Genomic DNA, 54,253 nt, shown 5'->3' on the forward strand with positions numbered 1-54,253 from the left:
ATCACCCGGGTCGTGACCTATTACAATCTGTCCGACTGGATCAAACAGGTCTCATGAGGGTCGAGGTCCTCACAGGCGCCGCGCTGGACGACGCGCTGGATGACGTGGCGCGCCTGCGCATCACGGTCTTTCGCGCGTTTCCCTACCTGTATGACGGCGATTTCGCATACGAACAGCGCTACCTGCAAACCTATCGCGACAGCGATCAGGCGGTGCTGGTTGGTGCCTTTGATGGCGAGCGGCTGGTTGGCGCGGCCACCGGCACGCCCATGCAGGATCATGCGTCGGACTTCGCCGAGGCCTTTGCCGGGCAGGGCTACGACCTGTCACAGGTCTTCTACTGCGCCGAATCCGTCCTGCTGCCCGACTATCGTGGCAGGGGGATCGGCCACCGCTTCTTCGACCTGCGCGAGGCCCATGCCCGCGCGCTCGGTGCGCACTACACCGCCTTTTGCGGCGTCATCCGCCCCGAGGACCACCCGCTGCGGCCCGCCGGTTACGCGCCGCTCGATCCGTTCTGGCGCAAACGCGGCTACCGCCCGCTGCCCGGCGCCATCGCCCATTTCGACTGGCAGGATGTCGACCAACCGAGCTCGACGAAAAAGCCGCTGCAATTCTGGATCAGACGGCTGGATTGACCCGGTCTTCTTTGGTCCCCAAATACCTCGGGGGAGCCCGGAACGGGCGGGGGCAGAGCCCCCTCTTCGCCAACCCACAGGAGCCATCACATGAAAGTCGCCACCGCCGCCTACAACACCGATTTCCTGCAGGGCTGGCAGGACTATGCCACCAAGATCGAGGATTGGATCGCCCGCGCCGCCGGCGACGGCGCCGAACTGCTGGTCTTTCCCGAATACGGCGCCATGGAACTGGCGACGCTCAAAGGGCGAGACATCGCCCACGATCTCGAAGCCTGCATTCACGCCGTGTCCGATCTGATCCCGGACGCGGATGCCCTGCATTCCGATCTTGCGGTGAAATACGGCGTCCATGTTTTGGCCGCCTCGGCGCCGGTCGTCGACGACGCCTTTGGCGACCGCCCGGTCAACCGGGCGCGATTGTTCACCCCGACAGGCGCGATGGGTGTGCAGGACAAGCAGATCATGACTCGCTTCGAGCGTGAGGACTGGGATGTAATCCCCGGCGGCCCGTTGCGCCTGTTCGACACGAGCCTCGGCAGGATCGGTGTGCTGATCTGCTACGATTCGGAGTTCCCGCTGCTGGGGCGCGCGCTCTCCGAGGCCGAGGTGATCCTCGTGCCCTCGGTGACCGAGGCCCCCGCGGGCCACACCCGTGTGCGCATCGGCGCGCAGGCCCGCGCGCTGGAAAACCAATGCGTGACGGTGATGTCGTCGCTGGTGGGCCGCGCCGACTGGAGCCAGGTGATCGACGAAAGCAACGGGCGCGCCGGGGTCTATGGCCCGCCCGATACCGGTTTTCCGGCCAATGGCGTGATCTCGATCGGACAGATGAACGTGCCGGGCTGGACCCATGCCGAAATCGACCCGGCCAAGATCGCCTATGTGCGCCGCGACGGGGTGGTGCTGAACCGCCTGCACTGGACCGAGCAAGAGCCGCGCATGGCCCCGGTGGCGCCCGAGCGCCTGCGCTAGGCCTGCGGCATCATAAGGCTTGAAAAATTGGGCAAACGGGACCATATGGTAGCTCGCCCGGATTTCGAGTCCGGGGAAGTGACTAAGGAGAGACCATGGCCAAGGAAGATACGCTCGAATTTCCCGGTGTCGTGAAGGAACTCCTGCCGAATGCGACGTTTCGGGTCGAGCTTGAGAACGGCCATGAAATCATAGCACATACGGCAGGCAAGATGCGCAAGAACCGCATCCGTGTTCTGGCTGGCGACAAGGTTCAGGTGGAAATGACGCCCTACGATCTGACCAAGGGGCGGATCAACTACCGCTTCAAGTAAGCGAATTGCGGCCCTGAACCAGGGCGAAGGCGCCGGGTCGTTGCCCGGCGCTTTTTTATGTGCTTGGGTTTCGGTAGGATGGGTGATCACCCATCCTACATGGATTTGGCTCAGGGTGGGGTAGGATGGGTGATCACCCATCCTACTTGAAATTGCGCGACACGAGAAGATCGGCTAAGCGGCGGACATGACTGACACACCTCGCCTTATCCTCGGCTCCGGCAGCCCGCGCCGCCGTGAGCTTCTGGCCCAGCTGGGCATCACCGCCGCCGACATCCGGCCGCCAGAGATCGACGAGGATCCGCGCAAGGGCGAGGAACCGCGCCCCTATTGCATCCGTCTCGCCCGGGAAAAGGCGCAGGCCATTCCCGCCGAGCCCGACGAGATCGTCCTCTCCGCCGACACCACCGTCGCGCTGGGCCGCCGCATCCTCGGCAAGCCCGCCGACGAAAAGGAGGCCGCCGACTTTCTGACCCGGCTGTCAGGCCGCCGGCATCGTGTGATCACCGCTGTCGCCGTGCGCCGGGGCGACCGGATATGGGAACGCGACGTCGTCACCGCGGTCAAGATGAAGAGCCTCTCGAACGAGGAACTCAACGCCTATCTCGCCTCCGGCGACTGGCGCGGCAAGGCGGGGGGCTATGGCATTCAGGGCCCTGCCGGGGCCCTCATCCCTTGGATCAATGGCAGTTTCACCGCCGTGGTGGGCCTGCCTTTGGCCGAGACCGCGCAACTGTTGACCGCGGCTGGCTACCCGCTTTGGAAGGATCGCTCATGAAGGGCAATGTCATCGCGTTGGATCACGTGAACGGCCGCGAGGCCGCGGCTCTCATGGTCGACGGCCAGCTTTACGACGTGCTGATCGACGCCGACCTGCCGCGCCCCGGCGCGATCTATCGCGCCATCGCCGACCGCCCCGTCAAGGGGCAGGGCGGCATGTTCCTGACCACGCCGGACGGCACCGCCTTTCTGCGGCAGGTCAAGGGGCTGCGCGCAGGTGAACCGCTGATCGTGCAGGTCACGGGCTATGCCGAACCGGGCAAGGCCATCCCCGTCACCCAGCGCCTGCTGTTCAAGTCGCGCTACGCCATCGTCACCCCCGGCGCGCCGGGCATCAACATCTCGCGCCAGATCCGCGACGAGGAGGTCCGCGAGGAACTGCTCGCCATCGCCCATGACGCGCTGACCGAAACCCAGCTGCCCGAGGGCGCGGGCCTGATCCTGCGCTCATCCTGCCATCCGGACGAGGCCGACACGATCATGGACGACATCCTGTCCATGGCGACGCTGGCCAGCACCGTTCTGTCCGACAGCGGCACCACGCCCGAGCTTCTGGTCGAGGGCGACGGGCCACACGCGCTCGCGTGGCGCGAATGGACCGACCCGGCACAGGTCGACCCGGAACCCGGCTCCTTCGACAGCCACGGCGTCACCGACGCGCTCGAAGATCTGGCCTATGACCGCGTCGCCCTGCCGGGCGGCTACACGATGATCATCGAGCCGACCTCGGCGCTGGTGGCCATCGACGTCAATACCGGCAACGACACCTCTCCGGCTGCGGGGCTGAAGGCGAACATGGCCGCCATGCGCGACCTGCCGCGCCAGCTGCGCCTGCGCGGCCTCGGCGGACAGATCGTCATCGACCCGGCCCCCTGCGCGAAGAAGGACCGTCGTCAGGTCGAGGGCCTGCTGAAATCCGTCCTGAAGCGGGAACCGACCGAGACCATCGTCGCCGGCTGGACGACGCTCGGCCTGCTGGAACTGCAACGCAAGCGCGACCGCATTGCGCTGAAAGGTCTGCTATGAGCTGCCCGATCTGCAGCAAACCCAGGGACAAGGCCTATCGCCCCTTCTGCTCCAAACGCTGCGCCGATGTCGATCTGGCCAAGTGGCTGGGCGAGGGCTATGCGATCCCCTCGGACGATCCCGAGGATATCGAAAAGGCCGCCGACGCGCTCGAACAACACCTCAACGACCCGAAGAACAGGCCCCATTGAATGTTTGACGCCCCCCTGCTGGCCGAAATCCGCGCCCGCTTTGCCCATGTCGAAGACTGCCCCTTCACCGGGCCGCGCATCTTTTTCGAAAACGCCGGAGGGGCGCTGACCCTGAAGTCGGTCGTGGACACCTCGGCGCGCTTTGCCGCCATCCCCGACAATCAGGGGCGCGACAACCCCGCCAGTCAGGCGCTGGTGCAGATCATCGCCAAGGCGCGCGCCGACATTGCGACCTTCTTCAACGCGCCGGGCGGCAAGGTTGTCTTTGGCGAAAGCGGCACGGAACTGCTGTTCCGCCTGATCCGCGACGCCTGTCTGGGGGCGCGTCCCGGCCCGGTGCTGGGCTCGACCGTCGAACACCCCGCCTCGCGCTCGGCCTGCACCCGTTGGGCCGAGGTGGCGGGGCGCGCCTACACCCTGATCCCGCATGACGACGCCACCGGCACGGTCAGCGCGCAGGCCTATGCCGATCATGTCACGCCCGAGACGGCGGTGGCCACGATCCTGCACACCTCGCCGGTGACCGGCATGGGCATGGACCTGCCCGCCATCACAGCCGCCATCCGCGCCAAGGCCCCCGACGCGATCATCATCGTCGACGGCATCCAGCACGCCTGCCATGGCGGGATCGACCTCGCCGCCGCTGGCGTCGATGGCTACGTGATCTCGCCCTACAAGGTTTTCTCGCGTCACGGCTACGGTGTCGCTTGGGCGTCGGACCGTCTGACCGCGCTGGCCCACGATTCGCTTGTCGGCGGCCCCGATGGCGCGTGGGAGCTGGGCACCCGCGACACAGGGGCCTATGCCACCATGTCCGAGGTGATCGGCTATTTCGACTGGCTGGGCAGCCGCGTCAGCGACGCGACCGACCCGCGCGCCCGGCTCATGGCCGCCGCTGCCGCCATCCACGCCCATGAATCAACCCTGACCGAGGCGATGATCCACGGCACCGGGAACCTGCCCGGTCTGGCCGACCTTCCCGGTGTCACGATCATCGGCGGCACCGACAACCCCGCGCGCGAGGGGCTGGTGTCCTTCTACGCCGCCACCCCCACGCCCGAGATCGTCGCCGCCCTGAATGCAAAGGGCATCCGCACCCATATCCGCAAGGCCGACCACTATTCCGGCAATATCCTGACCCCGCTGGGCCAGCCCGACTGCGTCCGCGTCTCGCTGGCCCATTACAACAGCCTCGACGAGGTCAAGACCTTCCTCACCGCGATCCGCGAAATCCTGTCCTGAGCCAGCGGTTTCTTCTGGCCAAAAATACCGTGGGGGGAGCCCGGAACGGGCGGGGGGCAAAGCCCCCGGACTCCGCTGGACACCGGGCGCGCCTCGGGCCAGTCTCGTGCCATGACCGAACCGGCTTTTCCCAGACTCGATCCCGTGGGCCTCGACGGCCTGCTCATCCGTTTTGCCGACAGCCTGTCGGAACCGGCCAACCGCGCAGCACTGGCCTTTCGCGGCGCGGTGGACCGTGAAACATGGGACGGCGTCGAGGAAACCGCCACCTCGCTGGTCTCGACCTTCCTGCGCTTCGACCCGCTGGCCACGCCTCTGGATGCGCTGGCCGACAAGGCCCGCCACCTGCTGGCGACCCGTGACTGGTACGCCGCCGATCTGCCGCAGGGCCGCCGCCTGCTGCGCATCCCGACCGTCTATGGCACCGAGCTCGCCCCGCAGCTGGACGAGGCCGCGCAGGCCGCTGGCATGTCGCCGGACGACGCGGTCAAGGATCTGTCGGGCGCGCGCACCCGCGTGACGACCATCGGGTTTGCCCCCGGCCAGCCCTACCTTGGCACCTTGCCCGAGGCGTGGAACATCCCGCGCCAGACCGCGCTGACACCGCGGGTGCCGGTGGGCGCGCTGGTGGTGGCGATCCGGCAATTCGTGCTGTTCTCGGTGACCACACCAACCGGCTGGCGGCATGTGGGCCAGACCCATGCGCGGCTTTTCCGGCCTGACAGCGACGATCCCTTCCTGCTGCGTCCGGGTGACGAGGTCGCCTTCCCCGAGGTCTCGCGCGAGACCTTCGAGAACATGCGCGGGCAAGGCAAGGACGGGATCGAGGTGACACCGCTATGAGCCTGCATGTGCTGTCCTGTGGCCCCGGCGTGACGATTCAGGACCCGGGCCGTCCCGGCTTCCTCGCGCAAGGCCTGTCGCGCGGCGGGGCCGCCGACCGGCTCGCGCTGGCCGAGGGCGCGGCGCTGCTGGGGCAGGCGGTTGGCGCGGCGCTGGAGATGGCGGGCATGGGGGGGCGTCTGCGTTTTGACCGGGCGGCGCGGATCGCGCTGAGTGGCGCGCCGATGCGCGCCAGCCTCGACGGTCAGGCGCTGCGATGGAACGCCTCGCACAGCCTCCCCGAAGGCAGCACGCTCGAGATCGGCGGCGCGTCGAAAGGCGTTTACGGCTACCTCAGCGTTGGCGGCGGCTTTGCCCTGCCCATGCGGCTGGGCGCGCAGGGCGCGCATCTGGCAGCGGGGCTGGGCCGTGTGCTGGAGGTGGGTGACAGCCTGCCTTTGGGTGATGACCCGGGCGGGCCGACGGGGCTGTGCCTGCCCGAGGACGACCGCTTTGGCGGCGGCACGCTGCGCGTCCTGCCGAGCCTGCAGACCGGGCTTTACCCCGATGCGGAACGCCAGCGCTTCGAGGCAGAGACCTTCACCCGCGACACGCGCGGCAACCGGATGGGAGTGCGCCTGCGGCCCGAGGGCGCGGGGTTTGGTCTGGAACAGGGCCAGACGATCCTGTCCGAGGTGATCACCCCCGGCGACATCCAGATCCCCGGCGACGGCGCGCCCTATGTCCTGCTGAGCGAATGCCAGACCACCGGGGGCTATCCCCGCATCGGCACCGTGCTGCCCTGCGACCTGCCGCGTGTCGCGCAGGCCGGGCCGGGGGCGGCCCTGCGGTTTCGGTTCGTCACCCGCACCGAGGCGCTTGAGGCCGAGACGAAACATCGCGCGCGGATCGCGGGGCTGGCCAAGGCGGCGCAGCCCTTGATCCGCGATCCGGCGGACCTGCCGGACCTGTTGTCCTACACGTTGATCAGCGGCGTCACCGCCGGAGAGGAGCTGTCATGAGGGTCGATCTGAACGCCGATCTGGGCGAAAGCTTTGGGCCTTGGGTCATGGGCCGCGATGCCGAGGTGCTGGAGGTCGTGACCTCGGCCAATATCGCCTGCGGGTTCCACGCGGGCGACCCCGAAGTCATGGCCGAGGCCATGACCGTCGCCACGCAGCGCGGCGTGGGGATCGGGGCGCATCCGGGTTTCCCGGATTTACAGGGATTCGGACGGCGGCGGATGCAGCTGTCCGACGCGTCCTTGCGGCGGATGGTGCAGTATCAACTGGGGGCGTCGCTGGGCATGGCCCGCGCGGTCGGGGCGCAGGTCCGGCATCTGAAGCTGCACGGCGCGCTGGCCAACATGGCCGCCGAGGACGAGGCCATGGCGCGCGCCTGCTACGAGGCCGCGCTGGAGGTCGCGCCCGATATCATCGTCATGGTGCTGGCCGAGACCGCACAGCAGCGCGCGGTCGAGGGGCTGGGGTGTCTTTGGGCGGGCGAGATCTTTGCCGACCGGGCGTATAACGCCGATGCGACGCTGGTCGATCGCAGCCTGCCCGGCGCGGTGATCCACGACCCGGACGCCGCCGCCGAGCGCGTGCTGCGCATGGTGCAGGCCGGGGCGATCCTGCCCGAGGCGGGCGATCCGATCCCGGCGGCGGTGGACACGATCTGTCTGCATGGCGACGGCCCGTCCGCACTGGCCATCGCACGCGCCGTGCGGTCGAAACTGGAAGGCGCGGGCGTGACGCTGGCGGTCTTCGAAGGGCGGCGCGACCGTCATCAGCCGACCTGATGGCATGCCGCTGCACGACCACGCCCCAAAGGGGCGAACTGATTGATCTGTATGGAATAAAATGGTGGGCGACCCTGGAATCGAACCAGGCGTGAGTCGCCTCGAGGGAGTTACAGTCCCCTGCCACACCTTGCGGCCTGTCGCCCACCGTGCGCCGATCTTGTCGGCGTGGGGGCGGATTTACTAGCGGCTTTCATCCCCGTCAACCAGAAAATTTCTGGAAATTGCCGCGCCGCGATGCGAAGGGGGGACACGCGCCACGGGGCGCGCATGGGAGACGGCGATATGGCGAAGAAACCGAAATGGGTGGTCGAAAAGGAACAGGCCCGCAAGGCCTCGGCGGCAGAGACCGTCTGGCTGTTCGGCCTGCACGCGGTGCGCGATGCCCTGATGAACCCCCGACGCGAGAAATTGCGTCTGGTGCTGACGCCGAACGCCGCCGACAAGTTGACCGATGCCATCGCTGCAGGGGGAATCGAGCCGGAGATTCAGGACCCGCGCCGCTTCACGGTGCCGATCGATCCGCAATCGGTGCATCAGGGCGCCGCGCTGGAGGTCAAGCCGCTCGACTGGGGACGGCTGGAGGATGTGGCGATTGCCGCCACCGGCGCCTTGCGGCTGGTGCTGCTGGACCGGGTGACCGACCCGCATAACGTCGGCGCGATTCTGCGCTCTGCCGAGGTGTTCGGCGCGCAGGCAGTGATCGGCACGCGGCATCACGCCGCGCCGGAAACCGGGGCGCTGGCCAAGACCGCATCCGGCGCGCTGGAACGGCAACCCTACCTGCGGGAAAAGAACCTCGCCGAGACGATCGAGCAGTTGCAGAAGCTGGGCTATCTGGTGCTGGGGCTCGACGGCGAGGCGACCGAGACCATCGAACAGGCGCTGGAGGGCAAGCGTGACATGCCCGTGGCGCTGGTGCTGGGCGCCGAGGGGCCGGGCCTGCGCCCCAAGACCAAGGAAACCGTCGACAAACTGGTGAAGATCGACTTTGCCGGTGAATTCGGCTCGCTCAACGTGTCGAATGCGGCGGCCGTGGCGCTGTACGCGGCGCGCGCCTGACCGGCTTGTGATCGGGGGCGAAAGCCCCCATCTTCCCGACATGCCAAACACCAAGATCGCCACTTGCACCTATTGCGGCACCCGCGCGGCGCTGGTCCTGACCGGGGAGACCCGGCACGAACTGGCCTGTTCCGCCTGCGGTGCACCGCTGCACGAGATGAAGCAGCTGCACCCGGACACGCCGCCCAAGGTCCACAAGGCCAAGCCGGTCAAACCCACGAAGGCGCACAAATCGGCCAAGCCGAAAAAGCTGAAGAAGAAAAAGAGCCTTGGCCGCAAATTGCTGGGCGAGGCCTTTGACCTGATCGAGGATATCTTTGACTGAGCGAAACCTTGTGGCTCTGGCAAATGGCGCTCGAAAGGCGTATTGGGCGGGGGCAAGTCACGAGAGGTCCGCCATGTCTGATTACGAAACGCCCGGTCCGGTCGAAGCCAACCTCAAGGGCGCGATTTCCCCGGTCGAGGACATCATCGAGGATGCGCGCAACGGGCGCATGTTCATCCTCGTCGATCACGAGGATCGCGAGAACGAAGGCGATCTGGTGATCCCGGCGCAATGGGCGACCCCGGATGCGGTGAACTTCATGGCGCTGTACGGGCGCGGCCTGATCTGCCTGTCCATGACCCGCGCGCGGATCGAGGAGCTGGGGTTGGAGCTGATGTCCACCAACAATTCCTCGCGCCACGAGACGGCCTTTACCGTGTCCATCGAGGCGCGCGAGGGCGTCAGCACAGGCATTTCCGCAGGCGACCGGGCGCGGACCATTCAGGTGGCCATCGACGCCTCCAAGGGGGCGCAGGACATTGCGACGCCGGGGCATATCTTTCCGCTGCGCGCGCGCGACGGCGGTGTTCTGGTCCGCGCGGGCCATACCGAGGCGGCGGTGGATTACGCGCGCCTTGCGGGGCTGAACCCGGCGGGGGTGATCTGCGAGATCATGAATGATGACGGGTCGATGGCCCGTCTGCCGGAACTGGTCGCATTTTCCAAGAAACACGGGCTCAAGATCGGCACGATCTCTGATCTGATCGCCTATCGCCGCCGCCACGACAACCTCGTGCAGGTGAAGTCCGAAGAGGTGATCCAGTCCGAATTCGGCGGCGAGTGGACCATGCGGGTCTATGCCGACACGGCCCATGGCGACGAGCATATCGCGCTGGTCAAGGGCGATGTGTCGGGCGATGATCCGGTGCTGGTGCGGATGCATGCGCTCGACCCGATGCTGGACATCGTCGGCACCGGTCCGAAGGGTCGCGCGGCGGAATTCGGCGACGCGATGAAGCTGGTCGCCGAAGAGGGGCGCGGCGTGGTCGTGCTGCTGCGTGATACGGCGATGAAGCTGGTCGCCGAAGAGGGGCGCGGCGTGGTCGTGCTGCTGCGTGATACGGCGATGCAGCTGGATGCCTCGGACGTGTCGCCCAAGACGCTGCGGCAATACGGGCTTGGCGCGCAGATCCTGTCCTCTCTTGGCCTGTCGAAACTGACCCTGCTGACCAATTCGGCGCAGCCGAAGGTGGTGGGGCTGGATGGCTACGGGCTGGAAATCACCGGAACGCGCAAGATCTCGGAGCTGGGCTGATGGCATCGACGGAAACTCACCACACGCTGGACCGCCCGGAATTCGACAAGCCGGTCAAGGTCTTGATCGTCGTGGCCCCCTATTACAAGGACATCGCTGACCAACTGGTCAAAGGCGCCGAGGCCGAGATCGAGGCTTGTGGCGGCTTTCACGAATGCATCCAGGTACCGGGCGCCTTGGAGGTCCCGACCGCCATCGGCATCGCCGAGCGCATGTCGAATTTCGACGCCTACGTGGCCTTGGGCTGCGTGATCCGGGGCGAGACGACGCATTACGACACGGTCTGCAATGACTCGTCGCGGGCGCTGACCTTGCTGGGCTTGCAGGGCCTGTGCATCGGCAACGGCATCCTCACGGTCGAGACTTACGAACAGGCCCGTGTGCGGGCCGAGGCGGAGGGACAAAACAAGGGCGGCGGGGCGGCCGCTGCGGCCTTGCATCTTCTGGCGCTCAGCCGTAAATGGGGCGCTTCGCGGCGCGGCGTGGGGTTCCAGCCGGCGCGCGACGAATACCAGATCGCAAAAGGCACCGACACCGCATGACCGAGCTCTCCGGCAACCAGAAACGCAAGATGAAAAGCGCCTCGCGGCTGTATGCCACGCAGGCGCTGTTCCAGATGGAGCAGTCCGATGCGGGCCTTGACCGGGTGCGGCAGGAGTTCCTCGAACACCGTTTTGGTGCCGTGACGCCCGAGGGCGATGAGATGCTGGACGGGGATATTTCCCTGTTTTCCCAAATCCTTGAGACTGCGGTCAGCTATCAGGGCAAGATCGACCAGATGACCGACCGCGCCATCGTGGCGAAGTGGAAGATCGACCGCATCGACCCGGTTCTGCGCGCGCTGTTCCGCGCGGCGGGGGCGGAAATGGTGGCGCTGGACACCCCGCCGAAGGTGGCGATCGTGGAATATGTGGGCGTCGCCGAGGCGTTCTTTCCCGAGGGGCGCGAGCCGAAATTCGTCAATGCCGTGCTCGACCACATGGCCCGCGAAGCCCGCCCCGAGGCGTTCTGAGGCTTTGACAGCTGTTGCTGGGCGATAAAGCCTTGGTGAGCAGCGGAATAGGCCACGGCTTATCAGTTGAGTTTTTCTCGAATTGTTTCGAATACGTTTCGCGCAATCATAACATTCGGGTGTGTAGTTGGAAGCACGGTTTCAAGGACTGCTAAAGCTTTTTCGGAGTGCCTTGCAGCGTCGACGAATCTTCCCAACCTGTAGTAGAGCACAGCAAGGTTATTGAGTTGGACGGCATAGTCTGGGTGCAACTCTCCCAAAGTTGTTTTGATGATGCCTATAGCGTGCTTGTAAAGAGGTTCTGCCTCCGCGTGACGCTCAACTTGATCCAGCAAGTTCGCTAAGTTGTTAAGATGTATCGCGTAGTCCGGGTGGAATTCTTCGAGAACCTCTTTGTCGATTGCGATGGCTTTACGAAGTAGCTCTTCAGCTTCGGTGTAGTCTCCTTTGGTCTTAAGCAGGCCTGCTAGATTGTTGAGCCTATTTGCGTAAACAGCATTGGTCTCTCCTATCGTATCCTTTCCAATTGCAATTGCTTGCCTATATAAACATTCTGCCTCATCTAGACGCTCCATGCTTTCGAGAAGGCTAGCTAAATTATTGACGTCAATAGCGTATTCCGGATGGCTCTCCCCGAGCTCTGTCTTGTCGAGTGCGCTGGCTTGGCGGTACAGTGTCTCAGATTCTTCGTAGCGCCCCATGTACTTCATTATCAGGCCGAGATCGTTGAGTGCGCTGGAGAGCTGTCTTGTTGTTCCTTCCTGCCTTGCCAATTCTAGGTTTTGTTCGCAGATTGACAGCGCGCGTGAATAGTTGCCTGAGCGCCAAAAAAACTCGTATGCTTTTGGCAACGTCTCCAAACTCGGCTGCAGTTCAACGGACCTACCATAGTGTAGGGCTGCCCGGTGCCAATCAACCTTAGCTTCGGCGATTTCCCCTTGGCCAAACTCGGCGCGGGCGATCTGTTCGAGGGCGAGTTGGTTTTGCGCCTTGACCTCTTCGAACAGGGCGTCGGCCTTGGAATAGTCCAGCCGTTGCAGCGCCTCTTTGGCGGCGGCGATCTTTTCCTGACCCAGATGGTTGGCTTCGCGGTCGAGACGGGCGGCGATGTCGGCGGCGCGGGCGGTGTCCTCGGCATAGGCGGCGTCGGGATTGGACAGCTTGCGGCGCAGTTCGGTGATCTGGTTGGTCAGAAGGGTGATCTGAGATTGCGCGGCCCCCAGTTCGGCGGCGTGGGCGCGTTCGAGCAGGGCTTGTTGCGCGGTCAGTTCGCGTTGTTTGTCGGCAATCAGGCCCTCGACGATGCGGCGGTGCTCGGCGGGGGAGATGCCGTGAATGTCGCGGCCCGCCTGCTGAACGCCTTCGGCGTTTTCGACGGAGTTGTCGGTGCGTTCGAAGGGCATCAGCCTTTTTGTTCCAGATCTTCGCTGTCGACGGCGCGGTTGTCGGTCGTGCGGTCCTTTGCCCCGGATTGCTTGACGCGTTTGACGTTGTGGGCGTGGTTCGTGGTGTGGGGCTTGCGGGTGCGCACCGATCTCCAGCCGAACCAAAGGCCAAGCCCGCCGATGGGGAGACCTATGATACTGGCCCAAAGCGCGAGGTTCTCCATACTGATACTCCCGTGACGTGTGGTCAGGTTAGCGTCAGCTTTGGTGGATGTGCAAGTCGGGGGTTGCGTTTGGGGGGTGGTGACCTATTCTTTGAGTGGAATGTGAAAAGGGGGCTGTCATGCCGCGACTCATCCGGATGTATATCACGCAGGTCATTGCGGGCTTTGGCCTGTCGGCCCTGTTCGTGGGGGCGTTGATGTGGTTCAACGTGGCCAACCTGTGGCATCTGGTCAGCGGGTCCGATGTGGGCCTCGTCGCCGTGGCGATGTTGTGGGTGTTCAACGGGATCGTCTTTGCGGGTGTGCAGTTCGGTATCGCGATCATGCGCATGGGCGAGGATGAACCACCTGCGGGCGGCAAGCGTCAGGTCTTCCAGCCGGTTCCGGTGCGTGTTCAGGCGCGGGACGAGAAGAGCGCGATGCGCTTCATCCGGCGCTAGGCTGTCGGATCTGCGATCCTGTGCGGCGTCCGGCTTGGGCGCCGTTTTTCGTTTGGGGCTGGTGGGACGGACGCGGGGCCCAAGAAAAATCCAAAGACGGCGGATAAATGTATATACATCCGCTGTGCATATGATATCAAAACCATATCGTCGATGAGGTCGAGCGCAAAGTGACGGAAGACGGCAAGAAGAAAAAGACCAACGACGCCCAGTTGGTCTTGCGTATCAAGAAGTCCGAGCGGGACCGCTTTGTTGCGCTTTGCGATGAGCTCGACACATCTGCCGCGCGGGAAATCCGGCGGTTCATCCGCGGGTTTCTTGCGGAGCATGACGACAAGGGCTGATTGCTCGGACGGATATGAAAAGGAGCGCCATCATGGCCAAGAAGAAAGAGATCAAAGCTGCAAAGCAGGACGTCAAGAAGCGCAAGACGCAGCTGAAAAAGGCCAAGAAGGCCCTGAAGGCTCTGCAATAATCTGCGCGTGACCGCGTTTTGGGGCCTCTGGCGATTGCCGGGGGCCTTTTTGCTGGTCTGTCGGGCTGTTCAGTGCGCAGTCGCGCCGGACTGACGATCAGCGCACCGAGGCGCACAGGCCAAGGCGTGTGCGACGGGAACCACCTCGAACGTGTGGGTGACGCATTCCCGAGGACCTGTATATACAGGTGGGCGCCAGGTAATCAGACCACGGTCTGAGCAGAGCCAGCTCCCTCGGATTTGCTTAAGGCCACCGGAATGTACCCGTTCACGGAAAGGGCAGAACCCGTCACGCCCGAGGTAGGCTTGGTTCGGGGGGAAAACAAGGGGTCAGCTGTCCTCGGTCACGAATTTGTAGTCGCGCAGTTCCTCGGGCAGCAGGATGTAGATTTCCTCGGCGGGCGTGGCCATGGCGGGGATCATCACGCGGGTGTCGATGCCCATCTCGATCAGGTAGGCCATCAGTTCGGACTGGCCGCGCTGGATGGAGTCGATGGCGATGAAGGCAGGCAGCAAGGTGTTGGCGTCGAAGCTGTGCTGATGCACGCCGATGGAGGCGTCCTCGGCGATGTCACGGGTCGGGCCGCCCGCCAGCAGGTAGGGGCAGGCGGAGTAGCAGATTTCACCGGCGAGGACGCGGGTGGTGATATTGGCGCTGCGCAGGTGGCGGCCAAGGGCGAGCGCGTCGCGAACGGCGCCGCCGGGGCTTTGCAGGATCAGTTCGGTGATCGCCGGATCGGCGGCGTCGAGTTGCGGGATAAGTCGGTCGGCGTCGCCATCCTCGATCTGGCCTTCGAGACGCCATTGGCCGTCCTCGCGGGTCAGGGTCAGCCGGTCGGGCAGGGGGCCTGCGTCGCGCGCGGGGCGCGTGGTGGGCCGGTCGCGGCTGGGGGTGAACTGGCGGCGCTGGTCGCCGGGCCGGATCGGTTCGGACAGGCGGGGGGCGTCGGGGGCGAAGGAGGGCAGGCCGAGGCTGCCGTTCTTCATGTCCCCAAAGACAAGAAGCGCGCCGATACCCAGTTGAAAGATCAGCACGGCCGAGAGGGTGCGGGCGATGTTTTTCGCGTTCATTTTAGACCCTCCGGGAGGGTGGGACGGCGCTGTTCGGCCTTCGGCCAAAGGCGCCCTGGGCAAAGCGGGATCGCCGAACGCTGCCTCTCCCTTCGGTCGAACGCGCCCGGCGATGCTTGATCGGGCCTGAGCCCGGGACGCCAGCAGCGCCCCGCCCACCATCCCCGGCGGTCGTGCGTTTGGCGGGTCATGCGCTTTTGTCCTTGAGCGGGGTGATCTCGGGCGTGTCTGGCTTGTCCTGCTTGGCCATGGCCATCTCGCTTTCGACCTCGCGCAGGGCGGTGACGGCGGCGCGCAGTTCGGCCAGCGTCAGGGTGTCCTCGATGCCTGCGCCCTCGCGTCCCTGACGGATCGCGCCATGGGTGATGGCGAGGATGAACACAAGCACGGCAGGCAGCAGATCGATGGCGATGGCGCCCGCCCAAGAGGGCACGAAGTTGCGGGCGTACAGGATCACCGCGTCGGCGGAGGAGACCGGGGTATAGGTCACCTCGATCGGGCTTTGCATGGATTGCACGTTCTGCGCGGCGCGTTCGAGCGTGGTGGCGCGCTGGCCGAGGACTTCGAGCACCGAGGTGATCGTTGCGGCCTGATCGGAGCGGCCTTGCGCGGTGCTGCTGTCGAGCTCTGGCAGCACGACCGAAGCCGCCAGATCCTGCGCGGCGCGTTCGACCAAGGGGGCGACCGACAGTTGGCGCAGCTGCGTGATGAGCCCTTGCAGGCGCACGGCGGCCTCAGAAAATTCGACGGAGCGCGCCTCGACATTGCCGGGCTCGACCGTCAGGGCGCGCATGCGCGACAGGATGGTGTTGCCCTCGACAAAGGCGCTTTCGACCAGCGGCGTCTGGCTTGCGATCTGGGTCTCCAGCGCCTGCAACTCGGCGGCCTTCTGGCGCAACACACGGAACACCGCGCCGCGCCCGGCAAGGCCCGAGAGGCTGCCTGCGGCCTCTTGTTCGGACAGATCCTCGAAGCTCTGCCGTGTGCGGGCGACGTCGCGTTCCAGACCTTGCGCCGAAAGCGCGATTTCATGCGCGCGTTCAAGGCTTTGCTGGTAGTCCTGCACGGTCTCGGCGAGGTGCTGTTCGACCGCCGCCGACCCGGCCAGCGCGGCTGCGTTCAACCACGACGACATGGCGACGATGGCCAGACTGCCCGCGCCCATCGCGGTCAGCAGACCGGCGCGGGCGCGGGCGGTGCGTACGGCGGGAAAGAGCCGCATCAGGTAGGACCAGAAGACGAAGATGCCCACGGAGACGGCGGTGGAATAGGCGATGGCGGCAAAGACGCTCATCGCGCCGTTCTCATCGAGCAGGGAGGAGACGCCGAGATAGGTGTAGATGCCCGACGCGACGGCCAGAACGCCAAGCGCCGTGCCGGAGAAGGTTTCCAGCCATGTCAGGTGACCTTCGAGTTCGCGGGCGTGGCGCACCCCGCGCGCCTCGGCGCGGGACAGGTGGGAGTCGGACATCGGCATTCCTCATGAATTTCGGATTAACCTATGTGCTGGCGCGGCGATGTGAAGCGGGGTTGCAAATGTTCACGTATTGTTCAAGATATCGGTATGGAATTGAGCTTGGATCAGAGGATGCCGGGGCAGGTGCTGGCGCGCGGGGTGTGTCGCCACCTTGCGGGGCACGGCTTTGTCACGGTCGAGGAATTCGTGCCGGACCGGGGCTTGCGCATGGATGTGCTGGCGCTGGGACCGAAGGGCGAGTTGTGGTGCGTCGAATGCAAGTCGAGCCGCGCGGATTACATGAGCGACAGCAAGTGGCAGGGGTATCTGCCCTATTGCGACCGGTTCTTTTGGGCGGTGGATACGGATTTCCCGGTGGAGCTTTTACCGGAAGAGACCGGGTTGATCATCGCCGACGGCTACGACGCGGAAATCCTGCGGATGGGACCGGAGGACAAGCTGGCGGGTGCCCGGCGGGCGAAACAGACGCGGCGCTTTGCGCAGCATGCGGCGCGGCGGCTGATGGCCCTGAGGGACCCGGAGGCGCGGTTGGGTTAGGCGTCCCTCGGGGGCAGACTCAGCGCTTGTTCTTGCCCTTGGCGGCGGCTTTCTGGGCGAGGCGGGCGGAGGACAGGATTTCCTCGGCGATTTCCTCGGCCTCGTCGGGCGTGAAATCCATCGGGATTTCCAGATCGCCCGCGGTGATGAACAGGCGCACCATGCCTTGGTCGGTCGGGCCGATCTGCAGGTTGGCCTCGATGTCGCGTTCGTCGTTGATGCCCATGGTTCCGGCTCCCGTGAAAAGCTGTCGTGCGATAGCGCCCGTGCGCTTGATTTGCAAGCGCGGCCACGGTTTCATGGTTCCATGACGATCGAGATCAGGGGGCTTGGCCCCGGGGATGTGGACTGGCTGGTGGCGCAGCACGGCGCGCTTTACGCGCGCGACGAGGGATTCGACGAGACGTTTCCGGTGCTGGTGCGCAGCATTCTCGAGGCGTTCGAGGCCGGGCATGACCCGGCGCGCGAGCGGGCCTTCATCGCTTGGCGGGAGGGGCAGCGGCTGGGCAGCATTTTCTGCGTATCCGCCGGGGCCGACGTGGCCAAGCTGCGGCTGTTCCTGCTGGTGCCCGAGGCGCGCGGGCATGGCTTGGGCCGCCGGCTTCTGTCCGACTGCATGGCATTCGCGCGGCAGGCCGGGTATCGCCGCATGGGGCTGTGGACGCATAAAAGCCACCGCGCGGCCTGTGCGCTCTATGCCAGCGCCGGATGGCGGCTGGTGCGGTCCGAACCGGTGCGCAGTTTTGGCGTCGACCTTGTCGAGCAGGCGTGGGAGATTGACCTGTGAGCGGAAAAAACCGATAATCGGGTCTTGCATTCGATTGGCGCTTTTTGTAATTCGCGCCCAGTGCCGCCTTAGCTCAGTTGGTTAGAGCGCCTGATTGTGGATCAGGAGGTCCCCCGTTCGAGCCGGGGAGGTGGTACCACCCTTCCGACATCGTTGTAGCTTGACGTTTGGCCTCTTAATCGTTCCATCGAGCGCGGTTTTTAGGCGCGGCGTAGGGGTCGGACTTTATCGGACGCAGCTTCAAGTTGCATTGCGCCAAGAATGCTGCGTGACGCTTGCTCCAAACCACGTAAAGCGCGTAACCTCCGGCAAAGCGTAACAGGTTACCCCATCCCGTGCTGACGCAACGTCCTCATTTTCCCGACCAGGACAGCCTTTGGCAGTTCGGTCGCCTCGCCACGCCGATCTGGGTATTCGACGTGGACAATCACTGTGTCTGGTGGGCCAACCGGGCCGGGCTGGCCTTTTGGCGGGCCGAGACGCTGGACGCGCTCAGGGCGCGGGATTTCTCGGGCGACAGCGCCAATGTGCGGACGCGGTTGCGCCAGATCGTAGACACCAATGTGACGGGCAGCACCGTGACGGACACATGGACGCTGTACCCGTGTGGGCAGCCGCGCACCGCGGTGGTCACTTTGCAGCCCGTCGTCATCGAGGACGGTGGCAACGCCTTGCTGGTCGAGATCAACCGCATTCTCGACATGAGCGGCGAGGAAGAGGCGCTGCGCATGCTCGAGGCGATCCGCACGGCGGCGTTGATGGTGTCCACCTTCTCTGCGCAGGGGCAGCTTCTGGCGCAGAACCCCGAAGCGCAGGCGGTCTACGGCCCACCCGGCGGGCCGCGCACCGATCTGGACACGCGGCTGGCCGACCGGGATCTCGTGCCTGCGTTGATCGCTGCGGTGATGGAAAACCGGACCTTCGATCAGGAGTGCGAGGTGCGCGGGCTTTACGCGGCGCGTCGTCACCGCATCGTGGCGCGCCGCGGCCGCGATCCGGTGTCGGGTGATGACGTCATCGTCCTGACCGAGGAGGACGTCACCGAGGCGCACCGACTGCGCCGGGAACTGGAACACATGAATGCCGCGCTCGAGGCCAAGGTGGCCGAGCGCACGGAAAGCCTGCGGCGCATCGAGGAGCGGTATGAACTGGCGACGCGGGCGGCGGCGATCTGGGATTGGCAAGCCGATGACAACACCCTGTTCGTCTCGCCCCGCTTGGCCGAGACCCTAGGCTACGATACCGAGACGTTCCGGGCGATGGTGGCCAGCCAGCACGAAGGCGCCTTTTTGCCCAAGGAAGATTGCGCCGCTTATCGCGCGGCCCTGATTGCGCATCTGAAATCGCCGGGCGAGACATGGGAACACGATGTGCGCCTGCTCGCTGCGGGCGGCGCGCCGCGCTGGTTCAACCTGCGCGGCATCGCGGTGGCGGGGGCCGATGGTCGGACGGTGCGGTCGGTCGGGTTGATGACGGATATCAGCCGCCACAAGGAACTGGAGGCGACGCTGTTCGCGGCCCAGCGGATGGAGGCGGTGGGGCGGCTGACCGGGGGCGTGGCGCATGACTTCAACAACCTGCTGACGGTGATCGGCGGCAATGCCGAGCTGCTGGACCTTGGCGGCGAGGTGGATCACGACCTGACCGGCTCGATCCTGCAGGCGGTCGCGCGCGGGGCGCAGCTGACGCGGCATCTTCTGGCCTATTCGCGCAAGCAGCCGCTGAACCCGCGCAGCGTCGACGTGGGCGAGCTGATGACCACCTTGCGCCACAACCTGTTCCGGGTGCTCGGCGATGCGATCGAGGTCGAGGTCAGCCTTGCGCCGGATCTCTGGACTGTCTACGCCGACCCGTCGCAGATCGACAGCGCGGTTCTGAACATCGCGCTCAACGCGCGCGACGCCATGCCCGGCGGCGGCACGCTGCGGGTGAGCTGCGCGAACCTGACCGTCGGGGCGCAGGCGCCGGATGGCTACGATCTCGAGCCGGGCGACTATGTCGAGTTCCGGATCGTCGATACCGGGTCTGGCATGACCGAGGCGGCGTTGCAGCACGCCTTCGAGCCGTTCTTTACCACCAAGGATGTGGGCAAGGGCAGCGGTCTGGGCCTGTCCATGGTCTTTGGCTTTTCGCGCCAGTCGGGCGGCGATGTGCGGCTGGAGAGCCGCTATGGCGCGGGATGCACCGTGGCGATGTGCCTGCCGCGCGCGGGCGTCGCCGCCGAACGCGGCCTCGGGACCCCGGCGCTGAGCGTTTCGGGCCGGGGCGAGCGCATCCTCCTGCTGGAGGACGACCCGCCGGTGCAGCGCACGTTGCGGCGTATGCTGCAAAGTCTGGGCTACCGCGTCGATTGCGCCTCTGACCTGTCCGAAGCGCGCGCCCTGCTGGACGATCGGCCGGATCTGTGCCTGCTCGACGTGGTGCTGCGGGGCGGCGAAAGCGGCTTTGAACTGGCCGAGACGGCGCGCAGGCAGCATCCGGGCCTGCCGGTGGTGATGATGTCCGGCTACCCGGACAACGAAGAAGACGGTGCCGCGCAGCGCTTCGACGCCTTCCTGCAAAAGCCGGTCGCGGCGCCCGTCCTGTCGCGCACCCTTGGCCGCCTGCTGCTGGGCGTGGGCGGACAGGCGTAGCGCGGGCGGTTGTTTCCCGGCCTGTCGGACGGCTATAGCTTGGGCCGGAGGTCGCGGGAGAGGCGGCCGATACAGGCAGGGCGGCATCCGTGGAGGCAGATATGAGAACCGGCGCGCAAATCCTTGTGGACCAGTTGAAGATTCAGGGCGTCGGGCAGGTGTCCTGCGTGCCGGGGGAAAGCTACCTTGCGGTGCTCGATGCGCTGCATGACAGCGGGATCGGGATCACCGTCTGCCGTCAGGAAGGCGGCGCGGCGATCACGGCCGAGGCCGATGGCAAGTTGACGGGCCGACCGGGCGTGTGTTTCGTCACGCGCGGACCGGGGGCGACGAATGCCAGCGCGGGCGTGCATATCGCCCAGCAGGATTCGACGCCGATGGTGCTGTTCGTCGGGCAGATCGCGCGCTGGATGCGCGGGCGCGACGCCTTTCAGGAGGTGGATTACCGGGCGGTCTTTGGCAGTCTTGCGAAATGGGCCGTCGAGATCGACGACCCGGCCCGCGTGCCCGAGGTGGTCAGCCGCGCGTTCCACGTTGCAATGTCGGGCCGCCCCGGCCCGGTGGTGGTGGCGCTGCCCGAGGACATGCTGACCGAGACCGCCGAGGCGGTCGATGCGGCCCGCGTAGAGGTGGCACGCCCTGCGCCGCTGATGGCCGATGTCACAGCGGCGCTGAGCGCGCTTCAGGGGGCCGAGCGGCCCTTGGTGATCGCCGGAGGCTCGCGCTGGTCCGAGGCGGCGGTGGCCGACCTCGTAACCCTGTCGGAGCGCATGAACCTGCCGGTCGCCGTCTCGTTCCGCCGCCAGACGCTGTTTCCCGGCGATCACCCGAATTACGCGGGCGACCTTGGGGTTGGCGGTGACCCGAACCTCGTGGCCTATGCGAAATCGGCGGATGTGGTGCTGTTGCTTGGCGGGCGGTTCTCCGAGATGCCGTCGCAGGGGTACACGGTGTTCGACATTCCCGTGCCGAAACAACGCCTGATCCATGTGCATCCGGGGCCAGAGGAGTTGGGCCGCGTCTATCAACCCGCGCAGGCCATCTGCTGCGCCGCGCCGGAATTCCTGTCGGCGGCCTTGGCCGAGGCACCGGCGGGGCCGGATCGCGGCGCCCTGTTGGCCGAGCGTGCCGAGGCGCTGGCGCGGCGACGGGCGATCCCCGCGCAGCCCATTGGCCCCTTGGCGATGGGCGCGGTGATGGAGCATCTCAACGCGATGTTGCCGGACGATGCGGTGATCTGCAACGGCGCGGGCAACTACGCCACATGGGTGCACCGGTTCTACCGGTTCACCCGTTGGGGCACGCAATTGGCACCGACCTCGGGCTCGATGGGCTATGGCGTGCCAGCGGCAGTGGCCGCGGCGCGCGCCGGACGTTTGGGCGTCGCCTTTGCGGGGGACGGGTGCTTTCTGATGCACGGGCAGGAATTCGCGACGGCGGTGCAATACGATCTGCCGATCCTCGTGATCGTGGTCGATAACGGCATGTATGGCACGATCCGCATGCACCAAGAGCGGGACTATCCCGGGCGTGTATCCGGCACGCAGCTCAAGAACCCGGATTTCGCCGCCTATGCGCGCGCCTTCGGTGGGCATGGCGAACGCGTCGAGCGGACCGAAGAGTTCGGCCCCGCGTTGGAGCGCGCGATGGCCAGCGGCAAACCGGCCATCCTGCACCTGCTGATCGATCCCGAAAGCCTGACCGTGGACCGCACGCTGAGCCAGATTCGCGATGGGTCTTGACCCGGGCGCGTTATATTAACATGTTAACGGAAATGTCGGCGGGGTGTTGTTGCGCTCTGGGGCAGGGGTCCGCGCGGGAGAAATGGCACGATGGATTGGGACGAATTCGCCCGTTGGGGGCATGACATCACCGAACGCGGTGCGGCCTATCACAAGGGATTGCGGGACCGGCCCGTGCGTCCCGATGTGACGCCGGGCGAGATTGCGGCGCAGTTGCCCCGCACCCCGCCCGAGGCGGGCGAGGGCATGCAGGCCATCCTCGACGATTTCGACAGCTTCGTGCTGCCGGGGCTGACCCATTGGCAGCATCCGCGCTTCTTCGCCTATTTCCCTGCCAATGCCGCGCCGCCCTCGATGCTGGCGGAAATGCTGGTCAGCACGTTGGCCGTGCAGTGCATGTTGTGGCAGACCTCTCCGGCGGCGACCGAGATGGAGGGGGTGATGGTCGACTGGCTCCGGCAGGCCATGGGCCTGCCCGAAGGCTGGTCGGGGGTGATTCAGGATTCGGCGTCCTCGGCGACCTTGTCGGCGGTGCTGACCATGCGCGAACGTGCGACCGGCTGGACCGGCAACCGCGAGGGCCTGTCGGGCAAGGGCGCGCTGCGGATCTATTGTTCCGAGCAGGCGCATTCCTCGATCGACCGCGCGGCTTGGGTGGCGGGGATCGGGCAGGAGAACCTCGTCAAGCTGCCCACCACCGGCGCGCCCTATCACGGCGTCGATGTCGCGGCCCTGCGCGCGGCAATCGCGGCGGACCGCGCGGCCGGGCATGTGCCCGCAGGCATCATCGCGATCACCGGTGGCACCGGGATCGGCGCTTGCGACGATCTGGAACAGGTGGGCGCCGTGGCGCAGGAAACCGGGCTGTACCTGCATCTGGATGCCGCTTGGGCGGGGTCGGCGATGATCTGCGACGAATTCCGCGCAGCCTTCTGGCCGGGTGTGGCGCTGTGCGACTCGGTCGTCTTCAACCCGCACAAGTGGCTGGGCGCGCAGTTCGATTGCTCTGTGCAGTTCCTCAAGGACCCGATCCAGCAGTTGAACACGCTGAAGATCGAACCGGAATACCTCAAGACCTCCGGCGCGGAGGTGGTGAATTACTCGGAATGGACGATCCCTCTGGGGCGGCGGTTCCGCGCTTTGAAACTGTGGTTCCTGCTGCGCTCCTACGGGCTGGAGGGGTTGCGGACCCGCATCCGCAACCATGTGACATGGGCGGGGGAGGTCTGCGAAGCGCTGCGGGACCGGGGCTACGAGATCGTGACAGAGCCGATCCTGTCGCTGTTCACCTTCCGTGGTCCGGGCGACGACGCGGCGCAGCAGCGGCTGGTCGATGCGATCAACGCGGATGGGCGGATCTACGTGACGCAAGGCCTGTTCGCGGGCCGCAAGGTGGTGCGCTTTCAGGTGGGCCAGTTCGACACGACCCGCGCGGATGTGATGATGGCGGTGGACGTCATCGACGAGATCGCGAAGGGGCTGACATGACCGGGGACGAGATCGCAGCGGCGGCGGCAGCCCTGCTGCGTGCCGAGGACAGGCGAGAGCAGATCGGCCTGTTGTCGCTGGCCCATCCGGGCATGACGATGGACGACGCCTATGCGGTGCAGGCGGCGTTGATGCGGGCCAAGCTTGCCGCCGGGCGCAAGGTGATCGGCTGGAAGATCGGGCTGACGTCGAAGGCCATGCAGGATGCGTTGAAGATCGACACGCCCGATAGCGGGGTGCTGTTCGACGACATGAACTTCGAGACGGGGGGCGTGGTGCCCGAGGGGCGCTTCATCCAGCCGAGGGTCGAGGCCGAGATCGCCTTTGTGATGAAGGCGCCGCTGGACGGACGGGTGACGCGCGCGCAGGTGATTGCCGCCACGGATTACGTGGCGCCGTCGCTGGAGATCCTCGATACGCGCATCCTGCGCGCCGATCCGGCGACGGGACGGGCGCGGGTGATCGCCGACACGATCTCGGACAACGCGGCGAATGCCGGGATCGTGCTGGGCGAGGCGCGGCACAACCCGCGGCTGGTCGATCTGCGCTGGGCCGGGGCGATCGTGACGCGCGATGGCGAGGTCGAAGAAACGGGGTTGGGCGCGGGGGTGCTGAACGATCCGGTGATGGGCATCGTCTGGCTTGCCGAACGGATGGGGCAGTACGGCCAGCGGATCGAACCGGGGCAGGTGATCCTGTCGGGGTCGTTCATCCGGCCTGTCGAATGCCCGGCGGGCAGCCATGTCGAGGCGGATTTCGGGGCGTTCGGCCATGTGGAGATCAGCTTTGCCTGACGCGGGCAAATTTCTTCGAAGAAATTTGGATCAAGAATTTTCGAAAATTCTTGGGCGCCCGGTTCCGGCGGTGGCTCTTGCCACGTGACGTGATCCGGCTGGACGGGGCGATGTCAAAAATCTTCGAAGATTTTTGCCCACCCTTGCCCTAGCGGTCGATCCGCATTTCCTGCCGCAGCCTGCCCGTGGCCCGGTCGAAGATCAGGATGCGGTCGTCTGCCGTCACCACGGCGTACCAGTCCGACCCTTGCGTATAGGCTGTGGCCTGTGCGCCGTCGGGAAGGGTGATCACCTCTGGCAGCGGCGCGCGGGTATTGTTATAGCGGGCCCAGATCAGGCCGAGGATCAGCACGATCCCGGCGATCATCACGCCCGTGAGGACCGTCACCAGCAGCCGCAAAAAGCGCAAGCCGGGCGGTTCGGGCTGGTCTTCAGGCTCGGGGGCGGACGACATGACGATCCTTCACGTGACATTGGCGGAAGACCCGCCTGCGCGCCTTGATAAGGCGCTGGCCCGCGATGTGCCAGAGGAAGCCGCGCTGTCGCGCACCCGCCTGTCGAAATTGATCGCCGAGGGGGCCGTGACGGTCAACGGCGCGGTCGTCACCGACGCCAAGGCCAAGGTGGCCGAGGGCGATACCATCGCCATCACCGTGCCGGAGGCCGAGGATTACGATGTTCTCCCGCAGGACATCCCTTTGGACATCGCCTATGAGGATGACGACCTGATCGTCGTCAACAAGCCCGCGGGCATGGTCGTGCATCCCGCGCCGGGGTCGCCCAAGGACACGCTGGTCAACGCGCTTTTGCACCATTTCGGCGGCAACCTGTCCGGCATCGGCGGGGAAAAGCGCCCCGGCATCGTGCATCGCATCGACAAGGACACGTCGGGCCTGCTGGTCGTGGCGAAATCCGACCGGGCGCATCACGGGCTGGCCAAGCAATTCGAGAAACACACCGCGCGGCGCGCCTATCTGGCGCTGGCGCATGGGGTGCCCGACAAGGGCGATCCGCGCCTGATGGGGACGCGTGGGATTTCTGCCGGAGGGCAGGGGGAAATCACCATCACCTCGGGTCTGGCCCGGCACAAGACCGACCGGCAGCGGCAGGCGGTGTTCTTCGACGGGCAGGGGCGGCATGCGATCACCCATGCCAAGGTCATCGAGACATTTGGCACGCCCCCGACGCTGAGCCTTGTGGAATGTCGTCTGGAAACCGGGCGCACCCACCAGATTCGCGTCCATATGGCCCATGCGGGCCATGCGCTGGTCGGCGATCCGGTCTATGGTGGGCGGCGCAAGGTCGCGGCATCGGCCTTGCCCGAAATCGCCGTTGCCGCGGTGCAGGCCTTCGACCGGCAGGCCTTGCACGCCGCCGAACTGGGATTCGAGCATCCGGCCACGGGCGAGGACATGCTGTTTCAGGCCCCCTTGCCGCAGGACATGGCCGAACTTCTGGCGGCGGTGCGCGGCTGAGCCACCCTAAAGCACGAAGTCGTCGGCGGTCAGGCCCGTTGCGCCGCGGAGGAGAATCTCGGAGTCCGCGAGGCCATCGCCATCGGCATCCATCTGAACCACGGTGGAGCCCCCCATCTCGGCCAGACGCAGCTCAGGCGCGGTGCCGGTCAGCGCACCGGTGCCGACAAAGTCGAACGTGCCCGCGATGATGGCCGAGACATCGATCGTATCGATGCCCACCGTGAAATCCTCGATCACGTCGCGTTGCGCGCCCACCGCGCTGTCGGCGACCGTGTTGAAGACGATCACATCGGCGCCCTGGCCGGTATGGATGATGTCGCGGCCCAGCCCGCCATCGATCACGTCGTCATCGCGATCGCCGTAAAGACGGTCATCGCCGTCCTCGCCATACATCGTGTCGTTGCCGAAGCCGCCATAGAACCAGTCATTGTCATCCCCGGCAAAGATGACGTCATTGCCGGTGCCGCCGCGTCCGAAATCGTCCTCGGTGCCGCCCAGCAGCAGGTCGTCCCCGGCATCGCCCAAAAGCGTGTCCTCGCCAAAGCCGCCATCCAGCGTGTCATGGTCCGCCCCGCCCGAGATCATATCGGGATCATGCCCACCAGTCAGCGAATCGTTGCCCGCGCCGCCGCGCAGCGTGTCGAAGCCCGCACCGCCATCGAACCGGTCATTCAGGTCGCCGCCAAACAGTCGGTCGAAGCCCGCACCACCATAGACGGTGCCGACCACCGACCCGGTGCCATATGCCTGATACAGGTCGTCCTCGGTGCCAAGCGTCACGTCCTGAAAGAAGATGCCGCTGTTGAGGATGGTGACCTGTCCGGTGCCGACGCTGAGACCTTGGGCGATGACATTGCCTTCGACGACGCCGGAATTGTTGATCCAGACATCGTCTGCGGGCAGGTACAGTGAAACGCCGTTGTCATTGACGCCGATTGCGCCGGAATTGACGATCCGGACGGTGTCGGCGCTGCTGTGCACCTCGATACCACCGTCGATCGTGCCGCTATTGGTGATCCGCGTATAGGAGGCCGTGACCGAGATGGCCCGCCCCTCATCGGCCTCGATCAAACCATCGTTGACGAACCAGACCCGGCCGAATTCGCTGGCATTCAGCAGGACCGTCGGATCGGACCTGCCCGGCCCGGTCGACGTGGTCGCAAGCGTACCAGAGTTGTTGAGGAAGAAATTGCCGGGATTGCGGTTGCTGGCATAAAGCGCAACGGCCGAGTCGTCGACGCTGGTGATCTGCCCGCTGTTGGCAAGCGTCATCGTGCCGCCAAAGACCCGCACGCCGCCATCGGCCGAGATGATCTCGCCCTCGTTGATCAGCCGGAAGCGCCCGCCGGACAGTGGCAGGGAATCGGTGGCCCCCAAAGAAATCGCATAGCCTTGCGTCTGGATCAGACTGGTCGGCAGCACATGAATCCGGAACGACTGAAAGATGTCGGTCGAACCCGCATCGGTAAAGGCATGGGTGCCGGCGGTGATGTCACCATCGATCCTGATATTGGCATAATCAGGGATGCTCAGGTCGAATGCGGACCCGGTTGTCACGATCGAATGCACGTCGCGCAGCATGTAGCTGATGTTCGTGGTCGGCGCGAGGCCCGCCGTCAGATTTGCGCTGGAATAGACATAAGCCATCAGAAGCCAACCATTTTCTTAATACTTTGTTAAGCTAACAGGGAACGCGAGTGGTGGCAACTTGGACGGGAAAGCTGGTTAATGACTTTCTCGCAAGGTGCGGCACGTGAGCCGCGACCGGGGCGGAGCCGGGCGCGACCCGGCGCCGACGCCACGCCGGCCCTTACAAAAGGAAATCGTCGGCGGTCAGGCCGACCGCGCCTTTGAGGAAGATCTCGCTGTCCACGGTGCCATCGGCATCCGTATCCATCTGCACACGGGTCGAGCCGCCGCTTTCGATCAGGCGGATTTCGTTTGCCGTGCCGGTGAAGGCCCCGGTGCCGACAAAGCTGAACAGCCCACCAACGACGCCGGTGACGTCGATCAGGTCGGACCCTTGCTCGAAATCGTAGATCACGTCACGTTGCGCGCCCACGGCGCTGTCGGCGGCAGAGTTGAAGATGATCACGTCCAGCCCGTCGCCGGTATAGATCACGTCGCGGCCCGCGCCTCCGTCGATCTCGTCGTCGCCCGCGTCGCCATAGAGCCGGTCGTCGCCACCCTCGCCATAGAGCGTGTCATTGCCGAACCCGCCATAGAACCAGTCATTGTTGGCCCCGGCATAGATGATGTCGTTGCCATCGCCGCCGCGACCAAAGTCATCGCCCGCACGGCCAAGAAGCTGGTCGTCGCCCGCATCCCCGATGATCGTATCGGCCCCGTTGCCGCCGTTCATCGTGTCGTTGCCATCGCCGCCGAACATGCGGTCGTCGTTGTTGTTGCCATAAAGGTCGTCATCGCCGCCCGCGCCGCGCAGCGTGTCATTGCCGTCACCTCCGTCAAAGCGGTCGTCCAGCTCTCCGCCGCGCAACAGGTCTGCGCCGCCGCCGCCATAGACGGTGCCGGTGACGATCCCGGCCCCGCTCGACAGATAGACGTCATCCTGATTGCCGAACTCCACATCCCCAAGGACTTGCCCGGTATTGGTGAACCCGGCGGCGGTGTTGGCGTTGAAAACGGCAGAGCCCGTCAGGGTGCCCGCGTTGTTGATCAGGGCCGAAACGCTTTCGATCCACAGCGAACGCCCGGTGTCGTCGGCGCCGATGGTCCCGGTGTTGGTGAGGATCACGGTATCGCTGCCCACCTCTGCGCGGATCCGCCCGTCGATCAGACCAGAATTGGTGATCCGTGCGGTGTCGATATCCGTGAAGGCGACGGCATGTTGATCCGACAGAATGTCTCCGGAATTGTTGAGCACGAATTCCGCTGCCGACCACGCATATATTGTCGCGTAGGGGTTGGCGTCCGTATTGACCGCCGAGATGATCCCGGTGTTTTGCACGGTGATCCGACCGGCCGGGGCCGCCGCTTCGTACACGCGGGTATCGGTCAGCCAGAGGGCCCCGGAATAGGGCGAGCCACCGCCGTGGATTTCGCCCGTGTTCACGATATCGATTGTGTCAGCCATCAGGTAGAAAGGCGTGCTGGCGCTTATGATCTGCCCCGCATTTGTCACCGAAATGCGCTCGTTCGAGCTGTCGAATGCATAGATCGCCACATTGTTGGCCAGAATACTGCCCGTGCGGGTGACGAGGATTTCCAGAACGCCATCGGCGACGGTGCTGGACTGATCGATCGTATTCGACCCAGAGTAAACACCGCCCGAAACCGTGATCCGTCCGTCGTTCGAGGCTGCGATGCCGGTGCCTTGGGCAAAGATGTTGCCGAGCGGGGTCAGGGTCAGTTGCTCCCCGTTGGTCATGGTCTGGGTCGTGGTTTGGTTCGAATTGGTCAGATAGGTCGGCATTGAAAAACTCCCGGCTCTGAAATGTCATTTCTGCGGTCGTCGGCGGTGGCCGAAACCTGCAAGGGCGCCGTCTTCAGTAGTTAACAAAGGGCTAACTCTGTCCAGTGATGCAGGTCACATCCCCCTCGGCTGACACATATTACAGCGCCTCATCTGTGCGTGAGCGCACGTTTCACAACCTGTTCAGCGACGGAGAGAAACCTTAACTGCGTTTTAACGGTTGAGAGCACATCAAGACTTGAAACCGCCCGAGTGGCTTCCCACATGGGATGTTAAGCCCCGTAACATTGGAGGGACAGGGACATGAGTAACGTCAGCAGATACGCGAACCTTCCGGCACCGTCGCCGGAGGCCGGCCTGTCGCGCTACTTGCAGGAAATCCGGAAGTTCCCCCTTCTGGAGCCGGAAGAGGAATACATGCTCGCCAAGCGCTGGGTCGAGGACGAGGACACCGAGGCGGCGCACCGCATGGTCACCTCGCACCTGCGTCTCGCGGCGAAGATCGCCATGGGCTATCGCGGCTACGGTCTGCCGCAGGCCGAGGTGATTTCCGAGGCGAATGTGGGCCTGATGCAGGCGGTCAAGCGGTTTGACCCGGAAAAGGGCTTTCGCCTTGCGACCTACGCCATGTGGTGGATCCGCGCGAGCATTCAGGAATACATCCTGCGCTCGTGGTCCTTGGTCAAGATGGGTACGACCAGCGCGCAGAAGAAGCTGTTCTTCAATCTGCGCAAAGCGAAGTCGCGCATCGGTGCGCTCGAGGACGGTGATCTGCGCCCCGAACACGTGCAGAAGATCGCCACCGATCTCGGCGTGACCGAGGACGAGGTCATCAGCATGAACCGGCGTCTGTCGGGTGGTGACGCGTCGCTGAACGCGACCGTCGGCTCCGAGGGCGAGGGGACCATGCAGTGGCAGGACTGGCTCGAAGACGAGGATGCCAACCAAGCCGAGGATTATGCGGAGCGCGACGAGCTGGAAGCGCGCCGCGCCCTGCTGACCGAGGCGATGGATGTGCTCAACGAACGCGAGCGCGACATTCTGGTGCAGCGCCGTCTGTCGGATCAGCCGGTCACTCTGGAAGACCTGTCCAGCGTCTACGACGTGTCACGCGAACGCATCCGCCAGATCGAGGTGCGCGCGTTCGAGAAACTGCAGAAGCGCATGCGCGAACTGGCGCGCGACCAAGGTATGCTGACCAGCGCCTGACCCTGCGGGGGCTGGTCCGGAACAACCCGGCCCAAGACTTCCCTCATTCGTTCAAAGGCACGGGTTTGCCCCCATCGCTCACGCGGTGGGGGTTTTTTGTTCGGGTGCTTGCAGCAGGGCGTGGTCCGGGTAGGGTAGCGCCAACAGGGAGATCGAACATGACTGAACACGTACGTTGGGGCATCATGGGCGCGGCAAAGTTCGCGCGAGAGCATATGGGACCGGCCATCCACATGGCCCGGCGGGGCAGCTTGGCCGCGGTGGCGACCTCGTCGCCCGACAAGGCCGCGCCGTTTCAGGCCTTTGCTCCGGGGCTGCGGGTCCTGTCGTCGGACAACGGGTACGAGGCGCTGGTCACCGATCCCGAGATCGACGCGATCTACGTGCCCTTGCCGAACCACATGCATGTGGACGCCGCGTTGAAGGCACTGGCGGCCGGCAAGCATGTGCTGGTGGAAAAGCCGCTGGCGATGCAGGCCGAGGGCTTTGACGCGGTGATCGACGCGCGCGAGGCCAGCGGCAAGCTGGCGGCGGAGGCCTATATGATCGTGCATCACCCGCAATGGCAGAAGGCCAAGGCGCTGTACGAGGCGGGTGCGATCGGCAAGCTGGTCCGGGTCTCGGCGGCGTTTTCCTATGACAACCGCGAAGAGACCGACAATATCCGCAACCGGCCAGACACGGGCGGTGGGGCGATCCCCGATATCGGCGTCTATATCTATGGGGCCACGCGCTTTGTCACCGGGGAGGAGCCCGAGGCGATCCTGTCGACCGAGATCAAGCGCGAGAACGGCGTCGATGTCTGGAGCCATGTGACGGCGCGCTTCCCCTCGTTCCATTACACGGGCGTGGTGTCGATGCGCATGGCGCCGTGGCAGGAGGTGGTCTTTCACGGCGAAGCCGGGGTCATGCGGCTGTCGGCCCCGTTCAACGCGCAGGTCTACGGACAGGCCACGGTCGAGGTGCAGGGCGCGGACCTGACGGTGCAGCAATGGCGGTTCCCGGCGGCGAACCACTATGTGCATCAGGTCGAGGCCTTCAACGCGTCGGTGCTGGATGGTGTGGCCTATCCGTGCCCGCTGGAATTCTCGCGCGGGACGCAGGCTATGATCGACATGGTCTGGGCGGCAGAGACCGCGTGAAACCTGCGGTAGGATGGGTGATCACCCATCCTACTTGATGTTTCACAGGTCGGCGATGGTGATCACGACCTTGCCGGTGGACTTGCGGGTGCGCATCAGGTCCATCCCATCGGCGGCCCGGTCCAGCGGCAGGACGTGGCTGACATGCGGCTTGAGGCGGCCTTCGCCATGCCACGCGATCAGTTGCGCCAGCGAGCCGGTCAGCACCTCGGGGCGGAACGCGAGGTAGCCGCCCCAGTAAAGCCCCAGAACCGACAGGTTCTTGACCAGCAGGTGGTTCGCCTTGATCTGCGGCACCTCGCCCGAGGCAAAGCCGATGGTCAGGATGCGCCCTTCGGGGCGGCAGGAGCGGAAGGCGGCGTCGAACTGCGCGCCGCCCACGGCGTCATAGACCACGTCGCACCCGCCAAGCGCCTTCATCTCGGTCCTGATATCCTGTGTCGAGGCATCGATCACATGATGCGCACCTGCGGCCTTGGCGACCTCCAGCTTTTCGGCCCCGCGGGCGCAGGCGACCACGCGTGCGCCCATGAGCGCGCCGATTTCCACAGCCGTCAGGCCCACCCCTCCGGCGGCCCCCAGCACCAGCAGCGTCTCGCCCGGTTGCAGCCGCGCGCGGTGATCCAGCGCAAGGTGCGAGGTGCCATAGGTGATCTGGAACGCCGCCGCATCGACCCAGCCCATGCTGTCGGGCAGCTTGACCGCGCGGGAGGCGTCGAAACAGCCGTATTCCGCAAGCCCGCCCCGGCCACCATAGACCGCGACCCGGTCGCCGGGCTGGAAGCCGGTCACACCGTCCCCCACCGCATCGACGATCCCGGACACCTCCATCCCCATGACGAAGGGCAGGGCGGGCGTGTCCTGATAGGTGCCCTTGAGCATCAGCAGGTCGGCAAAGTTCAGGCCGCAGGCCGCGATGCGCAGGCGCAACTCGCCTGATGCGGGTGCAGGCACCGGAAGGTCGGCGAATTCGGGGAGAGAATCGTGTGTGGTAAGCTGGTAGGCGCGCATCGGTAACTCCGGAGGATTTTTCCTGTCCAATCGAACAAACAGCGGACTGACAGGCTAGGGTGACGCAACGTCAGTTGTTAACATATGCATAATTCCACAGGTATTTCAACTTTGTGGTGTTTTCTCTGACGATTTACCATCTTCGGTCGCTCGATTGACTTGATTTTTGTGCATATTTTGATGTAGCACGTTTGGCCATGACACGTGCAAGATGAGACACGGCCAAAGGCAACAAAGCCCCGGGCAGGACACTGAGAGCACGACCCACAGAACAGGAAGACACAGATGGCGCATCCCGTTGATGTTCACGTCGGTAAACGTATTCGCCACCGCCGCTGGCTGGTGGGTATGACCCAGCAACAGCTGGCAGAACGGGTTGGGATCAAGTTCCAACAGATCCAGAAATACGAGACCGGTGCGAACCGTGTGAGTGCATCCCGCCTTTGGGATATTGCCGATGCGCTTGACGTGCCGGTCAGCTTCTTCTTCGAAGGCATCGAGGCCGAGAATGGCGAGACGACCGAGACTGCCGAGAGCATTCCGGCCGACATCCTTGGCGACAAGGAAGCCTTGGACCTCGTGCGCTCCTACTATGCGATCCCCGAAAACCAGCGCCGCCGCCTGTTCGAACTTGCGCGCGTGCTGTCCGACGTGGCTTGAGCCACGGCGCATGCTGCTGTAGCCCTTCCGCCAGAACGCGGAGGGGCAGATGGAAAGAATTTCTTCAGAACTCGCAGATGACCTGATTGCGACCGCAGAGGCCTTGGCCGATGCTGCTGGCGCGGCGATCCTGCCGCATTTCAGGTCGCGCGGCCTGTCTGCCGACAACAAGCAGGCAGGGGGCTTTGACCCTGTCACCATCGCCGACCGCGCCGCCGAAGAGGCGATGCGCGCCGTTCTCGCCGAACGCCGTCCGCAGGATGCAATCCTGGGCGAGGAATTTGGCCGGTCGGACGGCACATCCGGGCTGACATGGGTGCTGGACCCGATCGACGGCACGCGCGGCTTCCTGTCGGGCACGCCGACATGGGGCGTGCTGATCGCCGTGGGCGGGCCGGATGGCCCGGCGCTTGGCATCGTCGATCAACCCTATACGCGCGAACGCTTCGTCGGCGGGCTGGGCCGTGCCGACTGGACCGGCCCGCATGGCGGCGGCGCGCTGCGGGTGCGCGATACGACGGCCTTGTCTGACGCGATCCTGTTCACAACATTTCCCGAGGTCGGCACCACCGAAGAGCGCATGGCCTTCCAACGCGTGGCCGCGCAGGCGAAACTGACCCGCTACGGCACCGATTGCTACGCCTATGCCTTGCTGGCGATGGGGCAGATCGACCTCGTGATCGAGGCCGGCTTGCAGGCTTATGACATCCAAGGGCCGATGGCCGTTGTGCAGGCGGCGGGTGGCCTTGTCACCGATTGGCAGGGCGGGGCGGCGCATCAGGGCGGCCGCGTCATCGCGGCGGCCAATCCCGCAATCCATGCCGCGGCGCTGGAACTGCTGAACGCGACCGGCTAAAACGGTCGCGCAGCGCGTCCTTCGCCCTTTTCTGGCGCTGTGCTCCTCTCACCGAAAAGGGTCGACATGAGAGGAGCCGACATGTCCGAGACCCTGATCCGCAACGCGCATACCATTCTGACGATGGATGATGCCGGCACCGAGCTGAGCGCCTGTGACATCCGCATCACCGACGGCGTCATCGCCGAGATCGGCACTGGCCTGACCAGCCCGGGCGAGGTGATCGAGGCGGGGACATGCGTTGTCACGCCCGGTCTGGTGAACACCCATCACCACCTGTACCAGACCCTGACCCGCGCGGTGCCGGGCGGGCAGGACGCGCTGCTGTTCGGCTGGCTCAAGACGCTGTACCCGATCTGGGCGCGCTTTGGCCCCGAGGAAATGTTCACCTCGGCGCAGATCGGGCTGGCAGAGCTGGCCTTGTCGGGATGCACCATGTCCTCGGACCACCTCTACCTGTACCCGAACGGTGCCCGGCTCGACGATACGATCTTTGCCGCGCAGGAGGTCGGTCTGCGCTTTCACCCGACACGCGGCGCGATGAGCATCGGCGAAAGTGCGGGTGGCCTGCCGCCGGACAGTCTTGTCGAACAGGAGGCCGCGATCCTCGACGATTGCATCCGCGTGGTCGATGCCTTTCACGATCCGCGCGAGGGGGCGATGGTTCGGGTCGGCATCGCGCCCTGTTCGCCGTTCTCGGTCAGTCGCGAGTTGATGCGCGATGCGGCGCTTCTGGCGCGGGACAAGGGCGTGATGTTGCACACACATCTGGCCGAGAATGATGAGGATATCGCCTATAGCGAGGCGCAATTCGGCTGTCGCCCCGGCCAATATGCCGAGGAACTGGGCTGGACCGGGTGCGATGTCTGGCACGCGCATTGCGTCAAGCTGGACGGGCAAGAGATCGACCTGTTCGCGCGCAGCGGGACTGGTGTGGCGCATTGCCCGTGTTCGAATTGCCGTCTTGGCTCGGGCATAGCGCCTGTGCGGGCGATGCAGGATGCGGGGGTCAAGGTGGGGCTGGGCGTCGATGGCTCGGCCTCCAACGATGCGGGCAGCCTGATTGGCGAGGCGCGGCAAGCGATGCTGTTGCAGCGCGTTGCGTTGGGTGCCGATGCGATGGGCGCGCGCGAGGCGCTGCGGATCGCCACCCGCGGCGGGGCCGCGGTGCTGGGGCGGCACGATTGCGGGCAGGTCAGCGTGGGCAAGCGCGCCGATCTGGCGCTGTGGGACATTTCCGGCATCGACAGCGCGGGCAGTTGGGATGTCGCGGCGCTGGCCCTTGCAGGGCCGGCGCGGGTGCGGCATCTGTTGGTCGAGGGTCGGCAGATCGTGCGCAACGGGCGAGTGGTCAGCTTTGACCTAGAGAAAGCAGTTGTTAACCAGAACCGGCTAGCCAGAAGGCTCGCGGAACAGGTCTGAGGAGGCGCCGATGCGCTTGGCTTTGGTAATTTGTGTCCTGTTGACGTGCGGGGCGGCGCAGGCGCAGCAGGTGCGGCAAATGCTGAACGGGGCGCGCGCCGAGCAGGGGCTTGGCCCGGTCGAGGCGTCGCCACGGCTGGAATCGGCGGCGATGGCGCATGCGGTCGACATGGCGCAGAACGGCTTTTTCGGGCATGAGGGATCGGACGGGTCGGATGTCGGCGCACGGGTGCGCGAGACGGGCTACCGGCCCTGCATCGTGGCCGAGAACATCGCACAGGGGCAGGCCGATCTGGTGGAGGTGCTGGGCGACTGGGTCGCCTCGCCGTCGCACCGGGCGAATATCCTGCTGCCGGAGGTGACGGAGTACGGGCTGGTCAAAGCTCCGGGCGAAATCTGGGTGCTGGTTCTGGGCCGCGGCGGCTGTTGAACCGGGCGGCCGGGGATAGCCCCGGCCTAATTCGCATCGGCGCGCTTGTGAACGGTGTGCCCGGCGACCACCGTCGTCGTGATGGCGCGGTCATCGCCCATCATGATCGTCGGGAACAGGGCTTCCCATATGTCGTCGGCGCGGGCGCTGCGTTGCGCGATGCCCTTGGTCGACGCGAGGTTCAGAACGGTGAAGTCGGCCTCCAGCCCGGCGGCAAGATTGCCGATCCGGTCCTCGGCGCGCAGGGCGCGGGCCGCGCCTGTGGTGGCCAGCCAAAGCAGTTCGGACGGGTGCAGGGCGCGACCGCGCAGCTGGCCGATCTCGTAGGCGGCGGCCATGCTGCGCAGCATCGAAAAGGACGAGCCGCCCCCGGTATCCGTCGCCAGCCCGACACGGTGCCCGTCCTTCATCAGCCCGTCCATATCGAACAGGCCCGAGCCGATGAAGGTGTTCGAGGTCGGGCAATGGATCAGCGCCGCATCGACCTCGCGCAGGCGGTCACGCTCGCGCGGTTCGAGATGGATGGCGTGGCCATAGAGGCCGCGCCCGCCCAGCAGCCCGTGGGCCTCATACGTGTCGAGATAGTCGCGCGCCTGCGGATAGAGGGACTTCACCCAGGCGATTTCGTCCGTCTGTTCGGACAGGTGGGTTTGCATCAGGCAGTCGGGATGTTCGGCCCAAAGCGCGCCGAGGGCGCGCAATTGCTCGGGCGTCGAGGTGGGCGAAAAGCGCGGGGTGATCACGTATTCGGCGCGCCCCTGACCGTGCCAGCGGGTCAGCAGGGCCTTGCTGTCATCATAGGCGCTTTGCGCCGTGTCGCGCAGGCCCTCGGGGGCGGTGTCGCGGTCCATGCAGGTCTTGCCCGCGAAAACCCGCATCCCACGGGCCGCGGCGGCGGTGAACAGCGCATCGACCGATTCCGGGTGGATCGTGCAGTAGGAACAGACACTTGTCGTGCCATGCTCAAGCAGAAGATCAAGGTAGCGCCCGGCCACCTCGGCGGCGTAATCCGGATCGCCAAAGCGCATTTCCTCGGGGAAGGTATAGCTGTTCAGCCAATCGATCAGCCGCTTGCCCCAGCTGGCGATGATGCCGGTTTGGGGGTAATGGGCGTGGGCATCGACAAAGCCGGGCAGGATCAGCCCATCGCCGTGATCGACCACCGTGGCCTTGGGATGCGTGCGCCGCAGGTGATCCGCAGACCCGGTGTCAGAAATCCGTCCGTCGTGAACCAATACGCCGCCCCGGCGTTCATGATGTGCGGCATCCGGCCCGTCATCGAAGGGATTGCCGGAAAAACTTAGGGTCTGCCCCAGATGCAGCGTGTCGGTCATGCGATTGTCCGGATGGTCAAATTTCCCCGACTGTAGGCGGGGAAAAGCCAAAGGTAAATCGCCGATACCCCTGTTGCTTCTGAAGCACTTCCCCTAAATTCAGGACCACAACAAGCGGGGGCAGCGCATGGCGGAAGAAATGGAACAGCTCGCAGCGGACGCCGAGCGCGAAGACACCTACGTGCTGGATCGCAAGCTGCTGGCGCAGGTCATGTACGCGGTCGATACCGAAGACCGCGACACGCTTGTCGACTTGATGGAGCCGCTCCATCAGGCCGACATCGCCGACCTTCTGGAGCAGATCAACGCCTTTGACCGGATGCGGCTGATCCGCCTCTATGGCAAGGAATTCGACGGCGAGATCCTGTCCGAACTCGACGAGACGATCCGCGAGGAGGTCATCAACATCCTCCATCCGCAGGTTCTGGCCGATGCGGTGCGCGAGCTTGATTCCGATGACGTGGTCGACCTGCTCGAAGATCTCGACGACCCGCAGAAAGAGGCCATCCTTGGCGCGCTCGAAGACAGTGACCGCGCCGCCGTCCAGCAATCGCTGACCTACCCGGAATTCTCTGCCGGGCGCTTGATGCAGCGCGAGGTGGTGATGGCGCCGGAATACTGGAATGTCGGCGAAGCGATTGATTACCTGCGCAATTCCGACAACCTGCCAGACCAGTTCTATCACATCGTACTGGTTGATCCGAAACTGCGCCCGGTGGCCAATGTGACGCTGGGCGCTCTGATGTCGTCGCGGCGCGAGGTGCTGCTGAAATCCATCACCTCCGAGACGTTCCACACCTTTGGCGTGACGCAGGACGAGGGCGACGTGGCCTATGCCTTCAACCAGTACCACCTGATTTCGGCGCCGGTGGTCGATGAAAACGACCGGCTGGTCGGCGTGATCACCATCGACGACGCGATGGCCGTGCTGGACGAGGAAAACGAGGAGGACATCCTGCGCCTCGCCGGTGTGAACGAGGAATCCTCGCTGTCCGACCGGGTCTACGAGACGACCAAACGCCGTTTCCCGTGGCTGGCGGTGAACCTTGTCACCGCCGTTCTGGCCTCGCTGGTCATCGCCCAGTTCGAAGAGGCGATCGCGACCGTCGTGGCACTGGCGGTGCTCATGCCGATCGTGGCCTCGATGGGCGGCAATGCGGGCACGCAGGCGCTGACCGTGGCGGTGCGCGCCTTGGCGACGAAAGACCTCACCGGCGCCAATATCTGGCGCGTGATCCGACGCGAAGCGATGGTGGGCCTGATCAACGGGCTGGCCTTTGCCATTATCATGGCCATCGTCGGGCTGGTCTGGTTCGGCTCCCCGGCGCTGGGGGGCGTGATCGCTGCCGCAATGGTCATCAATCTGGTCGTGGCCGGGCTGGCGGGGATCGTGATTCCGGTGTTGCTTGAAAAGGCCGGGGTCGACCCGGCGCTGGCCTCGGGGGCCTTCGTGACAACCGTGACCGACGTGGTGGGCTTTTTCGCCTTCCTCGGTCTTGCCGTAGTGGTGCTGCTGTGATGCTGGAAGAGAAAAAGGCGCAGGCGCGCAAGCGGGCATTTGCCGCGCGCAAGCAGGCCTGCGAGACACGCGCCCCCGGCGAGGCGGGCAAGCTGAGCGAGGTTCTGGCGGGTCATCGCGGCGTGCCGCTGTCGGGCTACATGGCGATCCGCACAGAGATCGACCCGTTGCCCGCGATGGAAGAGGCCGCCGCCCACGGACCCGTGGGCATCCCGGTGATCGAGGCGGCGGGGCAACCGCTGCGCTTTGCCCGGTGGGAGCCGGGAATGGAGCTGGTGCCGGGCGTTTTCGGTGCGATGATCCCGGCGGAGCCGGAGTTTTTCGAGCCGGAATTGCTGATCGTGCCGCTGGTGGCGTTTTCCCGGGGCGGCGGGCGGCTGGGCTATGGCGGGGGGTTCTACGACCGCACGCTGGAAATGCTGCGGGCAAAGCGTCCCACGCTGGCCATCGGCTTTGCCTTTGCTGCTCAGGAAATGGACGATCTGCCGTTGGAACCCACGGACCAGCCGCTGGACATGATCGTGACGGAAACCGCTGTCATCAGCCCCGGCACCTGACGGGCGGGGCCTGACGGACAGGGGCGGCGCTCACTTGTCGAGCTTGTTCAGCTTGGATTGCAGTTCGGCCAGCTGTTTCTTGATCGCGTCGAGGTCCTCGCCCTCTTGCGGTTCGTCGCGCGACGGCCCGGTCGATCCGGCCATGCCGCCGGTCATCGCCTTCAGAAACGCCTCTTGCTGCGCCTGCATCGCCTCGAACCCCTTGGCCATCGGGTTGTTGGCCATCATCGGGTTGCCGCCCATGTTCTCCATCCACTTGGACTGGCTGTCACGGAACATCTCGAAGCTGGCCGCAAGGAATTGCGGCACGGCGCTGGTGGCGGTGGTGGTGTAGCTGCGTACCAGATCGGTCAGCACGTTGATCGGCAGGACGCTTTGGCCCTTGCTTTCGTTCTCGGCGACGATCTGCAGCAGGTATTGCCGGGTCAGGTCATCACCGGATTTCAGGTCGACGATCTGCACGTCGCGCCCGTCCCGGATGAAGCCCGCGATATCCTCAAGCGTGACGTAGTCAGAGGTCTCCGTGTTATAGAGACGCCTGCTCGCGTAGCGCTTGATCAGCAGCGGTTTGTCCTTGGTGGCCACAGGCTCTCCTCCCCCTCGCAATGATGCAATGCAGAAAAAAGCCTATGCGAGTGCAGCACAAAAGGAAAGCCCGTTCCGGCCTTGTCCGACCGTCTGGTTAAGGTCTTGAGTTGAAATCAGAAAAGACTGCCCTGTTCGGGCGGTTTGGGCTTTGTCGCCTTCTTCGGAGCGGTGCCGCCCAGCCGCAGGGTGCCGTCCTTGAACTCGATCTCAAGGCCCGAGGCCGCCTCTGCCCCGGCCTTCGTCGTGACGACGTGGCCATCGCCCCGCACCACCGCATAGCCCCGGTCCAGCGTCGCCTTGTAGGACAGCGTCTCGGCCAGTCGTCCCAGCGCATCGAGCCGCTTGGCCAGATCGCCCACGCGCTGCGTCTGCGCCGCGTCCAGCCGTTTCGACAGGTTCGCCAGCCGCTCTTGTCCCGCCGCAACCTCGCGCCGGATCGGACGCGGGCTCAGCCGCGCCGCGACGGCCCCCAGCCGGTCGCGTTTCTGCACCGCCAGCCGGTCAAGGGCGGGCGCAAGCCGCGCGGCGCGGTCCGTCAGCCGCCCACGTTCGACGTTGACCGCACGCACCAGCACCGAAGGCCGCAAGCTGCCCGCGCCCTCGCTCAGCCGCAACCGCTGCCGATCCACCAGCCGCCGCAAGCCCTGCGGCAGCCGATCCCCGGTCACGTCGAGGCGCTGTCTCGGCCCGGTCAGCAATTCCTCGGCCCGGGGCAGGGCGCGCGCCACGTCGCGCAGGCGCTGGCCCCGGGCCTCGATCCGCTGACCCATCGCGCGGGTCATCCGCGCGCCCATGTCGCCCACGAATCCCAGCAGGTCGAGCCGCACTGGAACCGCCAGTTCCGCCGCTGCCGTGGGCGTGGGCGCGCGCCGGTCGCTGACATAGTCGATCAGGGTCGTATCCGTCTCATGCCCGACGGCGGATATCAGCGGAATCTCCGAGGCCGCCGCCGCGCGCGCGACGATTTCCTCGTTGAAGCCCCACAGGTCCTCGACCGAGCCGCCACCGCGTGCGACGATCAGCAGGTCGGGCCGGGGCAGGGCGCCGCCGGGTGTCATCCGGTTGAACCCTTCGATGGCGCGCGCCACCTCGGGCGCGCAGCTTTGGCCCTGCACGGCGACCGGCCAGATCAGCACCTTGCGCGGAAAGCGGTCGCGCAGGCGATGCAGGATGTCGCGGATCACCGCGCCGGAGGGCGAGGTCACGACCCCGATGATCTCCGGCAGATAGGGCAGGCGCTGCTTGCGCTCGGGCGCAAACAACCCCTCGGCCTGCAGCGCCGCCTTGCGCTTTTCCAGCATGGCCATCAGCGCGCCCATGCCCGCCGGTCGGATGTCATCCAGCACGATCTGGTATTTCGACTGGCCGGGGAAGGTGGTCATCTTGCCGGTGGCGATGACCTCCATCCCCTCCTCGGGCGGGGTGTCGAGACGCGCGGCAACACCTTTCCACATCACGGCGGAAATGACCGCGCGGTCGTCCTTGAGGTCCAGATAGACATGCCCCGACCGCGGACGCGACACGCGCCCGACCTCGCCGCGCACCCGCACGTAGGAAAATTCCCCCTCGATGGTGCGCTTCACCGCGCCCGCCAGTTCGGAAACGGAAAATTCCGGCGTATTGCCGTCAGGTCCTTCGTCGATCAGATCCATGTCACCGCTCGCTTGCCCTTGTGCCCGCATCACCTTAAAGCAAGCGCAAATCCTGCAAAACCACCCCCAAGGCTTCTTTGGTCCAAAAATACCTCGGGGGTCCGGGGGTTGACCCCCGGTCCGACCGAACACAAGGAGCGCACCCATGAATATCCTCATCCTCGGCAGCGGCGGGCGCGAACATGCGCTGGCCTGGGCGACGCTGCAGAACCCGAAATGCGACAAGCTGATCGTGGCGCCGGGCAATGCGGGGATCGCGCAGATCGCCGAGTGCGCGACCCTGAACATCGAGGATGGCGCCGCCGTCACCGAATTCTGCGCCGAGAACAGCATCGATCTGGTCATCATCGGCCCCGAGGCGCCACTGGCCGCCGGGGTGGCCGACACGCTGCGCGACGCGGGCTTTGCCACCTTCGGTCCGTCTGCCGCCGCCGCGCGGCTTGAGGCGTCGAAGTCTTTCACCAAGGAAATCTGTGACGCCGCCAACGCGCCCACCGCCGCCTATGGTCATTTCACCGATGCCGACGCGGCCAAGGCGCATGTCCGCGGCCAAGGCGCGCCGATCGTGATCAAGGCCGATGGTCTTGCCGCAGGCAAGGGCGTGATCATCGCCGAGACCGTCGATCAGGCCTGCGCCGCGATTGACGACATGTTCGGCGGGGCCTTCGGCCAAGCCGGGGCCGAGGTGGTGATCGAGGAATTCATGACCGGTGAAGAGGCGTCCTTCTTCATCCTCGTCGATGGCGAGACCTGCCTGCCCATCGGCACGGCTCAAGACCACAAACGCGTGGGCGAGGGCGATACCGGCCCGAATACCGGCGGCATGGGCGCTTATTCCCCCGCGCCTGTCCTGACCGACGAGATCGCGCAGATCGCCATGGACCAGATCATCCGTCCCACCATGGCGGAAATGGCCCGGCGCGGCATGCCCTATCAGGGCGTGCTCTATGCCGGTCTGATGATCGAGAACGGTTTGCCGCGGCTGGTCGAATACAACGTCCGCTTTGGCGACCCCGAATGCCAAGTGCTGATGCTGCGCCTTGGCGCGCAGGCGCTCGACCTGATGCAGGCCTGCGCCGAGGGGCGCTTGACCGAGGCGCGGGTCACATGGGCCGACGATCACGCCATGACCGTGGTGCTGGCCGCGCAGGGCTATCCCGGTTCCTATGAAAAGGGCAGCGAGATCAAGGGTCTGGACAAGCTGCCCGAGGACAGCTTTCACATGACCTTCCATGCCGGGACGAAGGCCAAGGACGGCAAGATCACCGCGACCGGGGGCCGCGTGCTGAACGCCACGGCACGCGGTGCAACGCTGGCCGAAGCGCGCGATCGCGCCTATGCGCTGGTCGACGGCATCGATTGGCCCGAAGGTTTCTGCCGCCGTGACATCGGCTGGCGTGCGCTCTGAGGCCAGAGCGCAGGTGATCGAGGCCGCGTTTCCTCGGCGTCCGGGCGCGCTGCCGCTACGTTGGGTGCTGCGGAACGCGATCCTGACCGGTCCCGAAGGGACTTGCGATCTGGGCGCGGTCCAGAACGTCACGCTGCGGGTCAGCCGCGCCGACGGGACCGTCTACCGCGACCTGATCCTGAGCCATCCCGACGGGACGTGGCAGGTCACCTGCGCCGGTCCCCAAGGTGAACCGCAGCCGGCATTCGAGCGGTTGCTGAGCGCGATCGTCGCGGCTTTGCCGTCCGGTGTTCCGGCCCAACTGGAACAGGGGCGGCTGCCCGACTGGCCCAAGCATCTGCTGGGCTGGTTCGCGCTGATCGTGGCCGTGGCGCTGGGTTGGCGGGCGGGCGTCATCGGCCTGACCGGCGACCGCATGGCGCTGGTCGCCGCGCCCATGCTGATCCTTGCGGCCATCGGCGTCACGCTGATCCTCAGCTATCGCCCGCGTCCACGGCTGTCGATGGCAATCCCCGTCAGCCAACTGCCGATTGCATCGAAAACGCTTTAGACCGCGCAGATCACGTGCCGTATGCGCGGGTTTCGCCCATCACATCCTCGGCCGCCGCGATCAAGACGGCGGCGACAGCGTCGCACTCGGCTTCCGTCAGGCGGGCGGGCAGGCGGGTGTCGCAGGCGCGCATCAGCATGGCACGGGTGCGCGGCAACTCGCGGCTTTCGGGCAGGAATTGCCAGTTCCAGAAGGCGCGCGCATTGTCCGTCGACAGGCCAAAGACCTGAACCTTGACGCCCCGCGCCTCGGCGGCCTCGGCAAAGGCGCGCACATCTGCGTCGCTCATCCCGCATAGATTGAATTGCAGCGAATCCGGCGCGCGCTCTTCGGGCGGCAGTTTCGCGGGGACCGAGATCCACGGGCTCTGCTCGATCAACGCCGCGACCTGATCGTGATTGCGACGGCCATCGCGCACCCGGCGCGCGATCTGAGCGATCTGAGGCCGGATCACCGCCGCCGACAGGTTCGACATGCGCAGGTTATACAGCGGCAGCTTGTTCTGCCAGCGGGCAAAGGCCTGCTCCAATTCGGCGGAATTGTCGCCGCGCGCCAGATGCTTGCGCCAATTGTGCTCATAGGCGCCCGACAGGATCACCGCGCGCGCCACCACATCCGCATCGTCGGTGATCAGGATGCCGCCTTCGCCCGCGTTCAGCAGCTTGTAGCTTTGAAAGCTGAAACAGCCGATGCGCCCGATCGTGCCGATCTTTTGCCCGTGCCATGTGGTGCCAAGGCTGTGCGCCGCGTCCTCGATCACCGGGATGTCGCGGGCGTTGCACAGCGCCATGATCGCGTCCATGTCGGATGTGTGCCCGCGCATATGGCTGACGATCACAGCCTGAACGCCGTCCAGCTGCGCCTCGAAGTCCTTGAGATCGATGCGGTAATTCTCGCCCACCTCGCACAGCACGGGGATGCAGTCCGCATGCACGACCGAAGAGGGCACGGCGGCAAAGGTAAAGCCCGGCATCAGCACACGCGCGTCGCGCGGCAGCCCCAGCGCCTTGAGCGACAGGAACAGCGCCGCCGAACAGCTGCTGACGGCCAGCGCGTATTTCACGCCCATCTCTGCGGCGAACTCGGCCTCCAGCAAGGCAACCGGAGCATCCTCGGGCGCGGTGTAGCGGAACAGGTCGCCGGTCTGCAAAAGCCGGTCGATCTCGGCGCGGGCGTCCTCGGGGATGGGCTCGGCATGGTGCATATTCGGAAGCATGTTTTCGATTCCTGAAATCTCGATTTTCAGAAATGTAAAACAGGCCGCAGGTGCAGGCCAACGAAACTTTTGCGACATCGCGTCACGATCGGCGTGTGTGCCTTCAGAACCCCAGCTTGTCGCGCAGGGCGAACCAGCTCATCGCCAGCACCAACAAGGGCGAGCGCAGCCGCGCGCCGCCGGGAAAGGCGGGCGCGGGCAGGGCGGCGAAGGCATCGAACCCCTCGGCCTGACCCTGCACGGCGCGGGCCATCAACTGCCCGGCCTGCACCGCGTTGCCGACCCCGTGCCCGGAATAGCCCGAGACGGACAGCACGTTCGGGGCAAGGCGGGCCAGATGCGGCAGGCGCTTCATGGTGATCGCCAGCGTGCCGCCCCACGCATAGTCCAGCTTCACGTCGCGCAGGTGCGGATAGACTTGCGTCAAGGGCTTGCGCACGGTCGCGCGAATGTCCGACGGAAAGCGGTAGCCATAGCTTTCACCGCCGCCGAACAGCAGGCGGCCGTCATGGCTGAGCTTCCAGTAATTGACCACGAAACGGTCGTCGCAGACGGCCACATCGCGGGTCAGGACCTCCTGCGCGCGCGCGCCCAGCGGCTCTGTGGCCACGACGAAGTTGTTGATCGGCATGACGCGCGTAGCGACTCGCGGTTCCAGCCCGCCAAGATAGCCGTTGCAGCCGAGGATCAGGTGATCGGCGATCACGGCGCCCTGCGCCGTCTCGACACGGACCTTGGTACCGTGTTCGATCCGTGTCACGAGGCTGCGTTCAAAGACCCGCGCCCCTGCCGCATCCGCCGCCCGCGCCAATCCCAGCGCCAGCGCCAGCGGATGCAGATGCGCCGCCCCCATGTCCAGCACGCCGCCGACCAATCCGGGCGAGGGGCACAGCGCCTGAAACGCCTCGCGACCCAACACCTCCAACCCATAGCCATAGCGCGCCGACATGTGCTCGGCATAATCGTGCAGGTCCCTCACCGACCCGTCCGAAGACCCCGCCCAAGCCACGCCGTCCCGCAGGTGACAGTCGATCCCGTGACGCGCAACCAGATCGCGGACCAAGGCCTTGGCCGCTTCGCCGAAATCCCACATGCGGCGCGCATCATCCCGCCCGATCAACCCTTCCAGCTTCATCTGGTCAAGCCGCTGCCCCGATCCAAGCTGCCCGCCATTGCGCCCCGACGCGCCAAAGCCCACGCGATGCGCCTCCAGCAGCACCACATCCAGCCCGGCCTCGGCCAGATGCAAGGCCGCCGACAGGCCGGTATAGCCGCCCCCAACCACGCAGACATCGGCGCGCACCTCCCCCTCGATCGCGGGAAACTGCGCCAGCGCCTCGGTCGAGGCCGCATACCAGCTGTCGGGATAAGCCCCGGTGCGATCGTTGGAAAACAGCAGATTCATATCCGCTCCCATGCTTCTTCTGGCCCAAAATACCGCGGGGGTTTGGGGGCAGAGCCCCCAAGGCCTGCGCGGCCCGAGCGCATGATCGACCTGCGCGGCGCAGCCGCTCCGCCAGATCGACCGCCTCAGACGTTCAGCAGCAGAAATTCCCGCTCCCAAGGCGAGATCACCTGAAGGAACTCGTTGTATTCGGCCCGTTTCACGATCCCGTAGACACGGGCGAAATCCGGTCCCAGCACGCCGTGCAGGGCCTCCGATTCGTCGAAGATGTCCAACGCCTCGCCCAGTGTGCGGGGGATGTCGCCTTCGCCTTCATAGGCATCGCCCTTGAACTGCTTGGACGGCCAGCGTTCCTCCATCAGCCCAAGATAGCCGCAGGCCAGCGAGGCCGCGATCCCCAGATACGGGTTGCAATCCATCCCGGCCAGACGGTTCTCGACCCGGCGCGCCTCGGGTCCCGACAGGGGAATGCGGATGCCGGTCGTGCGGTTGTCTCGCCCCCATTCGAGGTTGATCGGCGCCGCATGGTCGCGCACGTAGCGGCGGTAGCTGTTCACATAAGGCGCAAGCACCGCGATGGCCGAGGGCAGATGCGTCTGCAATCCGCCGATGAACTGAAAGAACGCGTCCGTTTCGCCCCCCTGAGGCCCGGAGAACAGGTTCTTGCCGGTCTCGCGGTCGAGGATCGAGTGGTGGATATGCATTGCGCTGCCCGGCTCCTGCGCGATCGGTTTCGCCATGAAGGTGGCAAAGCAATTGTGCCGCAGCGCCGCCTCGCGGATCAGCCGTTTGAAATAAAAGACCTCGTCCGCCAGCCGCACCGGGTTGCCGTGGCGCAGGTTGATCTCCAACTGACCGGCACCGCCTTCCTGCGTGATGCCGTCGATCTCAAAGCCTTGCGCCTCGGCGAAGTCATAGATGTCGTCGATCACCGGGCCGAATTCGTCCACGGCGGTCATGCTGTAAGCCTGTCGCGCGGCGGCGGGGCGGCCAGAGCGGCCCATCATCGGCTCGATCTCCTTGGCCGGGTCGATGTTGCGCGCGACCAAGTAGAATTCCATCTCGGGGGCTACGACCGGCTCCCATCCCTGATCGCGATACAACTGCACCACGCGCTGCAAGACATTGCGCGGGCTGTAGGGGACCGGCGTACCATGCCGGTCGAACGCATCGTGGATCACCTGCAACGTCCAGTCCCCGGTCCATGGGGCGGCGGTCGCGGTGGAATAGTCCGGTCTCAGGATCATGTCCTTTTCGATAAAGCCGTCCTCGTCATTGGCATCGGACCAATCGCCGGTGATCGTCTGGAAGAAGATCGAATCCGGCAGGTGGAAATGTGGCTGGCGCGCGAACTTGGTCGCGGGCACCGCCTTGCCGCGCGCGATCCCGGGCAGGTCCGAAATGATGCATTCGACTTCATCCAGCCGCCGTTCCGCAAGGTACTCCCGCGCGGCCTCGGGGATGCTGTCGGTCCACTCGCTGGTCATGAAATCTTCCTTTCCCTGAAAAACAGGCCGATCTGCTGCGCGATATCGTTCCGGTCCAGCGGCGTGCCCAGCCGCGCCTGCGCCGCCTCCAGCTGTGCATCGGGCACCACGCCGCGCCCGCGCGTCGCGATCAGCCCGGCAGGAAAGACGTCGTCGAATTCGGGATGCGGCTGCACGGTATAGGCCTTGCCCGGATAGAGCAACGCCGCATGGGCGCAGAAATCGTTGCGCGCCACGGTCTGCGCCCCCTCGGGCGGGGTGATGACCTGATCCTGATGCCAAGCCTGAATCGTCTTCTGCCCGTCGGGAAAGTCATAGACCTGCGGACCGATCGACCAGCCGCCCTTGAACTTTTCCACATGGCCACCCAGCGCCTGCGCGATCACCTGATGGCCAAAGCAAACGCCGACCAGAGGCACATCCGCCGCGATGATGTCGCGAATGAACGCCTCCAGCGGGGGCAGCCACGGGTGATCCTCGTAGACACCGTGGCGCGAGCCGGTGATCAGCCAGCCATCCGCGTCCCTAGGGGCGTCGGGAAACGCGCCGTCGACCACCGCCCATGTCTGAAAGTCAAACCCCTGTCGGGCCAGAAGGCTTTCGAACATGACGGGGTATTCGCCGGTTTCGTCCCGGAGTTCATCGGGGACCTTGCCGGTCTGCAATATGCCGATTTTCATCGTTCACCTGTTGTCTTCTGCCCGCCAGTTCACACCGTATCGAGGTAGATTTCCACCTGCTCCTGGCGAGTCAACTCGTCCATGTCGCGCAATTCCTGACGCTTGGTCATCAGGTAATTGTCGATCAAGGTCTGGGGAAAGATGCGCGCCATGATCTCGGACCCGTCCATCGCATCGATGGCGCTGGCCCAGTCGGTGGGCATCGACGCCAACGTGTCGTTGTCATAGGCCGAGCCGGTGATCGGGGCGGGGGGCATCCGCGCATCCTCGATGCCGATCAAGGCCGCGCCGAGCATGGCGGTCAGGGCGAGGTAAGGGTTCACGTCACCACCCGCCACCCGATGCTCGATCCGGCGGCTCTTCGGCGGACCGGAGGGCACGCGGATCGCGGCGGTGCGGTTCTCATAGGCCCAGCAGATTTCCGTGGGCGCATGCGCGTCGGGCACCAGCCGGTCATAGCTGGTCAGGTGCGGCGCAAAGATCAGCGCCGAATCGTGCATCGCCGACAGGCAGCCTTGAATGGCGTGACGCAACGTGTCGGTGCCGCGCTCGGTGCCATCGTCGAAGATGTTCACGCCGTCGCGGTCCAGCACCGAGAAATGCGCGTGCATGCCAGAGCCCGCATAATCCTCGTAAGGTTTCGCCATGAAGCTCGCGGCAAAGCCATGCCGCCGCGCCAACCCCTTGACCATCTGCTTGAACAGCCACGCATCGTCGGCGGCTTTCAGGGGGTCGGCCTGATGCATCAGATTGATCTCGAACTGGCCCCAACCGGCTTCGGAAATCGCGCTGTCGGCGGGGATGTCCATCGCCTCGCAGGCATCGTAGAGATCGGTGAAGAACTGGTCGAACGCGTCCAGCGCCCGGATCGACAGGATCTCGGCGGCCTGCCTGCGCTTGCCGGAGCGCGGGCTGATCGGCACCTGCAAATGCCGCCCGCTATCGTCGATGAGGAAGAATTCCAGCTCGACCGCGACGACCGGCGTCAGGCCCTTGTCCTTGAACCGTTGCGAGATCTGCGCCAGCGCCTGCCGGGGATCGCCGTCATAGGGGCGGCCATCCTCGTGGAACATCCATATCGGCAGCAGGGCGGTCGGTGCCTCCAGCCACGGCATGGGGACGAACCCGCGCTCGGTCGGGAACAATAGCCCGTCGCGGTCGCCGCTCTCGAACACCAGCGGCGAGCCTTCGATATCCTCGCCCCAGATGTCCAGCGACAGGACGGACATGGGGAATTTCGTGCCTTCGGTCAGGGTCTTCAGCGCCGAGCCGATGGGCATGCGCTTGCCGCGCGCCACGCCGTTCAGATCACAGGCGGCGGCGCGGATGGTGCGGACCTGCGGATGGTCGCGCAGCCATTTCTCGGGGGTGGACATGGTGCCTCGTCATATTTTGATCAAATTATGGTAGCGAGGCGGACGGGGGCTTGGCAAGGGGGTTTGCGGTCACTGACGTCACATCATCAACGCCACCAGGGCCAGCTCTACCGGAAGAAGAAACAGTGCAGTGACGCCGAGGAACAGCAAACTGCGTCTGGTCATCGACATTTCGTAATAGGCGGGCAGGGCGCGCGCGGCGAAATACGCCGCCAGTACAAGCGCCAGCCGCAGCACATATGCAAAGAAAACAATGGTCATAAAACAGCCTCTGTCAGCGCGGGTCCGAGACAGGAGGTAAGTCTGAAATCCACCAAAAGCTATGATCCCGGTCACAGCCGACCGCTCCAAGCGCACAATCTTGGGTGGAATGTCAGCAGACAGGCAGCTTGCCCATTACCTGATCAGGTTGGGTCTGATCCGCAGCCTCGCGCGCCCGTGTTGCGGCAAGTGCCGGTTGAGCCGTCGGTTGATCAGCCCGAACAGGCTGATCACGACCAGCGTCAGCAGGATGAAATAGCCCGCAAGGATCGGGTAGGGCACGAAGGGGTTGAAGGTCTTGTCCGCGAAATAGCTCGCGTAATACAGCGCGTCCCCCTGTTGCCGCCATGCCGGAAAGCCCGAGAAATAGACCAGCGTCGTGGCGTGAAACAGAAAGATCGCCTCGTTGGTATAGGCGGGCCAAGCCAATCGCAGCATCGTCGGCCATGTGATTTTGCGAAACCGCGCCAGTCCCGAAAATCCGTAGGCATCCGCCGCCTCCATGTCGCCCTTGGGGATCGACAGCAACGCGCCGTAAAAGATTTCGCCGGAATAGGCGGCGGTGTTGAGGAACAGCACGATCAACGCGCCCAGCCACGCGGCGCTGAACGGGTCGAAGATCGGCGAGACGCCTTTGAGGCTGAGAAACAGGAAATAGGCAAAGAAGAACTGGATGAACAGCGGGCTGCCGCGAAAGACAAAGATGAACCATTCCGATGGCTTGCGGACCAACGGGTTGCGCGCGGCCTTGCCAAGCGCCACCGCCGTCGCAAGAAAGAAGCCCGACATCAGCGCCAGCACACCGAAATAGATGTTCCACAACATTCCCGAACCAATCAGCGTGACCTGTTGGCAGAGCGTGAAGTTGTCCCGCGGCAAGAGCCGCTCGCCGATGCCCAGCGACCGCAACCCGTAATCGGCGATAGTTTCCCAGCAACTCACGCATGGCCTCCCGGTTTCTTCTGGCCCGAAATACCGTGGGGGGAGGCTCGCAGAGCCGGGGGGCAAAGCCCCCCTCGACCGGTCCGCACCATCACGCAGCCTTCCTTTGTGCTTCGCCACCCGTGGTGGCCTGCCCATGGGTCAGCCGCGCCATCAGCCGGTCGAGGAACACCTCGGAGAGCTTCGTGAATCCAAGGTAGAACACCAACAGCGCGAAAAAGTACCACATCCGCCAGTCGGGATGCGGGTAGTCTGTGAACCGCGCAGTCTTTGCCCCGCCCAATTCGCGCGCCCAATAGACGATGTCCTCGACCCCCAGCAGGAACAGCAGCGGGGTCGCCTTGATCAGCACCATCCACAGGTTCGACAGGCCCGGCAGCGCATAGACCCACATTTGCGGCACCAATATCCGCCAGAATGACTGGCGCGGCGACATGCCATAGGCCTCCGCCGTTTCCAGCTGTGCGCGCGGCACGGCGCGCATGGCCCCGTATAGGACATTGGCGGCAAAGGCCCCGAACACGATGGAGAAGGTCAGCACCGCCAGCGAGAACCCGTAGACCTCATGCACCCATTGCGCCGCGTTGCCCAAGGGCAGCTTGGCATCGGCACACACGACGAAGTCGTTGCCCTGCCGGATCGGCTGGTCCCAGTCGGGACATTTGACCTTGTGGCGCAGCCATTCAAAGGCCTGATCCAGTGCGATGACGAAGAAGAGGAAAAACGCGATGTCCGGCACGCCGCGGACGATGGCGATATAGGCCTTGCCCAGCCAAGCCAGCGGCAGAAAGCGCGACCGCGCCGCCGCCGCCGCGCCAAAGCCGAAGGCCAGCGCGACCGGGGCGGAGATCGCCAGCAGCAGCAACACGGTTCCCACCGACCAATAGATCGCCATGTGCTTGCCCGTGGTCAGGTAGCACGCCAGCCAGGCGAGGCCGTCTAGGCTCGAAGGATCGGTACAAAAACCAAACATTGTGACAGCGTGCAGGGCGGGGACAAGCCCCGCCCCCCTCGATCAGAAGGTTGCGCCAAGCTCCCATTTCTCGATCAGGGCGTTGAGCGAGCCATCGTCCTTCATCGACTGGATTGCGGCGTCGAATTTCTCGCGAAGCTCACCGTCGCTTTCGCGCAGGCCCATGCCGACGCCACCACCGATCAGCACATCCTGTTCCAGCAGGACGAGATCGGCATTCTCGTCGGCGATCGGCTGAAGATAGGCCTTGTCGGCCAGCACCGCATCCGCCTCGCCATTGCGCACGGCCGCGACCGTTTCGTCGGGCGTTGCGAATTCGACCAGCGTGGCCCCCATTTCGGCGATGTACGAAGCCTGGATCGTGCTGGCCTGCGCCGCGATCACGCCGCCCTCCAGATCAACCTCGGCACCATCGAGCGCCAGATAGGCCGAAGGGTCGGGCTGCGTGTAGTTCTGGGTGAAGTCGATCACCTCGTCGCGCTCAGCGGTGATCGACATGCCGGCGATGATCGCGTCGTAGTTGCCCGAAACGAGGTTCGGGATGATCGAATCCCACTCGTTCGTCACCCATTCGCAGGTCAGTTCCGCGCGCGTGCACAGCTCGTCGCCCAACTCGCGCTCGAACCCGTCGACCTCGCCGGCATCGTTGATGAAGTTGTACGGAGGGTAGGCGCCCTCGGTGCCCAGCCGCACGACCGAGTGGCTTTCGGCGAATGCGGCACCGGCCATCATCGCCAATGCGGCGGTTCCAATCAGCAGGTTTTTCATTGTCTTGCTCCCTGTGTGGTTACGGCAGGACGGGTCCGAACCCATCCTACGCTTCAGACATGCGTGGTGGACTTCAGGAACCCACGCAGCCGTTCCGATTTCGGCGCGCCGAACAGTGTCTCCGGCGGGCCTTCTTCCTCGATCAGGCCCTGATGCAGAAAGACCACGTGGTCACTGACATCGGCGGCCATCTTCATGTCATGGGTCACGATCATCATCGTCCGCCCCTCGCGGGCGAGATCCTTGATGACCTTGATGACCTCCTGTTCCAGTTCCGGGTCCAGCGCACTGGTCGGCTCGTCGAACAGCAGCGCCTCGGGCTCCATGCACAAGGCCCGCGCGATTGCGGCGCGCTGCTGCTGTCCGCCGGACAGCTGCGCCGGGTAGACGTCACATTTGTCGCCGATCCCGACCTTGTCGAGATACCCGCGCGCGGCCTCTTCCACCTCGGCCCGGTCGCGGCCCAGAACGGTCAGCGGGGCCTCCATGACATTTTGCAGGATGGTCATATGCGCCCACAGGTTGAACTGCTGAAAGACCATGGACAGGTTCGTGCGGATGCGCAGCACCTGTTTCGGATCGGAGGGCCGCCGCGCATGTCCCGTGCCCTTCCAGGTCACGGGCTCGCCCTTGAAGAGGATGTCGCCCTGTTGGCTGTCCTCCAGCAGGTTGCAGCAGCGCAGGATCGTCGATTTCCCCGAGCCGGAGGACCCGATCAGCGACACCACGTCCCCTTTCTTCGCGGCGATGCTGACGCCCTTGATGACCTCCAACTCGCCATAGGCCTTGTGAAGGTTGCGAATTTCGATGACGGGGCTCTGTGCGCTCACGTCCTACCCTGCGAGTTTTTGACTTGGCGGTCAGATTGACGCGAAACGGACCACGGATGCAACGTAGAAAAGCGATCGGCCACGCAGCTGACGCGACGTGAGGCCGCGTCAGGCCGGTTGTGGCGCGGGAATGGGCAGATCCAGATAGGCGCGCTCGGGCAGGGGCACGAGCCCGTGGATCGACAGCGTTTCGCGCAACTCCGTGTCCATGCGGTCGATGGCCCGGATGAGGGCGCTGCGCAGGGTGTCTGAATCCTGCGACAGGCTGGTGATATAGGGCGTCGAGGGGGTCGGCTGCGTCCGGTCGACCGTGCGCAGCCGGGCCGCGCGGTCCGGATCGTGGCGTTCGATCAGGCGCCAGCTCTGCGCATCGATCGCCGCAAGATCGGCGCGGTCCTCGGCGACCATGATCGAAGACAGGACATGGCCCCCGCTTTCGCCGGTGATCGTCGGCACGACGCCCAGCGTCTTGCCATGCTCGGTCAGTGCGACATGGCCCGATTGGCTGTGCTGCTGGTTGATCACCACTCGGGCGCCGAAAAGCTCGCGCAAGCTGCGCGGGTCGTCGGC

58 protein-coding genes and 2 tRNA genes (2 of these 60 cut by a window edge) are annotated in these 54,253 nt (G+C 65.2%); 36 read left to right on the forward strand and 24 right to left on the reverse strand.

Annotated elements, in window-relative coordinates:
• From D8Z78_RS05190 to D8Z78_RS05240, 11 genes are all read left to right on the forward strand, one after another.
• Positions 1-57: the 3' end of a ketosteroid isomerase-related protein gene (locus tag D8Z78_RS05190; protein WP_121634120.1), read on the forward strand. It extends 342 nt beyond the left edge of the window; the window shows 57 of its 399 coding nt (coding positions 343-399); the start codon falls outside the window, past its left edge; its stop codon occupies positions 55-57.
• A complete protein-coding gene (locus D8Z78_RS05195) occupies positions 54-638 on the forward strand; it encodes a GNAT family N-acetyltransferase (RefSeq protein ID WP_121634118.1) in 585 nt (194 codons plus the stop codon). The genes D8Z78_RS05190 and D8Z78_RS05195 overlap by 4 nt, the downstream gene beginning before the upstream one ends.
• A gap of 90 nt (positions 639-728) precedes the next feature.
• Positions 729-1,613, forward strand: a complete 885-nt coding sequence (locus D8Z78_RS05200; RefSeq protein ID WP_121634116.1) for a carbon-nitrogen hydrolase family protein — start codon at positions 729-731, stop codon at positions 1,611-1,613.
• Between the two features lie 95 nt (positions 1,614-1,708).
• Entirely contained in the window at positions 1,709-1,927 is a 219-nt protein-coding gene (gene infA / locus D8Z78_RS05205; RefSeq protein WP_005978431.1) for a translation initiation factor IF-1, read from the forward strand.
• Positions 1,928-2,114: 187 nt separating this feature from the next.
• Positions 2,115-2,705: a Maf family protein gene (locus D8Z78_RS05210; RefSeq protein ID WP_121633513.1), complete on the forward strand. Its 591-nt coding sequence runs from the start codon at positions 2,115-2,117 to the stop codon at positions 2,703-2,705.
• The gene (locus D8Z78_RS05215) at positions 2,702-3,733 is read left to right on the forward strand and encodes a ribonuclease E/G (protein ID WP_121633511.1); all 1,032 of its coding nucleotides are present in this window, start codon (positions 2,702-2,704) and stop codon (positions 3,731-3,733) included. Before D8Z78_RS05210 ends, D8Z78_RS05215 begins: the two co-directional genes overlap by 4 nt.
• Positions 3,730-3,924 (forward strand): DNA gyrase inhibitor YacG, encoded by a 195-nt coding sequence (locus D8Z78_RS05220; protein ID WP_121633509.1) that lies wholly within the window; start codon positions 3,730-3,732, stop codon positions 3,922-3,924. The genes D8Z78_RS05215 and D8Z78_RS05220 overlap by 4 nt, the downstream gene beginning before the upstream one ends.
• Positions 3,925-5,166, forward strand: coding sequence for an aminotransferase class V-fold PLP-dependent enzyme (locus D8Z78_RS05225; RefSeq protein ID WP_121633506.1), 1,242 nt, complete (start codon positions 3,925-3,927; stop codon positions 5,164-5,166). It abuts the gene before it with no gap.
• A 111-nt stretch (positions 5,167-5,277) separates the two neighbouring features.
• Positions 5,278-6,009, forward strand: coding sequence for a 5-oxoprolinase subunit B family protein (locus D8Z78_RS05230; protein WP_121633504.1), 732 nt, complete (start codon positions 5,278-5,280; stop codon positions 6,007-6,009).
• Positions 6,006-7,010 (forward strand): 5-oxoprolinase subunit C family protein, encoded by a 1,005-nt coding sequence (locus D8Z78_RS05235; RefSeq protein WP_121633502.1) that lies wholly within the window; start codon positions 6,006-6,008, stop codon positions 7,008-7,010. Before D8Z78_RS05230 ends, D8Z78_RS05235 begins: the two co-directional genes overlap by 4 nt.
• Positions 7,007-7,789, forward strand: a complete 783-nt coding sequence (locus tag D8Z78_RS05240) for a LamB/YcsF family protein (protein WP_121633500.1) — start codon at positions 7,007-7,009, stop codon at positions 7,787-7,789. Before D8Z78_RS05235 ends, D8Z78_RS05240 begins: the two co-directional genes overlap by 4 nt.
• A gap of 62 nt (positions 7,790-7,851) precedes the next feature.
• Here D8Z78_RS05240 and D8Z78_RS24510 read toward each other — a convergent pair.
• Positions 7,852-7,935 (reverse strand) — tRNA-Tyr (locus tag D8Z78_RS24510).
• Between the two features lie 139 nt (positions 7,936-8,074).
• Between D8Z78_RS24510 and rlmB the strand changes: the two genes are divergently transcribed.
• The 5 genes from rlmB (at position 8,075) to nusB (ending at position 11,443) form a co-directional block, all read left to right on the forward strand.
• Positions 8,075-8,851: a 23S rRNA (guanosine(2251)-2'-O)-methyltransferase RlmB gene (gene rlmB, locus D8Z78_RS05245; RefSeq protein WP_121633523.1), complete on the forward strand. Its 777-nt coding sequence runs from the start codon at positions 8,075-8,077 to the stop codon at positions 8,849-8,851.
• Between the two features lie 40 nt (positions 8,852-8,891).
• Positions 8,892-9,176 carry a hypothetical protein gene (locus D8Z78_RS05250; RefSeq protein WP_121633520.1) on the forward strand — a complete coding sequence of 95 codons (285 nt, stop codon included), beginning with the start codon at positions 8,892-8,894 and terminating at the stop codon, positions 9,174-9,176.
• A gap of 73 nt (positions 9,177-9,249) precedes the next feature.
• The gene (gene ribB, locus D8Z78_RS05255; RefSeq protein WP_121633497.1) at positions 9,250-10,431 is read left to right on the forward strand and encodes a 3,4-dihydroxy-2-butanone-4-phosphate synthase; all 1,182 of its coding nucleotides are present in this window, start codon (positions 9,250-9,252) and stop codon (positions 10,429-10,431) included.
• A complete protein-coding gene (locus D8Z78_RS05260) occupies positions 10,431-10,973 on the forward strand; it encodes a 6,7-dimethyl-8-ribityllumazine synthase (RefSeq protein WP_121633495.1) in 543 nt (180 codons plus the stop codon). The genes ribB and D8Z78_RS05260 overlap by 1 nt, the downstream gene beginning before the upstream one ends.
• Positions 10,970-11,443: a transcription antitermination factor NusB gene (gene nusB, locus D8Z78_RS05265; RefSeq protein ID WP_121633493.1), complete on the forward strand. Its 474-nt coding sequence runs from the start codon at positions 10,970-10,972 to the stop codon at positions 11,441-11,443. The genes D8Z78_RS05260 and nusB overlap by 4 nt, the downstream gene beginning before the upstream one ends.
• Positions 11,444-11,505: 62 nt before the next feature.
• Here the strand turns inward: nusB and D8Z78_RS05270 are convergent, their stop codons facing one another.
• Together D8Z78_RS05270 and D8Z78_RS05275 are read right to left on the reverse strand one after the other, a co-directional pair.
• The gene (locus D8Z78_RS05270; RefSeq protein WP_121633491.1) at positions 11,506-12,846 is read right to left on the reverse strand and encodes a tetratricopeptide repeat protein; all 1,341 of its coding nucleotides are present in this window, start codon (positions 12,844-12,846) and stop codon (positions 11,506-11,508) included.
• Positions 12,846-13,052, reverse strand: coding sequence for a hypothetical protein (locus D8Z78_RS05275; protein ID WP_121633490.1), 207 nt, complete (start codon positions 13,050-13,052; stop codon positions 12,846-12,848). The genes D8Z78_RS05270 and D8Z78_RS05275 overlap by 1 nt, the downstream gene beginning before the upstream one ends.
• Before the next feature lie 119 nt (positions 13,053-13,171).
• Between D8Z78_RS05275 and D8Z78_RS05280 the strand changes: the two genes are divergently transcribed.
• Positions 13,172-13,492 carry a hypothetical protein gene (locus D8Z78_RS05280; RefSeq protein ID WP_121633487.1) on the forward strand — a complete coding sequence of 107 codons (321 nt, stop codon included), beginning with the start codon at positions 13,172-13,174 and terminating at the stop codon, positions 13,490-13,492.
• Positions 13,493-13,662: 170 nt separating this feature from the next.
• Positions 13,663-13,836 (forward strand): hypothetical protein, encoded by a 174-nt coding sequence (locus tag D8Z78_RS24515; protein ID WP_164932887.1) that lies wholly within the window; start codon positions 13,663-13,665, stop codon positions 13,834-13,836.
• A gap of 461 nt (positions 13,837-14,297) precedes the next feature.
• Here the strand turns inward: D8Z78_RS24515 and D8Z78_RS05285 are convergent, their stop codons facing one another.
• Both D8Z78_RS05285 and D8Z78_RS05290 read right to left on the reverse strand, forming a co-directional pair.
• Positions 14,298-15,038 (reverse strand): COG3904 family protein, encoded by a 741-nt coding sequence (locus D8Z78_RS05285; protein WP_121633485.1) that lies wholly within the window; start codon positions 15,036-15,038, stop codon positions 14,298-14,300.
• 187 nt (positions 15,039-15,225) lie between these two features.
• Positions 15,226-16,515, reverse strand: coding sequence for a hypothetical protein (locus D8Z78_RS05290; RefSeq protein WP_420824303.1), 1,290 nt, complete (start codon positions 16,513-16,515; stop codon positions 15,226-15,228).
• Positions 16,516-16,602: 87 nt separating this feature from the next.
• Between D8Z78_RS05290 and D8Z78_RS05295 the strand changes: the two genes are divergently transcribed.
• Positions 16,603-17,052 (forward strand): MmcB family DNA repair protein, encoded by a 450-nt coding sequence (locus tag D8Z78_RS05295; protein ID WP_164932888.1) that lies wholly within the window; start codon positions 16,603-16,605, stop codon positions 17,050-17,052.
• 19 nt (positions 17,053-17,071) lie between these two features.
• Here D8Z78_RS05295 and D8Z78_RS05300 read toward each other — a convergent pair whose 3' ends face one another.
• Positions 17,072-17,278, reverse strand: a complete 207-nt coding sequence (locus D8Z78_RS05300) for a DUF6324 family protein (protein ID WP_121633481.1) — start codon at positions 17,276-17,278, stop codon at positions 17,072-17,074.
• Positions 17,279-17,359: 81 nt separating this feature from the next.
• Between D8Z78_RS05300 and D8Z78_RS05305 the strand changes: the two genes are divergently transcribed.
• The 6 genes from D8Z78_RS05305 (at position 17,360) to hpaH (ending at position 24,496) form a co-directional block, all read left to right on the forward strand.
• On the forward strand, positions 17,360-17,839 hold the full coding sequence (locus D8Z78_RS05305) for a GNAT family N-acetyltransferase (RefSeq protein WP_121633478.1): 480 nt from the start codon (positions 17,360-17,362) through the stop codon (positions 17,837-17,839).
• Positions 17,840-17,901: 62 nt separating this feature from the next.
• Positions 17,902-17,978: transfer RNA gene (locus D8Z78_RS05310), tRNA-His, on the forward strand.
• Positions 17,979-18,174: 196 nt separating this feature from the next.
• Positions 18,175-20,472, forward strand: a complete 2,298-nt coding sequence (locus D8Z78_RS05315; RefSeq protein ID WP_121633476.1) for a hybrid sensor histidine kinase/response regulator — start codon at positions 18,175-18,177, stop codon at positions 20,470-20,472.
• Between the two features lie 101 nt (positions 20,473-20,573).
• On the forward strand, positions 20,574-22,214 hold the full coding sequence (locus tag D8Z78_RS05320; RefSeq protein WP_121633474.1) for a thiamine pyrophosphate-binding protein: 1,641 nt from the start codon (positions 20,574-20,576) through the stop codon (positions 22,212-22,214).
• A 90-nt stretch (positions 22,215-22,304) separates the two neighbouring features.
• On the forward strand, positions 22,305-23,702 hold the full coding sequence (locus tag D8Z78_RS05325; RefSeq protein WP_121633472.1) for a pyridoxal phosphate-dependent decarboxylase family protein: 1,398 nt from the start codon (positions 22,305-22,307) through the stop codon (positions 23,700-23,702).
• Positions 23,699-24,496, forward strand: a complete 798-nt coding sequence (gene hpaH / locus D8Z78_RS05330; RefSeq protein ID WP_121633470.1) for a 2-oxo-hept-4-ene-1,7-dioate hydratase — start codon at positions 23,699-23,701, stop codon at positions 24,494-24,496. Before D8Z78_RS05325 ends, hpaH begins: the two co-directional genes overlap by 4 nt.
• 148 nt (positions 24,497-24,644) lie before the next feature.
• On the opposite strand, the gene D8Z78_RS05335 is transcribed toward hpaH, so the two are convergent.
• Positions 24,645-24,950, reverse strand: coding sequence for a DUF6476 family protein (locus tag D8Z78_RS05335; protein ID WP_121633468.1), 306 nt, complete (start codon positions 24,948-24,950; stop codon positions 24,645-24,647).
• Between D8Z78_RS05335 and D8Z78_RS05340 the strand changes: the two genes are divergently transcribed.
• The gene (locus D8Z78_RS05340) at positions 24,949-25,971 is read left to right on the forward strand and encodes an RluA family pseudouridine synthase (protein WP_121633466.1); all 1,023 of its coding nucleotides are present in this window, start codon (positions 24,949-24,951) and stop codon (positions 25,969-25,971) included. The genes D8Z78_RS05335 and D8Z78_RS05340 overlap by 2 nt on opposite strands.
• 6 nt (positions 25,972-25,977) lie before the next feature.
• Here the strand turns inward: D8Z78_RS05340 and D8Z78_RS05345 are convergent, their stop codons facing one another.
• Both D8Z78_RS05345 and D8Z78_RS05350 read right to left on the reverse strand, forming a co-directional pair.
• The gene (locus D8Z78_RS05345; protein ID WP_121633464.1) at positions 25,978-27,621 is read right to left on the reverse strand and encodes a calcium-binding protein; all 1,644 of its coding nucleotides are present in this window, start codon (positions 27,619-27,621) and stop codon (positions 25,978-25,980) included.
• 163 nt (positions 27,622-27,784) lie between these two features.
• Positions 27,785-29,407 carry a calcium-binding protein gene (locus D8Z78_RS05350; RefSeq protein WP_121633462.1) on the reverse strand — a complete coding sequence of 541 codons (1,623 nt, stop codon included), beginning with the start codon at positions 29,405-29,407 and terminating at the stop codon, positions 27,785-27,787.
• A gap of 303 nt (positions 29,408-29,710) precedes the next feature.
• Between D8Z78_RS05350 and rpoH the strand changes: the two genes are divergently transcribed.
• Both rpoH and D8Z78_RS05360 read left to right on the forward strand, forming a co-directional pair.
• A complete protein-coding gene (rpoH, locus tag D8Z78_RS05355) occupies positions 29,711-30,616 on the forward strand; it encodes an RNA polymerase sigma factor RpoH (RefSeq protein WP_121633460.1) in 906 nt (301 codons plus the stop codon).
• Positions 30,617-30,774: 158 nt separating this feature from the next.
• Positions 30,775-31,758: a Gfo/Idh/MocA family protein gene (locus D8Z78_RS05360; protein ID WP_121633459.1), complete on the forward strand. Its 984-nt coding sequence runs from the start codon at positions 30,775-30,777 to the stop codon at positions 31,756-31,758.
• A gap of 42 nt (positions 31,759-31,800) precedes the next feature.
• Here the strand turns inward: D8Z78_RS05360 and D8Z78_RS05365 are convergent, their stop codons facing one another.
• Positions 31,801-32,769 carry an NADPH:quinone oxidoreductase family protein gene (locus tag D8Z78_RS05365; protein ID WP_121633457.1) on the reverse strand — a complete coding sequence of 323 codons (969 nt, stop codon included), beginning with the start codon at positions 32,767-32,769 and terminating at the stop codon, positions 31,801-31,803.
• A gap of 285 nt (positions 32,770-33,054) precedes the next feature.
• On the opposite strand from D8Z78_RS05365, the gene D8Z78_RS05370 reads away from it, so the two are divergent.
• The 4 genes from D8Z78_RS05370 (at position 33,055) to D8Z78_RS05385 (ending at position 36,137) form a co-directional block, all read left to right on the forward strand.
• Positions 33,055-33,429, forward strand: coding sequence for a helix-turn-helix domain-containing protein (locus D8Z78_RS05370; RefSeq protein WP_121633455.1), 375 nt, complete (start codon positions 33,055-33,057; stop codon positions 33,427-33,429).
• A gap of 49 nt (positions 33,430-33,478) precedes the next feature.
• Complete coding sequence (gene hisN, locus D8Z78_RS05375; RefSeq protein WP_121633453.1) at positions 33,479-34,285, forward strand: histidinol-phosphatase; 807 nt, start codon at positions 33,479-33,481, stop codon at positions 34,283-34,285.
• Between the two features lie 81 nt (positions 34,286-34,366).
• A complete protein-coding gene (locus tag D8Z78_RS05380; protein ID WP_121633451.1) occupies positions 34,367-35,707 on the forward strand; it encodes an 8-oxoguanine deaminase in 1,341 nt (446 codons plus the stop codon).
• A gap of 10 nt (positions 35,708-35,717) precedes the next feature.
• Positions 35,718-36,137: a CAP domain-containing protein gene (locus D8Z78_RS05385; RefSeq protein ID WP_240671996.1), complete on the forward strand. Its 420-nt coding sequence runs from the start codon at positions 35,718-35,720 to the stop codon at positions 36,135-36,137.
• A 26-nt stretch (positions 36,138-36,163) separates the two neighbouring features.
• On the opposite strand, the gene guaD is transcribed toward D8Z78_RS05385, so the two are convergent.
• The gene (gene guaD / locus D8Z78_RS05390; protein ID WP_121633449.1) at positions 36,164-37,471 is read right to left on the reverse strand and encodes a guanine deaminase; all 1,308 of its coding nucleotides are present in this window, start codon (positions 37,469-37,471) and stop codon (positions 36,164-36,166) included.
• A gap of 139 nt (positions 37,472-37,610) precedes the next feature.
• Between guaD and mgtE the strand changes: the two genes are divergently transcribed.
• A complete protein-coding gene (mgtE, locus tag D8Z78_RS05395; protein ID WP_240671997.1) occupies positions 37,611-38,990 on the forward strand; it encodes a magnesium transporter in 1,380 nt (459 codons plus the stop codon).
• On the forward strand, positions 38,990-39,547 hold the full coding sequence (locus D8Z78_RS05400; RefSeq protein WP_121633446.1) for a 5-formyltetrahydrofolate cyclo-ligase: 558 nt from the start codon (positions 38,990-38,992) through the stop codon (positions 39,545-39,547). The genes mgtE and D8Z78_RS05400 overlap by 1 nt, the downstream gene beginning before the upstream one ends.
• 30 nt (positions 39,548-39,577) lie before the next feature.
• Here D8Z78_RS05400 and phaR read toward each other — a convergent pair whose 3' ends face one another.
• Both phaR and xseA read right to left on the reverse strand, forming a co-directional pair.
• Positions 39,578-40,132, reverse strand: coding sequence for a polyhydroxyalkanoate synthesis repressor PhaR (gene phaR / locus D8Z78_RS05405; protein ID WP_121633443.1), 555 nt, complete (start codon positions 40,130-40,132; stop codon positions 39,578-39,580).
• Positions 40,133-40,248: 116 nt separating this feature from the next.
• A complete protein-coding gene (xseA, locus tag D8Z78_RS05410; protein WP_121633441.1) occupies positions 40,249-41,787 on the reverse strand; it encodes an exodeoxyribonuclease VII large subunit in 1,539 nt (512 codons plus the stop codon).
• Between the two features lie 145 nt (positions 41,788-41,932).
• Between xseA and purD the strand changes: the two genes are divergently transcribed.
• Complete coding sequence (purD, locus tag D8Z78_RS05415; RefSeq protein WP_121631733.1) at positions 41,933-43,195, forward strand: phosphoribosylamine--glycine ligase; 1,263 nt, start codon at positions 41,933-41,935, stop codon at positions 43,193-43,195.
• Positions 43,170-43,745: a hypothetical protein gene (locus D8Z78_RS05420; protein ID WP_164932889.1), complete on the forward strand. Its 576-nt coding sequence runs from the start codon at positions 43,170-43,172 to the stop codon at positions 43,743-43,745. Before purD ends, D8Z78_RS05420 begins: the two co-directional genes overlap by 26 nt.
• Before the next feature lie 10 nt (positions 43,746-43,755).
• Here the strand turns inward: D8Z78_RS05420 and D8Z78_RS05425 are convergent, their stop codons facing one another.
• From D8Z78_RS05425 to D8Z78_RS05475, 11 genes are all read right to left on the reverse strand, one after another.
• Positions 43,756-44,961, reverse strand: coding sequence for a DegT/DnrJ/EryC1/StrS family aminotransferase (locus D8Z78_RS05425; protein ID WP_121631735.1), 1,206 nt, complete (start codon positions 44,959-44,961; stop codon positions 43,756-43,758).
• 103 nt (positions 44,962-45,064) lie between these two features.
• Positions 45,065-46,366 carry an NAD(P)/FAD-dependent oxidoreductase gene (locus tag D8Z78_RS05430; RefSeq protein ID WP_121631736.1) on the reverse strand — a complete coding sequence of 434 codons (1,302 nt, stop codon included), beginning with the start codon at positions 46,364-46,366 and terminating at the stop codon, positions 45,065-45,067.
• Positions 46,367-46,491: 125 nt separating this feature from the next.
• Positions 46,492-47,853: a glutamine synthetase family protein gene (locus D8Z78_RS05435; RefSeq protein WP_121631737.1), complete on the reverse strand. Its 1,362-nt coding sequence runs from the start codon at positions 47,851-47,853 to the stop codon at positions 46,492-46,494.
• Entirely contained in the window at positions 47,850-48,533 is a 684-nt protein-coding gene (locus D8Z78_RS05440; protein ID WP_121631738.1) for a type 1 glutamine amidotransferase, read from the reverse strand. Before D8Z78_RS05440 ends, D8Z78_RS05435 begins: the two co-directional genes overlap by 4 nt.
• Positions 48,534-48,562: 29 nt before the next feature.
• Positions 48,563-49,909 (reverse strand): glutamine synthetase family protein, encoded by a 1,347-nt coding sequence (locus D8Z78_RS05445; protein WP_121631739.1) that lies wholly within the window; start codon positions 49,907-49,909, stop codon positions 48,563-48,565.
• Positions 49,910-49,987: 78 nt separating this feature from the next.
• On the reverse strand, positions 49,988-50,170 hold the full coding sequence (locus D8Z78_RS05450; RefSeq protein ID WP_121631740.1) for a hypothetical protein: 183 nt from the start codon (positions 50,168-50,170) through the stop codon (positions 49,988-49,990).
• Positions 50,171-50,305: 135 nt separating this feature from the next.
• Positions 50,306-51,112, reverse strand: a complete 807-nt coding sequence (locus D8Z78_RS05455; protein ID WP_121631741.1) for an ABC transporter permease — start codon at positions 51,110-51,112, stop codon at positions 50,306-50,308.
• A gap of 91 nt (positions 51,113-51,203) precedes the next feature.
• Entirely contained in the window at positions 51,204-52,085 is an 882-nt protein-coding gene (locus D8Z78_RS05460; protein ID WP_121631742.1) for an ABC transporter permease, read from the reverse strand.
• 42 nt (positions 52,086-52,127) lie between these two features.
• Positions 52,128-52,853, reverse strand: a complete 726-nt coding sequence (locus D8Z78_RS05465; protein ID WP_121631743.1) for a transporter substrate-binding domain-containing protein — start codon at positions 52,851-52,853, stop codon at positions 52,128-52,130.
• Between the two features lie 53 nt (positions 52,854-52,906).
• A complete protein-coding gene (locus tag D8Z78_RS05470) occupies positions 52,907-53,683 on the reverse strand; it encodes an ABC transporter ATP-binding protein (protein ID WP_121631744.1) in 777 nt (258 codons plus the stop codon).
• Positions 53,684-53,791: 108 nt separating this feature from the next.
• Positions 53,792-54,253 carry the 3' portion of a phosphate/phosphite/phosphonate ABC transporter substrate-binding protein gene (locus D8Z78_RS05475; protein ID WP_121631745.1) on the reverse strand. It continues 279 nt past the right edge of the window, so 462 of the gene's 741 nt are visible here — the last part of the coding sequence; the start codon falls outside the window, past its right edge; the stop codon is at positions 53,792-53,794.

This window comes from Tropicibacter alexandrii, from assembly GCF_003667315.2.
GTDB lineage: Bacteria > Pseudomonadota > Alphaproteobacteria > Rhodobacterales > Rhodobacteraceae > Tropicibacter > Tropicibacter alexandrii.

What these genes read in the sequence shown, in the direction of transcription:
- D8Z78_RS05195 (WP_121634118.1), top strand. Translation starts at nt 54, where the DNA reads ATGAGGGTCGAGGTCCTCACAGGCGCCGCGCTGGACGACGCGCTGGAT.
- D8Z78_RS05200 (WP_121634116.1), top strand. Translation starts at nt 729, where the DNA reads ATGAAAGTCGCCACCGCCGCCTACAACACCGATTTCCTGCAGGGCTGG.
- infA (WP_005978431.1), top strand. Translation starts at nt 1,709, where the DNA reads ATGGCCAAGGAAGATACGCTCGAATTTCCCGGTGTCGTGAAGGAACTC.
- D8Z78_RS05210 (WP_121633513.1), top strand. Translation starts at nt 2,115, where the DNA reads ATGACTGACACACCTCGCCTTATCCTCGGCTCCGGCAGCCCGCGCCGC.
- D8Z78_RS05215 (WP_121633511.1), top strand. Translation starts at nt 2,702, where the DNA reads ATGAAGGGCAATGTCATCGCGTTGGATCACGTGAACGGCCGCGAGGCC.
- D8Z78_RS05220 (WP_121633509.1), top strand. Translation starts at nt 3,730, where the DNA reads ATGAGCTGCCCGATCTGCAGCAAACCCAGGGACAAGGCCTATCGCCCC.
- D8Z78_RS05225 (WP_121633506.1), top strand. Translation starts at nt 3,925, where the DNA reads ATGTTTGACGCCCCCCTGCTGGCCGAAATCCGCGCCCGCTTTGCCCAT.
- D8Z78_RS05230 (WP_121633504.1), top strand. Translation starts at nt 5,278, where the DNA reads ATGACCGAACCGGCTTTTCCCAGACTCGATCCCGTGGGCCTCGACGGC.
- D8Z78_RS05235 (WP_121633502.1), top strand. Translation starts at nt 6,006, where the DNA reads ATGAGCCTGCATGTGCTGTCCTGTGGCCCCGGCGTGACGATTCAGGAC.
- D8Z78_RS05240 (WP_121633500.1), top strand. Translation starts at nt 7,007, where the DNA reads ATGAGGGTCGATCTGAACGCCGATCTGGGCGAAAGCTTTGGGCCTTGG.
- rlmB (WP_121633523.1), top strand. Translation starts at nt 8,075, where the DNA reads ATGGCGAAGAAACCGAAATGGGTGGTCGAAAAGGAACAGGCCCGCAAG.
- D8Z78_RS05250 (WP_121633520.1), top strand. Translation starts at nt 8,892, where the DNA reads ATGCCAAACACCAAGATCGCCACTTGCACCTATTGCGGCACCCGCGCG.
- ribB (WP_121633497.1), top strand. Translation starts at nt 9,250, where the DNA reads ATGTCTGATTACGAAACGCCCGGTCCGGTCGAAGCCAACCTCAAGGGC.
- D8Z78_RS05260 (WP_121633495.1), top strand. Translation starts at nt 10,431, where the DNA reads ATGGCATCGACGGAAACTCACCACACGCTGGACCGCCCGGAATTCGAC.
- nusB (WP_121633493.1), top strand. Translation starts at nt 10,970, where the DNA reads ATGACCGAGCTCTCCGGCAACCAGAAACGCAAGATGAAAAGCGCCTCG.
- D8Z78_RS05270 (WP_121633491.1), bottom strand. Translation starts at nt 12,846, where the DNA reads ATGCCCTTCGAACGCACCGACAACTCCGTCGAAAACGCCGAAGGCGTT.
- D8Z78_RS05275 (WP_121633490.1), bottom strand. Translation starts at nt 13,052, where the DNA reads ATGGAGAACCTCGCGCTTTGGGCCAGTATCATAGGTCTCCCCATCGGC.
- D8Z78_RS05280 (WP_121633487.1), top strand. Translation starts at nt 13,172, where the DNA reads ATGCCGCGACTCATCCGGATGTATATCACGCAGGTCATTGCGGGCTTT.
- D8Z78_RS05285 (WP_121633485.1), bottom strand. Translation starts at nt 15,038, where the DNA reads ATGAACGCGAAAAACATCGCCCGCACCCTCTCGGCCGTGCTGATCTTT.
- D8Z78_RS05290 (WP_420824303.1), bottom strand. Translation starts at nt 16,515, where the DNA reads ATGCCGATGTCCGACTCCCACCTGTCCCGCGCCGAGGCGCGCGGGGTG.
- D8Z78_RS05295 (WP_164932888.1), top strand. Translation starts at nt 16,603, where the DNA reads ATGGAATTGAGCTTGGATCAGAGGATGCCGGGGCAGGTGCTGGCGCGC.
- D8Z78_RS05300 (WP_121633481.1), bottom strand. Translation starts at nt 17,278, where the DNA reads ATGGGCATCAACGACGAACGCGACATCGAGGCCAACCTGCAGATCGGC.
- D8Z78_RS05305 (WP_121633478.1), top strand. Translation starts at nt 17,360, where the DNA reads ATGACGATCGAGATCAGGGGGCTTGGCCCCGGGGATGTGGACTGGCTG.
- D8Z78_RS05320 (WP_121633474.1), top strand. Translation starts at nt 20,574, where the DNA reads ATGAGAACCGGCGCGCAAATCCTTGTGGACCAGTTGAAGATTCAGGGC.
- D8Z78_RS05325 (WP_121633472.1), top strand. Translation starts at nt 22,305, where the DNA reads ATGGATTGGGACGAATTCGCCCGTTGGGGGCATGACATCACCGAACGC.
- hpaH (WP_121633470.1), top strand. Translation starts at nt 23,699, where the DNA reads ATGACCGGGGACGAGATCGCAGCGGCGGCGGCAGCCCTGCTGCGTGCC.
- D8Z78_RS05340 (WP_121633466.1), top strand. Translation starts at nt 24,949, where the DNA reads ATGACGATCCTTCACGTGACATTGGCGGAAGACCCGCCTGCGCGCCTT.
- D8Z78_RS05335 (WP_121633468.1), bottom strand. Translation starts at nt 24,950, where the DNA reads ATGTCGTCCGCCCCCGAGCCTGAAGACCAGCCCGAACCGCCCGGCTTG.
- D8Z78_RS05345 (WP_121633464.1), bottom strand. Translation starts at nt 27,621, where the DNA reads ATGGCTTATGTCTATTCCAGCGCAAATCTGACGGCGGGCCTCGCGCCG.
- D8Z78_RS05350 (WP_121633462.1), bottom strand. Translation starts at nt 29,407, where the DNA reads ATGCCGACCTATCTGACCAATTCGAACCAAACCACGACCCAGACCATG.
- rpoH (WP_121633460.1), top strand. Translation starts at nt 29,711, where the DNA reads ATGAGTAACGTCAGCAGATACGCGAACCTTCCGGCACCGTCGCCGGAG.
- D8Z78_RS05360 (WP_121633459.1), top strand. Translation starts at nt 30,775, where the DNA reads ATGACTGAACACGTACGTTGGGGCATCATGGGCGCGGCAAAGTTCGCG.
- D8Z78_RS05365 (WP_121633457.1), bottom strand. Translation starts at nt 32,769, where the DNA reads ATGCGCGCCTACCAGCTTACCACACACGATTCTCTCCCCGAATTCGCC.
- D8Z78_RS05370 (WP_121633455.1), top strand. Translation starts at nt 33,055, where the DNA reads ATGGCGCATCCCGTTGATGTTCACGTCGGTAAACGTATTCGCCACCGC.
- hisN (WP_121633453.1), top strand. Translation starts at nt 33,479, where the DNA reads ATGGAAAGAATTTCTTCAGAACTCGCAGATGACCTGATTGCGACCGCA.
- D8Z78_RS05380 (WP_121633451.1), top strand. Translation starts at nt 34,367, where the DNA reads ATGTCCGAGACCCTGATCCGCAACGCGCATACCATTCTGACGATGGAT.
- D8Z78_RS05385 (WP_240671996.1), top strand. Translation starts at nt 35,718, where the DNA reads ATGCGCTTGGCTTTGGTAATTTGTGTCCTGTTGACGTGCGGGGCGGCG.
- guaD (WP_121633449.1), bottom strand. Translation starts at nt 37,471, where the DNA reads ATGACCGACACGCTGCATCTGGGGCAGACCCTAAGTTTTTCCGGCAAT.
- mgtE (WP_240671997.1), top strand. Translation starts at nt 37,611, where the DNA reads ATGGAACAGCTCGCAGCGGACGCCGAGCGCGAAGACACCTACGTGCTG.
- D8Z78_RS05400 (WP_121633446.1), top strand. Translation starts at nt 38,990, where the DNA reads ATGCTGGAAGAGAAAAAGGCGCAGGCGCGCAAGCGGGCATTTGCCGCG.
- xseA (WP_121633441.1), bottom strand. Translation starts at nt 41,787, where the DNA reads ATGGATCTGATCGACGAAGGACCTGACGGCAATACGCCGGAATTTTCC.
- purD (WP_121631733.1), top strand. Translation starts at nt 41,933, where the DNA reads ATGAATATCCTCATCCTCGGCAGCGGCGGGCGCGAACATGCGCTGGCC.
- D8Z78_RS05425 (WP_121631735.1), bottom strand. Translation starts at nt 44,961, where the DNA reads ATGCTTCCGAATATGCACCATGCCGAGCCCATCCCCGAGGACGCCCGC.
- D8Z78_RS05430 (WP_121631736.1), bottom strand. Translation starts at nt 46,366, where the DNA reads ATGAATCTGCTGTTTTCCAACGATCGCACCGGGGCTTATCCCGACAGC.
- D8Z78_RS05435 (WP_121631737.1), bottom strand. Translation starts at nt 47,853, where the DNA reads ATGACCAGCGAGTGGACCGACAGCATCCCCGAGGCCGCGCGGGAGTAC.
- D8Z78_RS05440 (WP_121631738.1), bottom strand. Translation starts at nt 48,533, where the DNA reads ATGAAAATCGGCATATTGCAGACCGGCAAGGTCCCCGATGAACTCCGG.
- D8Z78_RS05445 (WP_121631739.1), bottom strand. Translation starts at nt 49,909, where the DNA reads ATGTCCACCCCCGAGAAATGGCTGCGCGACCATCCGCAGGTCCGCACC.
- D8Z78_RS05450 (WP_121631740.1), bottom strand. Translation starts at nt 50,170, where the DNA reads ATGACCATTGTTTTCTTTGCATATGTGCTGCGGCTGGCGCTTGTACTG.
- D8Z78_RS05460 (WP_121631742.1), bottom strand. Translation starts at nt 52,085, where the DNA reads ATGTTTGGTTTTTGTACCGATCCTTCGAGCCTAGACGGCCTCGCCTGG.
- D8Z78_RS05465 (WP_121631743.1), bottom strand. Translation starts at nt 52,853, where the DNA reads ATGAAAAACCTGCTGATTGGAACCGCCGCATTGGCGATGATGGCCGGT.